The 45,937-nt window shown below is 50.4% G+C and carries 41 protein-coding genes (1 of these 41 running past the window's edge); 16 read left to right on the forward strand and 25 right to left on the reverse strand.

The window, feature by feature from the left end; genetic code table 11:
• Nucleotides 1–1,264, forward strand: the 3' portion of a protein-coding gene (locus LC084_RS10355) for a sensor domain-containing diguanylate cyclase (protein ID WP_226571051.1). Its footprint begins 449 nt before the window's first position; 1,264 of the gene's 1,713 nt are visible here — the last part of the coding sequence; the start codon falls outside the window, past its left edge; the stop codon is at nucleotides 1,262–1,264.
• A 375-nt stretch (nucleotides 1,265–1,639) separates the two neighbouring features.
• Here LC084_RS10355 and LC084_RS10360 read toward each other — a convergent pair whose 3' ends face one another.
• From LC084_RS10360 to apbC, 5 genes are all read right to left on the reverse strand, one after another.
• The gene (locus LC084_RS10360) at nucleotides 1,640–3,517 is read right to left on the reverse strand and encodes a methyl-accepting chemotaxis protein (protein ID WP_226571210.1); all 1,878 of its coding nucleotides are present in this window, start codon (nucleotides 3,515–3,517) and stop codon (nucleotides 1,640–1,642) included.
• Between the two features lie 931 nt (nucleotides 3,518–4,448).
• Nucleotides 4,449–6,254, reverse strand: coding sequence for a carbon starvation CstA family protein (locus LC084_RS10365; protein WP_226571052.1), 1,806 nt, complete (start codon nucleotides 6,252–6,254; stop codon nucleotides 4,449–4,451).
• A gap of 168 nt (nucleotides 6,255–6,422) precedes the next feature.
• Nucleotides 6,423–7,148, reverse strand: coding sequence for a two-component system response regulator BtsR (gene btsR, locus LC084_RS10370; protein WP_226571053.1), 726 nt, complete (start codon nucleotides 7,146–7,148; stop codon nucleotides 6,423–6,425).
• Nucleotides 7,145–8,830, reverse strand: coding sequence for a sensor histidine kinase (locus tag LC084_RS10375; RefSeq protein WP_226571054.1), 1,686 nt, complete (start codon nucleotides 8,828–8,830; stop codon nucleotides 7,145–7,147). Before LC084_RS10375 ends, btsR begins: the two co-directional genes overlap by 4 nt.
• Nucleotides 8,831–9,067: 237 nt before the next feature.
• Nucleotides 9,068–10,177: an iron-sulfur cluster carrier protein ApbC gene (gene apbC, locus LC084_RS10380; protein WP_226571055.1), complete on the reverse strand. Its 1,110-nt coding sequence runs from the start codon at nucleotides 10,175–10,177 to the stop codon at nucleotides 9,068–9,070.
• Nucleotides 10,178–10,453: 276 nt separating this feature from the next.
• Here apbC and metG point away from each other — a divergent pair, with 276 nt between their 5' ends.
• Together metG and LC084_RS10390 are read left to right on the forward strand one after the other, a co-directional pair.
• Nucleotides 10,454–12,481, forward strand: a complete 2,028-nt coding sequence (gene metG / locus LC084_RS10385; protein WP_226571056.1) for a methionine--tRNA ligase — start codon at nucleotides 10,454–10,456, stop codon at nucleotides 12,479–12,481.
• A gap of 356 nt (nucleotides 12,482–12,837) precedes the next feature.
• Complete coding sequence (locus LC084_RS10390) at nucleotides 12,838–12,945, forward strand: protein YohO (RefSeq protein WP_036114808.1); 108 nt, start codon at nucleotides 12,838–12,840, stop codon at nucleotides 12,943–12,945.
• Here the strand turns inward: LC084_RS10390 and LC084_RS10395 are convergent.
• The 5 genes from LC084_RS10395 to bglX form a co-directional block, all read right to left on the reverse strand.
• On the reverse strand, nucleotides 12,926–13,660 hold the full coding sequence (locus LC084_RS10395) for an ABC transporter permease (protein ID WP_226571057.1): 735 nt from the start codon (nucleotides 13,658–13,660) through the stop codon (nucleotides 12,926–12,928). The genes LC084_RS10390 and LC084_RS10395 overlap by 20 nt on opposite strands.
• A complete protein-coding gene (locus LC084_RS10400; RefSeq protein WP_226571058.1) occupies nucleotides 13,657–14,598 on the reverse strand; it encodes an ABC transporter ATP-binding protein in 942 nt (313 codons plus the stop codon). Before LC084_RS10400 ends, LC084_RS10395 begins: the two co-directional genes overlap by 4 nt.
• A complete protein-coding gene (locus LC084_RS10405) occupies nucleotides 14,591–15,769 on the reverse strand; it encodes an ABC transporter permease (protein ID WP_226571059.1) in 1,179 nt (392 codons plus the stop codon). Before LC084_RS10405 ends, LC084_RS10400 begins: the two co-directional genes overlap by 8 nt.
• Entirely contained in the window at nucleotides 15,759–16,679 is a 921-nt protein-coding gene (gene osmF / locus LC084_RS10410) for a glycine betaine ABC transporter substrate-binding protein OsmF (protein WP_226571060.1), read from the reverse strand. Before osmF ends, LC084_RS10405 begins: the two co-directional genes overlap by 11 nt.
• 211 nt (nucleotides 16,680–16,890) lie before the next feature.
• Nucleotides 16,891–19,188, reverse strand: coding sequence for a beta-glucosidase BglX (gene bglX / locus LC084_RS10415; protein ID WP_226571061.1), 2,298 nt, complete (start codon nucleotides 19,186–19,188; stop codon nucleotides 16,891–16,893).
• 196 nt (nucleotides 19,189–19,384) lie between these two features.
• On the opposite strand from bglX, the gene dld reads away from it, so the two are divergent.
• Entirely contained in the window at nucleotides 19,385–21,115 is a 1,731-nt protein-coding gene (gene dld / locus LC084_RS10420; RefSeq protein WP_226571062.1) for a D-lactate dehydrogenase, read from the forward strand.
• Between the two features lie 47 nt (nucleotides 21,116–21,162).
• Here dld and pbpG read toward each other — a convergent pair whose 3' ends face one another.
• Nucleotides 21,163–22,275, reverse strand: a complete 1,113-nt coding sequence (gene pbpG, locus LC084_RS10425) for a D-alanyl-D-alanine endopeptidase (RefSeq protein ID WP_226571063.1) — start codon at nucleotides 22,273–22,275, stop codon at nucleotides 21,163–21,165.
• A 297-nt stretch (nucleotides 22,276–22,572) separates the two neighbouring features.
• Nucleotides 22,573–23,163: a Yip1 family protein gene (locus LC084_RS10430; protein ID WP_226571064.1), complete on the reverse strand. Its 591-nt coding sequence runs from the start codon at nucleotides 23,161–23,163 to the stop codon at nucleotides 22,573–22,575.
• 202 nt (nucleotides 23,164–23,365) lie between these two features.
• Between LC084_RS10430 and LC084_RS10435 the strand changes: the two genes are divergently transcribed.
• Nucleotides 23,366–23,944 (forward strand): DedA family protein, encoded by a 579-nt coding sequence (locus LC084_RS10435; protein ID WP_226571065.1) that lies wholly within the window; start codon nucleotides 23,366–23,368, stop codon nucleotides 23,942–23,944.
• A gap of 82 nt (nucleotides 23,945–24,026) precedes the next feature.
• Nucleotides 24,027–24,965 (forward strand): LysR family transcriptional regulator, encoded by a 939-nt coding sequence (locus LC084_RS10440; protein WP_226571066.1) that lies wholly within the window; start codon nucleotides 24,027–24,029, stop codon nucleotides 24,963–24,965.
• A gap of 13 nt (nucleotides 24,966–24,978) precedes the next feature.
• Here LC084_RS10440 and dusC read toward each other — a convergent pair whose 3' ends face one another.
• Nucleotides 24,979–25,911 carry a tRNA dihydrouridine(16) synthase DusC gene (gene dusC / locus LC084_RS10445; RefSeq protein ID WP_226571067.1) on the reverse strand — a complete coding sequence of 311 codons (933 nt, stop codon included), beginning with the start codon at nucleotides 25,909–25,911 and terminating at the stop codon, nucleotides 24,979–24,981.
• Nucleotides 25,912–26,003: 92 nt separating this feature from the next.
• Nucleotides 26,004–26,357: a cation transporter gene (locus LC084_RS10450; RefSeq protein WP_226571068.1), complete on the reverse strand. Its 354-nt coding sequence runs from the start codon at nucleotides 26,355–26,357 to the stop codon at nucleotides 26,004–26,006.
• A 179-nt stretch (nucleotides 26,358–26,536) separates the two neighbouring features.
• Between LC084_RS10450 and LC084_RS10455 the strand changes: the two genes are divergently transcribed.
• Together LC084_RS10455 and LC084_RS10460 are read left to right on the forward strand one after the other, a co-directional pair.
• Nucleotides 26,537–26,887: a carboxylesterase family protein gene (locus LC084_RS10455; protein WP_226571069.1), complete on the forward strand. Its 351-nt coding sequence runs from the start codon at nucleotides 26,537–26,539 to the stop codon at nucleotides 26,885–26,887.
• Nucleotides 26,888–27,113: 226 nt separating this feature from the next.
• Nucleotides 27,114–27,299 carry a hypothetical protein gene (locus LC084_RS10460; protein ID WP_226571070.1) on the forward strand — a complete coding sequence of 62 codons (186 nt, stop codon included), beginning with the start codon at nucleotides 27,114–27,116 and terminating at the stop codon, nucleotides 27,297–27,299.
• Nucleotides 27,300–27,424: 125 nt separating this feature from the next.
• Here LC084_RS10460 and LC084_RS10465 read toward each other — a convergent pair whose 3' ends face one another.
• Complete coding sequence (locus LC084_RS10465) at nucleotides 27,425–28,366, reverse strand: LysR family transcriptional regulator (protein WP_226571071.1); 942 nt, start codon at nucleotides 28,364–28,366, stop codon at nucleotides 27,425–27,427.
• 120 nt (nucleotides 28,367–28,486) lie between these two features.
• Here LC084_RS10465 and LC084_RS10470 point away from each other — a divergent pair, with 120 nt between their 5' ends.
• The 7 genes from LC084_RS10470 to sanA all read left to right on the forward strand — a co-directional run bounded on the left by LC084_RS10470 (nucleotide 28,487) and on the right by sanA (nucleotide 34,659).
• Entirely contained in the window at nucleotides 28,487–29,926 is a 1,440-nt protein-coding gene (locus LC084_RS10470) for an NAD-dependent succinate-semialdehyde dehydrogenase (RefSeq protein ID WP_226571072.1), read from the forward strand.
• Between the two features lie 41 nt (nucleotides 29,927–29,967).
• Nucleotides 29,968–30,306, forward strand: coding sequence for a carboxymuconolactone decarboxylase family protein (locus tag LC084_RS10475; protein WP_226571073.1), 339 nt, complete (start codon nucleotides 29,968–29,970; stop codon nucleotides 30,304–30,306).
• A 73-nt stretch (nucleotides 30,307–30,379) separates the two neighbouring features.
• Nucleotides 30,380–31,360: an NAD(P)H-quinone oxidoreductase gene (locus LC084_RS10480; protein WP_226571074.1), complete on the forward strand. Its 981-nt coding sequence runs from the start codon at nucleotides 30,380–30,382 to the stop codon at nucleotides 31,358–31,360.
• A 330-nt stretch (nucleotides 31,361–31,690) separates the two neighbouring features.
• Nucleotides 31,691–32,092, forward strand: a complete 402-nt coding sequence (locus LC084_RS10485; RefSeq protein WP_226571075.1) for a CidA/LrgA family protein — start codon at nucleotides 31,691–31,693, stop codon at nucleotides 32,090–32,092.
• Complete coding sequence (locus tag LC084_RS10490; protein ID WP_226571076.1) at nucleotides 32,089–32,781, forward strand: CidB/LrgB family autolysis modulator; 693 nt, start codon at nucleotides 32,089–32,091, stop codon at nucleotides 32,779–32,781. The genes LC084_RS10485 and LC084_RS10490 overlap by 4 nt, the downstream gene beginning before the upstream one ends.
• A 131-nt stretch (nucleotides 32,782–32,912) precedes the next feature.
• Nucleotides 32,913–33,797 carry a cytidine deaminase gene (gene cdd / locus LC084_RS10495; protein ID WP_226571077.1) on the forward strand — a complete coding sequence of 295 codons (885 nt, stop codon included), beginning with the start codon at nucleotides 32,913–32,915 and terminating at the stop codon, nucleotides 33,795–33,797.
• A 115-nt stretch (nucleotides 33,798–33,912) separates the two neighbouring features.
• The gene (gene sanA / locus LC084_RS10500) at nucleotides 33,913–34,659 is read left to right on the forward strand and encodes an outer membrane permeability protein SanA (protein WP_226571078.1); all 747 of its coding nucleotides are present in this window, start codon (nucleotides 33,913–33,915) and stop codon (nucleotides 34,657–34,659) included.
• 89 nt (nucleotides 34,660–34,748) lie between these two features.
• Here the strand turns inward: sanA and mglC are convergent, their stop codons facing one another.
• The 10 genes from mglC to LC084_RS10550 all read right to left on the reverse strand — a co-directional run bounded on the left by mglC (nucleotide 34,749) and on the right by LC084_RS10550 (nucleotide 45,147).
• Nucleotides 34,749–35,759 (reverse strand): galactose/methyl galactoside ABC transporter permease MglC, encoded by a 1,011-nt coding sequence (mglC, locus tag LC084_RS10505; protein ID WP_226571079.1) that lies wholly within the window; start codon nucleotides 35,757–35,759, stop codon nucleotides 34,749–34,751.
• Nucleotides 35,760–35,774: 15 nt separating this feature from the next.
• Nucleotides 35,775–37,295, reverse strand: coding sequence for a galactose/methyl galactoside ABC transporter ATP-binding protein MglA (mglA, locus tag LC084_RS10510; RefSeq protein WP_226571080.1), 1,521 nt, complete (start codon nucleotides 37,293–37,295; stop codon nucleotides 35,775–35,777).
• A gap of 205 nt (nucleotides 37,296–37,500) precedes the next feature.
• The gene (gene mglB / locus LC084_RS10515; protein WP_226571081.1) at nucleotides 37,501–38,496 is read right to left on the reverse strand and encodes a galactose/glucose ABC transporter substrate-binding protein MglB; all 996 of its coding nucleotides are present in this window, start codon (nucleotides 38,494–38,496) and stop codon (nucleotides 37,501–37,503) included.
• A 308-nt stretch (nucleotides 38,497–38,804) separates the two neighbouring features.
• Nucleotides 38,805–39,806, reverse strand: a complete 1,002-nt coding sequence (gene galS / locus LC084_RS10520; protein ID WP_226571082.1) for an HTH-type transcriptional regulator GalS — start codon at nucleotides 39,804–39,806, stop codon at nucleotides 38,805–38,807.
• A gap of 155 nt (nucleotides 39,807–39,961) precedes the next feature.
• Entirely contained in the window at nucleotides 39,962–41,119 is a 1,158-nt protein-coding gene (gene yeiB, locus LC084_RS10525) for a DUF418 domain-containing protein YeiB (protein WP_226571083.1), read from the reverse strand.
• Between the two features lie 23 nt (nucleotides 41,120–41,142).
• The gene (gene folE / locus LC084_RS10530) at nucleotides 41,143–41,811 is read right to left on the reverse strand and encodes a GTP cyclohydrolase I FolE (RefSeq protein WP_226571084.1); all 669 of its coding nucleotides are present in this window, start codon (nucleotides 41,809–41,811) and stop codon (nucleotides 41,143–41,145) included.
• 441 nt (nucleotides 41,812–42,252) lie between these two features.
• Entirely contained in the window at nucleotides 42,253–42,603 is a 351-nt protein-coding gene (locus LC084_RS10535) for a hypothetical protein (RefSeq protein WP_226571085.1), read from the reverse strand.
• A 38-nt stretch (nucleotides 42,604–42,641) separates the two neighbouring features.
• Nucleotides 42,642–43,043, reverse strand: a complete 402-nt coding sequence (locus tag LC084_RS10540) for an RcnB family protein (protein WP_226571086.1) — start codon at nucleotides 43,041–43,043, stop codon at nucleotides 42,642–42,644.
• A 230-nt stretch (nucleotides 43,044–43,273) separates the two neighbouring features.
• Entirely contained in the window at nucleotides 43,274–44,062 is a 789-nt protein-coding gene (locus LC084_RS10545) for an ABC transporter ATP-binding protein (RefSeq protein ID WP_226571087.1), read from the reverse strand.
• Nucleotides 44,059–45,147: a FecCD family ABC transporter permease gene (locus LC084_RS10550; protein WP_226571088.1), complete on the reverse strand. Its 1,089-nt coding sequence runs from the start codon at nucleotides 45,145–45,147 to the stop codon at nucleotides 44,059–44,061. Before LC084_RS10550 ends, LC084_RS10545 begins: the two co-directional genes overlap by 4 nt.
• Before the next feature lie 549 nt (nucleotides 45,148–45,696).
• On the opposite strand from LC084_RS10550, the gene LC084_RS10555 reads away from it, so the two are divergent.
• The coding region (locus tag LC084_RS10555; protein ID WP_226571089.1) for a hypothetical protein at nucleotides 45,697–45,937 on the forward strand (241 nt) is incomplete at its 3' end.

Below are 45,937 nucleotides of genomic sequence, written 5' to 3' on the forward strand. Positions count from 1 at the left end.
ATTCGGGGGGGTTGTTTCACCTACACATTCAATAGGTTTGTTGTGTGGTAACGACGCACTACAAAGCGGGTTCGTATTAGTACTGGTACAAAGCCAGCATTTGCATTGCCGCACATTCAGCTACACTGGCTGGCTGCCAATGAGCATTAACCGGCGCATTACCGATGCTCAGGGCTCGTGGATAAAATCTATTGATAACTTGCCCGCATTTGAGGTTTACCACAATTACACAACTATCGAGAACGATAGCCAGTTTGCTCATGATGCACTGGCTTTCCCGGTATTGCTCCCACGTAGGTCGTTATTGCTGTCGCGGGTTCCTATTGAAGTGAATAACGCAGGCCACATTCGCGTTGCCGGGGATGTGCTTACCGGGGAAGATATTTCATTCGGCTATGGCGATGCGCACCGCAGCCTGGCCAAAATAGATAACTGGTGTACAACACTTACCGACTTCGCACCAGAAGTGTTGTTCGGTTACTCATGCACTATCCGCAATATGTTGTTTGCCGATTACGCCTGGCAAGAAACCATGTTAGCGGGCAGCCTTGCGCCGTTGAGTGGTTTTGTCACCTGGGGGGAGTACAGCTCAGTAAAAGGCAAAGTGACTCTGAATAACACCTCACTGTTGATGGTGGCCCTGCGTGAAGGCGAGGCAAGCCCAATGCCAACCAGAACGCCCTTTGTTCGCATGGCACAAACACGCCCTTCAATGATGTCGCGCCTGGTTAATTTTATGCATGTTGCCAGTGAAGAATTCCGCGAACGCAACCAGCAACTTAACTCTCAGGCTCAGACCGATAAACTTACCGGGCTATATAACCGCTACCGGCTGGACAGTGAGTTATTGTCTCTTATCAATCAGGCCAGCAATACCAGAAATTTTTCTCTGGTATTAATGGATATAGACCACTTTAAGCAAGTTAACGATATGTACGGCCACCAGACAGGCGATATTATTCTGAGAAAAATCAGTGAGCTGGTATGCGAACATTTACGCTGGCAAGATATTGCCGGGCGTTGGGGTGGGGAAGAGTTTATGTTACTGATAACCGAGAGTAATAAAACCCAGCTCATTGCTGTTCTTAAACGCCTGCAACAGGCTATCGCTCATGCCAGTATGCCTTTTGGGCTGACTATAACCTGTAGTTTTGGCGCAACACACTGGCAACCCGGTGACGATGAACAAAACATAGTCCAACGGGCTGACATCGCCCTTTACGATGCGAAAAACCAGGGCCGAAATCGGTTTGTGATTGGCTGATACCAGGCCAGCCCGAACTGTGCTGCGCCGCTCATTATCTGTGTTGTCACTCCATCTGTCTGGCAGTCAGTGAGGGTGATGATATGCAGGCAAAAGAACATATGTCTTGTTTTCCCGCCTTTATGTTCCATTGCAGGTGATAACGTTTTCCAGAAATTGTCACGTTTGCAAAAGTGGTTGTCCGGTTCTGGTGAGTTTTCTGGCAGGTTTACTATGACACTGGAGCGTTTATTGTTGACTAATCCTGTGTAATCAGTTTGTTGTTAATTCCCCGGCATACACAGCCAACCAATACTGGCTGGCAAAGGTGAACACACAGAATCTGTATGTTCACCTGCTAATAACGTGTTGGGTCAACTGACAGGCGGGGTGACACTAACGTGTCAGTTGCTGGAGCGTGGTTAACTGAGCAACAGCTTCCTGCATGGCATCCATCCCTTTCGCCACGACTTTCAGGCGCTCCAGGCTTTGGGTTACGTTATCTTTTTCATGGCTGTTTTGCTCACTCATTTTGGCAATCTGGTCTGCCGCATGAATGCTCTGGTCCGCCATTACTTGGGTTGCAGAGACCGTTTCCTGGGTAACCAGGCGTATCCGGCCAATGGTTTCCACAGACTCGCCAATACTTTGTGCGGTTGCCGTCGCCTGCTCTTTTGCTTTGTGAGCCAGGCGGCGTACTTCTTCTGCCACCACAGCAAACCCACGCCCGGCCTCACCTGCGCGTGCGGCTTCTACCGCGGCATTCAGTGCCAATAAGTTGGTCTGGTCTGCAATACTGCGAATTCCGCCAGTTATCTTGGTTATCTCCTCAGATATTGATTCCAGAGACTGCAACCCTTCTTCCAGCCGTTTTTGGGCATGTTGGGTTTCCCCGGCAGAGGTACTCATGGCACGAATACTATTCTGGGCGACATCCAGGGCGTCGCTTTGCCGGTGCGTGGCTTCTTCCAACAAGGGTAGCGCCGAAAGCAACGGGCTAAGTTCCTGCTGGTAGTTAATCACCTGGTCAATAACCCGTGATTGCAGGCGATGTAGTGCTTCCCAGCGGCGTAAGGTTCGTTGCGCATAATGCGCAGCATATGCAGCGTACTCCACCGGGAAATGGCGCATCGCATGGTTGTCTTTATCAAAAAACACCAGTGCCGAGAGTGTCTGGTTAATTGGCACCCCAAGTATTTCACCAAAACTTGAAAACCCGGCTGCTGGCAGGTTGCCAAAAAACCGTGCGGCGGGTAGTTGAGCCTTGTTTCCCACGCGGCGTAACACGCAGTCATTAAGGATCATGCCTGAAGGTGAGCCATGTTCAGCCACAAATTTTTGCCAGTCTCGTTGTGTATGGCTAATGAAGTCTGTCGCTTTCAGTAAATAGAGCCGGTCACCGAATTCCAGGTCGCAGAAAAAGTGAATACTCTCGTGGGTGATTTGCGCTACTGAGCGAATAAAAAAGTCATCGCCCACTTTCACGCCAAAGGTGTAACCTTCCAGCCCGCTGGCGAGAGCATCCGGGGAACAACCAAGTTGGCTGGCGAGATAAGGCACAATCGGGTGTTCGTGCCCGGTGTCATCAAATACGGATGTGACAGTGCGGGCAACAGGGTCGGCATGAGCAATCAGCCAGCTATTGCGTGTTGGTTCAAAATTCTGGCTTTTAAAAGGAGCAAAAGATTTTCCGTCAGCAATGCGGCAAAACACCACCACCGCCTGGCCTTGCAAAACCTGGCCTTTGCTACCAATCCAGGTACCACTGAAATCCAACTTGCCACCTGCAGAGCCGCCAATGGCCAGGCAGGGGAAACGCCCAGCTTTATACCAGGCCTGCATCAGGAAGCCTTCTGATGCCGACAGACCATCGCAATAAACCAGTGCAAAGGTATTCTCTGCTGACAGTGGAACATTGACTTGCAATGCACTGAGTTCACGTGAAATAGCATCAACGCGGGTGGCAACCGTATGGGTATCGCTGGCATGCAGGTTTACATGGTGTACTTCATGTTCTTTGACCAGGGTTTGTGGCAAAAATAGCCAACTGCCTTCCTGCCCTTCTTCATCGGCATATAAGCACTGTTTTTGTTGGCACAATGTTCCTGTGGACGAGAGCACCAGCACACTGCGAGCCGGTGTTCCAAAACGTTGCCATGCTTCACTCACCTGACGGAAATTTGCCTGGGGTGGAACAAACACCATTAATATGCCGCCTTTATCTGGCACACCCGCCTGGCGCAGTGAAGCAGGTAATTTTTGGCAATTGAACACCCCACTTACCGGGTGAGCACCTGTTAATGCACGAGCGGGTGCTGAAACAAAAGAAGATAATATTCCCATAGCGGCCTCATCGTTTTTTTCTGGAACCAGGTAATCCGCGTGGTCAGGAGGAAAAGTACAGTCTGTCACCGGTATTATCGACAAGGCGTAGCCATTATTAAGCCAAATGTTGCGTGAATGTTGTCAGTTGTGGCAATGATCGCAGTTTCATGCAACAGCCTGGAGAAAATTTGACGCAAGGAAAATAAACAGTGCGCAGGTTCGCGTTTATGGCCCTGACGCTATTTCCTCTTCAGTTCAGCAATGGGGAGTACCCCGCTATACCCCTGAAGTATAAGCTGTTTTACGGTGGGATCTGCATCACGATCTTTTCTTTCAGGTACGCTATAAATAAAGTCATTCAGGTATGACATGATTACCTGCGCATCAGGGGTTTTACGTGGTCAATTATTTTTAAATGCTGTCTGTCAACTTATTCGTTAGTCCAGTAGTTGTAGTGGTCGTCGCTGTTACTACTGTGTTCCATGTGCTGTTGGTTGTAGATGTAATAGATGTAGCTAAGGTCGTCGATGTTGTTCTAACTGTCATTGTTCGTTTAGTTGTTAAGCTGTTGCAGTAAAAAGTAATAACCGCAGTTATGAAACAGAAGTTATGAAACAGAAGTTCTGAGTTACGGTATGTCATTTCGTTAAAGCTGTAATGTTATAGATATAGTGTTATCGATGTTGTGTTTAGCCGTTTCGTTGAAGTTGAATTATCTGTGAAGTTGAAGTTGTAATATCTGTGAAGTTGAAGTTGTAATATCTGTGCAATTGGGTTTACCCACCTGTAACCAAAAAGGCGCCTGCTCTTGCAGACGCCTTTTTTACATTAAACATAATGCCGGTAGCCAGAATAACCGGTTACACAGTAAAGAGTTGGTTTAAGACGCTGCCGTGGCAGACTCTGCCTGCTGTGCTCCGCGCAAACGCCACAACACCACCCAACGCTGTAATGCCGCAACCAGAATTACCGCCCCCAGCACCACCATAATGATAGAAATAACCCCGTTAAACAGGTTGTAGCCCTTTGCAGCAGGGTTGAAGTACACATATTTCACCATCCAGTATGCGGCGTAGTTTACTGTGACATACAAATACGCCAGCGGAACCAGGCAGGTGAGGATGTAAATACGCTTTTCCGACAGGCGCAGAATAATTGTCGCGCCAATAATCAGGCCAATTGAAGCCATTAACTGATTGGAAACCCCGAACAATGCCCAAACAGAGTTGATATCCCCGGAGTTCAGCAAATACCCCCACAATGCACAAGCGACAATACTGCAACCTACCGCACCAGGTACCCAGGTGGTGCGTTTTAACGGCGGCCAGATATCACCCAAGAAATCCTGGAGCAGATAACGGGCCACGCGGGTGCCGGAATCGACGGCAGTCAAAATAAACACCGCTTCAAACATCACCACAAACTGGAAGAAGTAGGATGCCAGGTGGCTGAACCAGGGAACACGGGTAAAGATATCTGCCATCCCTACCGCCAGTGTCACAGCCCCGCCAGTACGCCCATACAGATCAAGGCCAATTTCCTGGCTCAGTTTCGGCAGGTTAACTACATCCATACCCAGGCCTGCAAAGGTGGCGGGGGCAGAGTTAATGGCGAAATAATCGGCTGGGTGTAACGCTGTTGCGGCAATCAGCGCCATCACACCAACAACGCATTCCGCACACATAGCGCCAAAAGCGACAGGCAAAATATCATTCCATTTATCAATCTGTTTTGGTGTGGTGCCAGAACCAATAAAGGCGTGGAAGCCAGAAATTGCCCCACAGGCAATGGTGATAGAGATAAACGGCCATACCGGCCCTGCCAGCACCGGACCATTACCGCTGATAAACGAGGTGACTGCCGGGAACTGAATTTCCGGGTTAATAAACACCACGCCGATAACCAGTGCGCCAAATACCCCAATTTTCATAAAACTGGAGAGATAACCTCGCGGTGTGAGTAACATCCATACGGGCAATGCGGTGGCAAAAAACGCATAGCATGGCAACACCAGGCTTACTGTGGTTGCTTTCAGGCTCAGCCATTCGCCAAATGCGGATTCCTGAATATAAGGCCCGGCCACCACACAGGCAAAAATAACCGCAATCCCTACCCAGGTTGCCGCGCGCATGTTGCCGGTATAGCGTTCCCATAAACCAACGCCAATGGCGACAGGGATAGTCATAAAGACAGCGAAAGTCCCCCAGGGGTTACGCTCCAGTGCATGCACCACCACCATTGACAAACCCGCCATGGTAATGGTGATGATGAACAACATCGCCAGCCCGGTACACCAGCCAGCCACCGGCCCCAGTTCAGATTTCGCCACCTCGGATAACGACTTACCCTGGTGTTTCATTGAGGCGAATAACACAACCGTATCGTGAACCGCGCCGCCGACAACACAACCGACCAGCAGCCATAAAAAACCCGGGAAATACCCATATTGAGCTGCCAGAACCGGGCCAACCAGAGGGCCAGCAGCAGCGATTGCCGCAAAATGGCTACCAAAGTTCACCCATTTTTTTGTTGGTACGTAATCTTTTCCGTCTTCCAGTAAATGCGACGGTGTGACTTCACTGTTATCTGTATTCAGCACTTTACGGACGAAGAACACGCCGTACAGCCGGTAACAGATAGCGAGAATGCACAGCGTGGCAATAACAAACGTCAATGCATGTGACATAGCCCAACTCCAGAGGTAAAGAAGTTCACAGCTATCTTTTCACAAGGAAAGTCTGCAACAGAGCGGTTTACCAGTAAGCGGTTATAAGCGGATTTAAGTGGCGCTATAGCGCGGTGAGCGGTGCGTGAACCCATCACACAGGAAAGCATGGTAACGGGTTCACGGTTATCAGGCCTTCAGGCCGAGCGCTACTTTCAGGTTTTTCAGGTAACGGCGACTGACAGGTACCGACTGACCATCCCGCAGTAATAATTCGGCCTGGCCACCTTCATCAAAACGAATTTCTTTCAAATGCGCCATATTGACCAGGTACTGCCGGTGGCAACGCAACAACGGTGTGCGGGTTTCCAGGGTGCGTAGCGTCAGTTCAGTAAAGCCTTCATCACCGTGCGCGCTGGTCACAAACACCCCACTCAGGCGGCTATTCACATAGCTGACATCTTCAACTGGTAGCAGATAAATACGGCTGTGCCCGGTACAAGGGATATAACGCAGATTTTCGTTGCCCTGGGGGAGTAACGCCGTGTCTTGCTCAGTGCGTTCATGGCGCAAACGGTGCAAGGTTTTTGCCAGGCGGCGAGCTTCAACCGGCTTGAGTAAATAATCAAAAGCGTGCTCTTCAAACGCCTGCACCGCATATTCGTCCCAGGCGGTGAGAAACACAATCCACGGGCGTTTTACCGGGTCCAGCATTCCTACCATTTCCAGGCCACTAATGCGCGGCATTTGAATATCAAGAAACACCACATCCGGATGTTCCCGGTGCACTGTGCCAATCCCTTCCACCGCATTGCTGCACTCACCAATTACCTGAATATCACTTTCTTGCTCCAGCATCGCTCGCAGGTTTTCCCGAGCCAGAGGTTCATCATCCACAATCAGTACGGTAATCATGGTTTTTCCTCCAAAGGCAAACGCAATGTAACCCGGGTAAAGTGTTCAGGCTGGCATTCCACCTGAATGCCACAGGCATCGCCATATCGCGCCCGCAGGCGTTTATCAACCAGCGTCATCCCTAACCCCTGCGCATCTGGCCGGGGTTGATACAACCCGGCGTTATCTTCAATACTCAGCACCAGCCAGTTGCCCTGAGAACTGGCGTTAATCGCTATTTCCCCGGTGCCCAGTAGTTGTGAAGTACCATGTTTAATAGCGTTTTCGACAATAGGTTGCAGTGTGAATGCGGGCAGGTGTTGCAGGCTCAGGCTCTCTTGTAAGTTCAGTTGCACATGCAGGCGAGACTGAAAACGCGCCTGTTCTATTTGCAGGTAAGCATTCACATGGTCCAGTTCATCAGCGAGAGTGACAATTTCCGCCGGGCGCTTAAGGTTTTTACGAAAGAACGTGGACAGGTACTGCACCAGTTCACAAGCCTGGTCTTTATCGCGCCGAATCACCGCTACCAGGGTATTGAGCGCGTTAAACAAAAAATGGGGGTTAACTTGCGCGTGTAGCAGCTTAATTTCTGACTGTGTAAGTAACTGTTTTTGGCGCTCATACTGCCCGGCGAGAATTTGTGCGGAAAACAGCCGGGCAATACCTTCACCCAGGGTACGGTTGATGGAGCTGAATAAACGGTTTTTGACTTCATAGAGTTTAATCGTGCCCACGACTATGCCATTTTCACCACGCAACGGGATCACCAGGGTGGAGCCCAGTTTGCAGTGGGGGTCCAGTGAACAACGGTAAGGAACCGCATTGCCATCGGCATAGACTACTTCGCCGGTTTCAATGGCCCGCAATGTCAGACTTGAGGAAATAGGCCTGCCCGGCAGGTGATGGTCATCGCCAGTGCCGGTGAATGCCAGCAGTTTCTCGCAATCTGTAATGGCAACCGCACTGATATCCAGCTCCTGGTAAAGCACATGGGCTACCCGCATGCTGTTTTCCTGGTTAAACCCCTTGCGCAAAATACCCTCGGTCAGGGCCGCAACTTTGAGTGCGGTGGCGGAAAACGCAGAGGTATATTTTTCCAGCATGGCGCGTTTATCCAACAGAATACGCATAAACATGGCTGAGCCCACCGTATTGGTAACAACCATAGGTGCGGCAATGCTTTCTACCAGATGCAGGGCTTCGTTATATGGGCGGGCAATCAGCAGAATAATGCCCATTTGAACCACTTCGGCAACAAAGGTGGTGGCTCCTGCTGTTATTGGGTTAAACAGCAGGTCAGCACGGCCACGATTAACTAAAATGCGGTGCATCAGGCCGCCCAGCAACCCTTCAACGATGGTGGACACCATACAACTGAATGCTGTCATACCGCCCATGGCATAACGGTGTAAACCGCCCGTTAACCCCACCAGCCCCCCAACTAATGGCCCGCCCAATAACCCCCCCATCACAGCCCCTATCGCCCGTGTATTGGCAATAGAATCTTCGATGTGCAGCCCAAAATAGGTGCCCATAATGCAGAAAAAAGAAAAGGTGACGTAGCAAAGTAACTTGTGCGGTAAACGTACCGTTACCTGAGTTAACGGAATAAATAGCCGGGTTTTACTCATTAGCCAGGCAATAACCAGGTAAACGCACATTTGCTGGAGTAACAGCAGAACAAGGTTGAACTCGTACATATACGCCCGCAGGAATCATCATGAGGATGGCTACCTTAGCGCGCAGCAGGTTCGCTTTCTTTGAAGGCTTTCAACTATTTTTGATTTTGTTGAACAGAATACAGTAAGCCATAACTTAATCGAATACGGGCCGCAAAATTACGGCCCGTAATAGGGAACTGGATGGGCGCATCGTTGCATACAGCCAGTACCCATGTTCAGCCCAGGTGCCACACCGGGTAAGTTCAGCTGTGGCTGTCACACTGCACGGAAAGCAATATCCTCAGGAATGACTTCGCCCTGCCAGTACATCTGAGCAGCAACACGGCCAGCCAGTTGCCGGTAGATAGTGGTGAACTCACTTTCCGGGCGGCTAACTACCGTTGGTGTGCCGCGGTCCAGGTCTTCACGCAGGTTAATATGCAGCGGCAACTGCCCTAATAATGTGGTGTGGTATTGCTGGGCCAGTTTTTCAGCACCACCGGTCCCGAAAATAGGTTCATGGTGGCCACACTGGCTGCAAATATGCATGCTCATGTTTTCAACCACACCCAGCACCGGCACTTCCACTTTTTCAAACATCACAATGCCTTTACGGGCATCAATCAGGGCGATGTCCTGCGGCGTGGTGACAACCACAGCGCCGGTAACCGGGATATTTTGCGCCAGCGTCAACTGAATATCGCCGGTTCCTGGCGGCATATCCAGCACCAGATAATCGAGGTCCGGCCACAAAGTTTCCTGCAGCAGTTGCATCAGTGCCTTACTGGCCATTGGGCCACGCCACACCATGGCGTTGTCATCGGTAACCAGGTAGCCGATTGAGTTGGTTGCCAGGCCGTGAGCCATGACGGGTGCCATATGGGTGCCATCTGGCGAACTGGGGCGTTCAGCTTCAGCACCCAGCATGGTGGGAACTGAAGGCCCATAGATATCGGCATCCAGAATCCCGACTTTTGCCCCTTCTGCCGCCAGCGCCAGCGCCAGGTTCACGGCAGTGGATGATTTACCCACCCCACCTTTGCCTGAACTGACCGCAATAATGTTTTTAACGCCATTAATACCGGGATGATTTTTCACCCGCTTCATGGTGGCGATATGGTGGGTTAACTTCCAGTCCACCGCTTTCGCGCCGGTAATACGCAACAGGTCTGCGCTACATTGCTCTTTCAGTTCTTCAAATGCACTGGCCCAGGCAAATGGCATCTGCAATTCAATATGCAGCGTGTCATCAAGCCAGGTGACATGGCGCAATGCTTTCAGCGCTGTCAGATTATGTTTAAGCGTTGGGTGCTGAAAATTAGCCAGTGTCCCGGCTACCATTGCTCGCATGGCTTCAGGGGACTTAACCTGGGATTGAGAATTCATCCCGACTCCTTTGCTTTATTCTTGTGATGTGAACCGGCAGGCTGCAAAAGCACTGCACAATAACTTAAGCATACCAGAACTCCCGCCTGCTCCGGGTAGTGGTGTAAAAATTTCTCATACATTTGCATGCTGCTGCGCATTTGTTTGTTCAATCTGTGTTCTGTTGGGATTTTATCCCCGAGCGGTGACGGAAAGTCGCCGTTTCGCCCTTACCAAACGCCTCCCTTTCGGGTAACATCGAAGCCCCTTTTTACAACTGAAGATGTAATTGTCACTATGGCTCAAGTCGCTAAAAAAATTCTGGTAACGTGTGCGCTGCCGTACGCCAACGGCTCCATTCACCTGGGTCACATGCTGGAGCATATCCAGGCTGATATCTGGGTTCGTTACCAGCGAATGCGCGGCCACCAGGTCAATTTCATCTGCGCGGACGATGCGCACGGCACGCCTATCATGCTCAAAGCGCAACAGCTGGGTATCAGCCCAGAGCAGATGATTGCCGAGATGAGCCAGGAACATCAGACCGATTTCGCGGGTTTTAATATCAGTTATGACAACTACCACTCTACTCACAGTGATGAAAACCGTGAGCTGTCTCAGCTGATTTACACCCGTCTGAAAGAAAACGGCTTTATTAAAAACCGGACCATTTCTCAGCTGTATGATCCGGAAAAAGGGATGTTCCTGCCAGACCGCTTTGTGAAAGGCACTTGCCCGAAATGTAAATCACCGGATCAGTATGGCGATAACTGCGAAGTGTGCGGCGCCACTTACAGCCCGACCGAGCTTATCGACCCGAAATCGGCGGTTTCTGGTGCTACGCCAGTTATGCGCGAATCTGAACACTTCTTCTTTGACCTGCCTTCTTTCAGCGAAATGCTGAGTGCCTGGACGCGTTCTGGCGCATTGCAGGAACAAGTGGCGAACAAAATGCAGGAGTGGTTCGATGCCGGGCTGCAGCAGTGGGATATCTCACGTGATGCCCCTTACTTCGGTTTCGAAATTCCGGATGCGCCAGGCAAATATTTTTACGTGTGGCTGGATGCGCCTATTGGTTATATGGGTTCTTTCAAAAACCTGTGTGACAAACGTAGCGACCTCAACTTTGACGACTGGTGGAAAAAAGACGCCGATTCCGAGCTGTATCACTTTATCGGTAAAGATATTGTCTACTTCCACAGTCTGTTCTGGCCTGCCATGTTGGAAGGTAGCGGTTACCGCAAACCCACTAACTTATTTGTGCACGGTTATGTCACGGTGAATGGCGCGAAAATGTCCAAATCGCGCGGTACCTTTATTAAAGCAAGCACCTGGCTTAACCATTTCGACGCCGACAGCCTGCGCTATTACTACGCAGCGAAGCTCTCTTCCCGCATTGATGACATCGACCTGAACCTGGAAGATTTCGTGCAGCGTGTTAACGCCGATATCGTCAACAAAGTGGTTAACCTGGCATCCCGTAACGCGGGCTTTATTGCTAAACGTTTCGGCGGCAAACTGGCAGATAACCTTGCTGATCCGGCTCTGTTCAAAACCTTTACGGACGCAGCACAAACCATTGGCGATGCATGGGAAAGCCGTGAATATGGCCGTGCCATTCGTGAGATTATGGCGCTGGCCGACCAGGCTAACCGTTATGTCGATGAGCAAGCGCCCTGGGTGGTGGCAAAACAGGAAGGCCGCGATACCGACTTGCAGGCAATTTGCTCCATGGGTATTAACCTGTTCCGGGTGCTGATGACCTACCTGAAGCCGGTGTTGCCAGTATTAGCAGAGCGTGCTGAAGCCTTCCTGAACACCACACTGAGCTGGGATGAAGTGGCAACACCATTGCTGGCACACCAGGTGAACAACTTCAAGGCGCTGTATAACCGCATTGATATGAAACAAGTGGAAGCACTGGTGGAAGATTCCAAACAGGAAACCGCGCCAGCTAAAGTGGTTACCGGCCCGCTGGCAGATGACCCGATTCAGGACACCATCACTTTCGATGACTTCGCAAAAGTGGATATGCGTATTGCGCTTATCCAAAACGCTGAGTTTGTTGACGGTTCCGATAAACTGCTGCGCCTGACACTGGACCTCGGCGGTGAAACCCGCAACGTGTTCTCCGGTATCCGTTCAGCCTACCCGGACCCACAGGCACTGATTGGCCGCCTGACAGTGATGGTCGCCAACCTGGCACCACGCAAAATGCGCTTCGGGGTATCTGAAGGTATGGTGATGGCAGCAGGCCCTGGCGGGAAAGATATTTTCCTGTTAAGCCCGGACAGCGGTGCTCAGCCTGGCCAACAGGTAAAATAAGCAACACAGTGAATCAGTGCCGGAACAGGTGTAATTGCGCATCCGGCACACTGAAACTGAGTACCAAACCGGAAAGGGAGAATACGTTCTCCCTTCAAATTGATGAAAAAGAAGGGAAAAACGTGGTTTTCCCTTCTTTTTAGTTAGCAGCCGAAAATCAATGAATTGATTTTCCTGGTTTTTTATGGGGTGACATCCCCTCGTCCTGTGTGGACATGAGGTTTGTCATCAGACTCAAGGGAGAATACGTTCTCCCTTTTTTATCGCCTGCCTGTTTGCCCATCTCGCACACAAAGCCTTATGTAACGCGCCTGTTTCACTTTATAATCGCTTTGTTAACATTAAGGAGCCCAATAATGAAAGTAACGCGATTTTTTCTGATTGCCGGTATGGTTTTGATGGCACTGGGCGGTATCGGCGGTGTAATGCTCGCTGGCTATACCTTTATTTTACATAGCCAGTAATTCTGCTTTGCAGGCACTCGAATACCTGGTCAACAATCACAGCGGCCAGCGCCACCAGCACAGCACCCTGAATAACATAAGCGGTATTAAAACCGCTCAACCCCACAATAACCGGGGTTCCCAGCGTTTTTGCCCCCACGGTTGAGGCGATGGCGGCAGTACCAATATTGATGATGACAGACGTGCGGATACCCGCAATAATCACCGGTGCAGCCAGGGGTAACTCCACTTTCAGTAGCACCTGACTGGGGTTCATCCCCATCCCTTGGGCCACTTCTTTGACTTCTGCCGGTACCGCATTCAACCCGGCAAGTGTGCCCTGTAATATGGGCAATAAACCATACAGAAACAGAGCCAGCATAGCCGGTTCGCTACCAAACCCCATAACCGGCACCGCCACAGCCAGAACGGCCACTGGCGGAAAAGTTTGCCCTGCCGCTGCCAGGGTCTGTACCAGATGGCGGAAAGGCTCACCCGCCGGGCGGGAGACCAAAATCCCCACGCCCCCCGCCACCACAACGGCACAGGCACTCGAAATTGCCACCAGCACTAAATGCGCCCATGCCAGTGAAACAAAACTGGATTGTTGCCACACTGGGCGCTCCAGCCCTGGGAACCAGTAGTGAAACAGCGGGCCACTGTAAGGCATGCCGAACAACAGGCCCAGAAACAAGGCAGAGAGCCAGAAAAGAGGTAAACGTAATAGCGCCTTCATGGTGTCACACCTTGATGAATCACATCCTGCAGGTGCAAATTCCCCACCACTTCCCCAGCGTCATTAACCACAGGCAGTACGGACCGTGCCTGCTGAATAAACGCAGATAACGCTTCACGCAAAGATAACGCCACTGACACAGGCACCCCACCACTGGGTGTTTCGCCCAGGCGTACCAGATTTTTCACGCAATACAGCCCCAACAGGCGAATTCCCCGGTCGCTGTCTCCAAAAAAGCCACGCACAAAATCGTTGGCAGGCTGGCGCAGCAAGGTATCCGGCGCCCCCTGTTGCACTACTTTGCCGTTGTCCATCAAAACCAGGTGGTCGGCCAGTGCCAGGGCTTCGTCTATATCATGGGTGACCAGAATGATGGTGCGCCCCTGAGCTCGCTGTACACGCAGGATCTCTTGTTGCAGGCTGCTACGGGTAACAGGATCCAACGCACCAAAAGGCTCATCCATCAATAGCACTTCCGGATCAGCCGCCAGCGCACGAGCCACCCCAACCCGCTGCTGTTGCCCACCGGAAAGCTGGTGAGGGTAACGCTGGTAAAACACCTCCGGGTCAAGATTGAGTAATTCCAGTAATTCCATTACCCGGCTGCGTATTTTTTTATCTGGCCAGTTCAGCAGACGCGGTACGGTGGCAATATTCTCAGCTACCGTCCAGTGGGGAAATAAACCAATAGACTGAATGGCATAGCCCATACGCCGACGCAACGCGGTAACCGGGTGGCGGGTTACCGGCTCGCCTGCAAAGCGAATCATGCCGCTGTCAAAATCCACCATACGGTTAATCATCTTCAGCGTGGTCGATTTTCCTGAGCCGGATGTACCGACCAGCACACTGAATGCGCCCTGGGCAAAATTCAGCGAAACGTCACTGACGGCTGCCTTGCCATGAAAGGCTTTGGTGACATGTTCAAATTCAATCATGGTTGTTATGCTCCAGCCGGTGAATCAGCAAATGGAAAATACGGTCGGCCAGTACCGCCAGTGCCACAACAGGAATTACCCCCAACAACACCAGCGACTGGGCGCTGGCTGATAACCCCTGAAAGATCAATGCACCAAACCCGCCTGCGCCAATCAGTGCCGCAACCACCGCCATTCCCGTAGTTTGCACCGTTACCACACGTAAATTACGTAATAACACCGGTAATGCCAGCGGCACTTCCACCTGCACAAAACATTGCCATGGTGTCATGCCATTTCCCCGCGCGCTTTCTTTAACCGCCTGAGGAACCTGATCCAACCCGGCAACCACGCCGCGCACCAACGGCAACAGTGCATATAACACCAAAGCAATGATTGCGGGAGCTACACCAATTCCACTAATGCCCAAAGAGCCTAACCACGGCAGTGCACTGTTCAGAGCGGAAAGTGGTGCTATCAGTAACCCAAACATGGCGACGGAAGGCACTGTCTGAATCACATTCAGCACACTGAACACGGAAGATTGTGCCTGTGGGGCACGGTGCAGGTATAAACCCAATGGAATGCCGATAACCAGTGCAGGCAGCAAGGTGCCGAAAGTCAGTGCCAGGTGGCGCAGTAACGCATCATCAAATACGCTTTTGCGGTTGGCGTACTCTTTCAGTAAAGACAAACCATCAAAATGACCGGCATATAACAGGGCCAGCGGGATTAGCCATAGTTGCAGGTACAAGATGGCGCGGATGGTTGGTTTTACCGAAAGCGAGCGTACTGCTTCGCTAAACCCAATCAGGCTGATTGCCAGCACAAGCCAGGTGCCGCTGGCCAGTGAGACTCTGGCATAGGGGTGAGCTTCACCCGCCAGGTTATTCGCCCATAAACCACAAGCGAGTAGCCAGCCAATAAACAGCACTTCGAATAGCAACACGACTACCGAGCGGTAACGTGGAGAAGCGAATGCCAGTAGCACAATCGCTACCAGCACCAGCCCTGAAGTTGAATATGGTACCAACCCGGCCAGCATCACAGGCTGGCCACTCAACAGGCGGTTAGGTGCCATGGTGAGTACAGGCAAAAAAAGCACGGTAACCACTAACAATGCCACCAGAACCCAAAGCACCGGGTTCTGGCGAAAACGGCTACATACGTTTTGCCACAACCTAGTTAACAAAATGGTTTGCCTTTAACCAGGTTTGCGCCACCGTGCCCGCATCCACCCCTTCCACTGCAATACGGGCATTGAGTTGCTGTAAGGTTTTTTCATCCAGTGCGCTGAACACCGGTTTTAACCAGGTGGCAATATCCGGGTGCTCTTTGAGTACCGCTTCACGAATAACCGGAGCGGGTGCGTAGACGGGTTGTGTGCCTTTCGGGTCGGTCAATGTGCGCAAACCCAGTGCAGCTACCGGGCCATCGGTGCCATACGCCATCGCGGCATTCACACCTGAGGTATTTTGGGCTGCCGCTTTGATAGTCACAGCAGTATCCCCACCAGCCAGAGACAATAACTGGTCCTGTGACAGGGTAAATCCATACGCTTTTTCGAAAGCTGGCAATGCATCTGGGCGTTCAATAAATTCGGCAGAAGCGGCCAGTTTGAATGTACCGCCCGCTTTCAGGTAACGGCTCAGGTCATCAAGGGAGGTGAGATGGTTTTTCTCTGCCACATCGCCGCGCACCGCAATGGTCCAGGTGTTGTTCGCCGGGGCCGGAGTCAGCCAGACAAGGTGATTTTTTGCCGCATCCAGTTGTTTGATTTTTTCATAACCTTGCAGCGGATTTTTCCAGACCGGGGAGCTGGCCTCATTAAAAAAAAATGCACCGTTCCCGGTATATTCAGGGTAGATGTCCAGCGCACCGGAAGTAATTGCACCGCGCACGACCGGCGTTGTGCCGAGCTGGATTTTATTTTCTGTTTTCACACCATGAGCATTCAGTACCTGCAGAATAATATTGCCCAGTAATGCGCCTTCTGTATCAATTTTCGAACCGACTTTCACCGGGCCTGCTGCCTGAGCGGGTAATGCAAGGGCCAGAGCCACGCCCAGTAAACATGATGACCACAGGGTATTTTTTTTCATTTTCTCTCCGTCTGTCTGTTCGTCAACCGCATGAAAAATAAGGATAGCTGAATATTTCCGGCAAATGGATGCCGGGTAGAAAAATCTTATATCCCCTAAATAATTTGGGTTCCAGGAAGACCTGCAACCTGAATTATGACGGGTATAACTGAAACAAAACGGGCCATCACCTGGCAGGGTGACAGCCCGTTATCAACAGTAACGCCTGGGCTTACAGCAAGTCAAACGACCCCTGTTTCACCCGCGCAGAATCCAGGCCGATAAATACGTTAAATTTACCTGGCTCAGCAACATCTTGCATGCGGGCATTCCAGAATTTCAGTGCATTGATATCAACCGGGAAGCTGACAGTCTGGGTTTCGTGGGGCTTAAGTGTCACTTTCTTAAACCCACGTAACATTTTCACCGGGCGGCTCATGCTGGCAGTGACATCCTGCAAATAGAGCTGCACTACTGTTGCCCCTTCCCGGTCGCCGGTATTGGTAACAGTAACGCTTGCGGTTACCGTGCCATCCCGTTTCATCACCGGTGAGGACATTTTCACATCAGACACCTGGAACGTGGTATAGCTCAGGCCGAAACCAAAGGGGAACAGCGGGCCGTTAGCCTCGTCGAAATAGTGTGACGTGTATTTATCCGGCTTTTCTGGGTTATATGGGCGGCCTGTATTCAGGTGGCTGTAGTAAACCGGAATTTGCCCAACTGAACGTGGGAAAGACATAGGTAATTTGCCTGAAGGGTTGTAATCGCCAAACAGCACATCAGCGATAGCATTGCCCCCTTCCGTTCCTGCAAACCAGGTTTCCAGCATGGCATCAGCCTGCTGTTGCTCTTTCACCAGCGCCAGTGGGCGGCCATTCATCAGCACCAGCACTAATGGTTTACCCGTCGCTTTCAGGGCGGTAATCAAGTCGCGTTGGCTTTGCGGAATGGTGATATTGGTGCGGCTGGATGCCTCATGAGCCATTCCCTGTGCTTCCCCCACAACTGCTACTACAACATCGGCGCTTTTCGCCGTGTTAACGGCTTCGTCTATCATGGCCTGTGGTGAGCGAGGGTCCTGCTGAACGGCTTTTTCATAGGAGTTCAGGAAATCAATAATGCCCTGATGGTTAGAGATATTGGCACCACGTGCGTAAACAATGTGTGCGCTGTTGCCTGCGGCGTTTTTGATTCCCTGCAACACACTCACCGACTGGCTGGCAACACCGGCAGCCGACCAACTTCCCATCATGTCACGCTGGCTGTCGGCCAGAGGCCCAATAACCGCAATGGTACCCTGCTTTTTAAGCGGCAGAGTCTGCAGGCGGTTTTTCAGCAGCACCAGGCTTTCACGCGCCACTTCACGGGCTTCTTTACGATGCAGACGGCTTTCTGCGTTGGTATCCACCGGGTCACTACTTTTTGGGCCCAGGTGACCGTATGGGTCATTAAATAACCCCATATCATATTTCACGTTAAGCACATGGCGTGTTGCGTCATCAAGCTCAGCCATGGTAACGGCACCGCTTTTAATCAGCCCCGGCAAGTATTTGCTGTAATATTCATCGCTCATACTCATATCTATACCGGCTTTAAGCGCGATACGCACCGCATCCTGCGGGTCACTGGCTACACCGTGGTTAATTAATTCTTTGATAGCACCATGGTCAGAAATAGTAATGCCTTTAAAGCCCCATTCTTTGCGCAGCACATCTTTGAGTAACCAGGAGTCCGAAGTGGCCGGGGTGCCATTCAGTGAATTCAGGGCAATCATTACCCCACCACTTCCCGCGTCCAGCCCGGCTTTATAAGGCGGCAGATAGTCGTTAAATAACCGCTGTGGGCTCATATCCACCGTGTTGTATTCTTTCCCACCTTCCACCGCGCCGTATGCAGCAAAGTGTTTCACACTGGTCATAACTGAGTAACGGTCCGCCGGGCTTTTCCCCTGCATAGATTCAACCATGGTGCGGCCCATTATGGATGTGAGATAAGTATCTTCACCGAACCCTTCGGACACCCGCCCCCAACGCGGGTCACGGCTCACGTCTACCATGGGTGCCCAGGTCATATTCAGGCCATCATCGGCGGCTTCCCAGGCGGAAATACGCCCCACAGTACGCACTGCATCAAGGTCAAATGTGGAAGCCAGCCCCAGGCTTATTGGGAATACAGTGCGCTGACCATGCACGACATCATAAGCAAAGAATAAGGGGATTTTCAGGCGGCTGAGTTGCATCACCTGATCCTGCATCTTACGAATATCCGGGCGGGTTACCGTATTAAAAATAGCGCCAACGTGCCCTTCTTTGATCATTTCACGAATTTTTTCTTTTGGGTTATCAGGCCCGACGCTAATTAACCTGAGCTGGCCGATTTTTTCATCGACAGTCATTTTTTTCAGCAGGCTGGTGACAAAAGCATCACGCGCCTCGGTGGTCATAGGATGGGGACCAAACAAATCATCGGCCAGTGCAGGTTGCAGCGCAAGACTCACGGCAAGCCCAACAGAACAAAGCCATTTCATAAGTTGACTCTCAGGTTAAGGCGGTGCCTGGCTGACGCCGCACAGAAAAATAAAAAAGGAAGTTTGCCACAAGCAGGAATGAGTAAAAAGTAAGATAATCCGGATATATGCACCTGTTTTGCAAAATGACTCTCCACAAATTGATTTTTTCGGCGCTATGCTTAATGCCGAAATTTGCTCATCACAGGAGTGAGACATGTCTTACGTCGTGAAATCGAAACACCTGGCCTTTATAAATGAACTCAAACATCTGGTAGGCCATCATCATGTTCTTACCGATCCAGCCCGCACCGCTCGCTACCGTAAAGGTTTCCGGTCTGGTGAAGGAGACGCGCTCGCCGTGGTGTTTCCGGGTTCGCTACTGTCTTTGTGGCAGGTACTGAAAGCTTGTGTCGCTACCGACAAAATTATTCTGATGCAGGCAGCCAACACAGGTTTAACCGAAGGGTCCACTCCGAGCGGCAACGATTATGACCGTGATATTGTCATTATCAGTACCTTGCGGCTGGATAGACTGCACATACTGGATAACGGTGAGCAAGTGCTGGCCTGGCCGGGAACCACGTTGTACCAACTGGAGAAAGCATTGAAGCCCCTGGGGCGTGAACCCCATTCTGTCATTGGTTCTTCCTGTATTGGCGCATCGGTTATGGGTGGCGTGTGCAATAACTCAGGCGGCTCTTTAGTGCAACGCGGCCCGGCTTACACCGAAATGGCGTTGTATGCGCAAATTGACAGCCAGGGGCAGTTACACCTGGTTAACCATCTGGGGATTGACCTGGGGGAAACACCAGAACAAATTCTGTCGCAACTCGATGATGATAAAATCGCGCCTGAACGGGTACAACATGATGAACGGCGGGCGTCCGATAACGATTACCAGCACCGGGTGCGTCAGGTTGATGCCAATACGCCTTCGCGCTATAACGCAGACCCTGACCGGTTATTTGAAGCCTCTGGCTGTGCCGGAAAACTGGCGGTGTTCGCCGTGCGCCTGGATACCTTTGCCGCCGAGAAACAGCAGCAGGTGTTTTATATTGGAACCAATCAGACACAAGTGCTGACCGAGTTACGCCGCCATATGCTGGCTGAATTCACGCACCTGCCGGTTGCCGGGGAATATATGCACCGGGATATCTACGATATTGCCCAAACCTACGGCAAAGATACCTTCCTGATGATAGACAAACTGGGCACTGACAAAATGCCAGCCTTGTTCAGTCTGAAAGGCCGTACCGATGCAATGCTGGAAAAACATTCTCTGTTTAAGCCGCATTTCACGGACCGTTTTATGCAGAAAATCAGTGGTTATTTTCCTAACCATTTGCCAGCACGAATGCAGGAGTGGCGGAAAAAATATGAGCATCATTTGTTGCTGAAAATGTCCGGTGACGGGATCGCCGAAGCGCAAAGCTTCCTGGAACGTTATTTTCATGATGCTGAAGGTGACTTTTTTGTTTGTAGTGCCGAAGAAGGTGCGAAAGCCTTTTTACACCGTTTTGCGGCAGCGGGTGCGGCCATTCGTTACCATGCAGTTCATGCAGATGAAGTTGAGGATATTTTGGCTCTGGATATTGCCCTGCGCCGCAATGATACGGACTGGTTTGAACACCTGCCACCAGAGCTGGATGGCCAGATATTGCACAAGCTCTATTACGGGCACTTTATGTGCCATGTGTTTCACCAGGACTATATTGTGAAGAAAGGCGTGGATGTTCATGAGCTTAAAGAGCAGATGCTGGTTCTGCTACGCGAGCGTGGTGCGCAATACCCGGCGGAGCACAATGTTGGGCATTTATACGAAGCGCCACCTGCGCTGCAAACCTTCTATAAAGAAAATGACCCCACCAACAGTATGAACCCAGGGATTGGTAAAACCAGCAAACTGAAAAACTGGCAGGCTCCTCAAGAAACACCAACAGAGTAACCTTCAGTTCTGACACCTGGCGGATGGCCCGCCAGGTGTCCTGCCAATTATTCTTCTACCTGCACTGGCTGATTATTCACCATATCGGTGGCTTTATCTTGTTTATACGCCAGCGCTGCCGCTGGTACTGGTGTGGCTTTTCCCGTCTCAAGCCAGGTGCGAATCCGGCTGGCATCAGCAAAGTGAGTATATTTGCCAAAAGCATCCAGAACCACCAGGGCCACTGGGCGCTTATTGATTACCGTACGCATCACCAGGCAGTGGCCGGCTTTATCGGTATAACCGGTTTTGGTGAGCTGAATATCCCAGTTATCCCGGAAGATAAGGTGGTTAGTATTACGAAATGGCAGGCTGTAGTTCGGGTGGCTGAACTGTGCTTCGTCTTCCCGCGTGGTACTGAGTTCGCCAATCAACGGGTACTGGCGGCTTGCCATCACCAGTTTGGTCAGATCACGAGCGGTAGACACATTGCTCGGTGACAACCCTGTAGGCTCGACATAATGCGTATGGGTCATACCCAATGCTCGGGCTTTGGCATTCATGGCGCGAATAAAAGCATCGTACCCACCAGGATAGTGCGCCGCAAGGCTTGCCGCAGCACGGTTTTCCGAAGACATCAACGCCAATAACAACATATTGCGACGGCTAATTTCACTGTTGAGCTTAACCCGGGAAAACACCCCGCGCATTTCCGGCGTATGGCTGATATCCACGGACAGCATATCATTCAGTGGCTGGCGGGCATCAAGCACAACCATCGCCGTCATCAATTTGGTGAGCGAAGCTATGGGCCTCACACGGTCCGGGTGGCTGGAATAAAGCACTTTGCCATCGGCCAGATCAACCACCATGGCACTGCCAGAGGCGATTTGAGGCTGGTCTGCTACCACCGCGTGAGCGACCGGTTTCGCTCTCGCAGTGGCATGATGAGCAGTAGCATGATGCGCGGTGGCATGCGCCGTTTTATGTGAGGTGTGGTGTACCGTTTTCTTTGCCTCTGCCTTTTTGCTGGCAGTGGCATGTTTGGTCTGGGCTGTGTGATGAACTGTTTTATGTGTTTTTGTATGGGTGACCGTGGTTGTTGCCTGTTCGGCAGACACAAAAGGCACCGCACTAAAGAGAGCGACACTAAGCAAAGTAAGGCGAATATTTTTATGCATGGCAACAAATTCAACAAGGTTATCTCTGCGCGATACAACGCACACCGCGCTCTGGAATGGCGCTGGCGCCAGAATAATACTCCGCAGTCAATTGTAACCGCCAGCGAAGTTTCGTTATCAAATAATGCAGTTTATTCTATAGAAAACAATTTAGGGAAAAGCAGTATGACCCGCGGCAACCAAAGCCTGGGGCGATATTGTACAAGAGTAGTATTGGCAGGATAAAACAGCGCAGTACAATTGACTAAAAACGTTCTACCGGGGCAGGCAGCCCCGGGATTGATAAGCACTCAGGCACTAGCTAAATAACCGGTACCCGTAGCCCCACAGCAGCACCGTAATTGCCAGCAACACTTCGAGAACCAGCACACCGATTGCCAGGGTTGAACTGGAGAAGTTAACCCCTTCCGATTTGCTGATATTCAAAAATGCCGGAATGCCCACATAGAGCAAATAGCCGGAGTAAAACAGCGCGATTGTGCCAATTAATGCACATAGCCATACCACAGGCCACAACCCAACGATGCCACTTAACATCAAGGGCGTCGCCACATAACCGGCAAAAACCATACAGCGCTTAAGTGCTGGCCTGTCCGGATAATAACGAGCCATCCACCAGATAACCCGCCCCATGAATGCGACCCCAGCCAGGATAATGGCATAAAAAACAACAGCCAGCACCAGAGCCGTTGAGGGCATGAGTTGTACAGTAGTATCATTTCCGAAACGCCAGCCGAACTGCGTTGTACCAATAAATGCGCACAAAACAGGTACCGCGGCCATTAATAAGACATGGTGTGTATAATGGTGGGAGACAGTTTCATTTTCCTGCTTAATTGACTGCATTTCACGTTCGGGATGGGACATCAGCCCCCATACATGGTTCATAAATCCCCCTGATGTACTGGAACGATAAACGCGCTACCCTTATCAGGTAAAACAGCCTCAGGGCACAACGCTCTGCGTAGACCCGCTTGCTGCATGTACCATTAGTATAATGCATGTTGAAAATTTGTTTATTTTTTGAACATATCTGGTTAATAGAAAGAAGCAATGGGCCCGGTATGGAAGAACGAGAACCCTTAACACGATGGATATACATAGTCTTATCAGCCAGTACGGTTACGCGGCACTTTTGATTGGCAGCATGGCAGAGGGTGAAACTATTACCTTGCTAGGTGGTGTGGCAGCCCACCAGGGGTTGTTAAAATTTCCTTTCGTTGTGTTGTGCGTTGCCTTAGGCGGTATGCTGGGTGACCAGGTACTTTACCTGGTGGGCCGCCATTATGGCACGCGTGTGCTCTACCGTTTTCGTAAACACCGCAAACATATTTCTCGAGCCCGTAAGATAATAATCAGTCACCCGTACCTGTTCGTTATTGGCTCGCGCTTTATGTATGGTTTTCGGGTTATTGGCCCGGTGTTGATTGGCATTAGCCGTTTACCTCCACGCATATTTTTCCCGCTTAACATTCTTGGGGCTGCAATTTGGGCAACGCTGTTCACTACGCTTGGTTATCTGGGGGGTGAAATGGTGATGCCGTGGTTACACCAACTTAATAGCCATATAAAACACCTGATTTGGCCTGGTTTGTTATTGGTGGTCGTTGCACTCATTATTTGGCGATTCTGGTGGAAAAAAAAGCGACATAAACACGCCAAAAAATAGCTTTCAGGGATTTTTCAGGCCAGCAAAGCGTTGCATCCTGGCGGGTCACGCGCTAGCATCGCCACCACTGATGGGAGGTATTATGACTATCAAAGAAAATGATTTTAGAAAAATTGATTTGAACCTGTTAGTGGCCTTTGCGGTGCTTTACCGTGAACAAAGTGTTTCTCTGGCAGCAGATAAACTCCACCTCGGCCAGCCTGCTGTAAGTGGTTCGCTGGCAAGACTTCGGGATATGTTCGATGACCCGCTATTTATTCGCAGCGGCCACCGGATGCAACCAACTGCCAGGGCAGACGCACTACACTGTGAATTAATGCCCCTGCTGGAGCAGTTGCAATCAACGTTATTCCACCCTTCAGATTTTAACCCGGCGACAGCCAGGGCGACGATTACGCTGGGTATGGCTGACTGGGTTGAAACCTGGCTGATGCCGGTATTATTGCCCCTGGTTCGCCAGCAGGCACCGGGAATCCAGCTAAGCGTAGTTGCCAGCAACCCGTTTACCGATCTGGCTCACCTGGAAGGTGGCGAGATGGATATGGTCGTGAATATGTCTGAAGGTGGGCCTCGTTGGCTGGAAAGTACGCCAATAGTGGCAATGCCATTTGTTGCACTCTGGCATCCACAGCATGTACCACTATCCGGCCCGTTAACGCTGGAAGATTACCTGGCCTGGCCGCATTTTGCTGTAAGTAACCGGGAAACCAGTAACAGCCAGATTGACACTCTGCTCGCTAAACAGGGTTATACCCGCCAGATTAGCTATTCCACACCTCACTTTGCCGCACTGCCGGGGCTACTCTGCAGCCAGCCAGGCATTGCGACTGTGCCGGCTGCGCTGGGGCCTCTCTGGCAACCTCACTGGGGCCTCAGTGGGAGCCCACTTCCTGTGGCAATTCCACCAGCACAACTGGCGTTAAGCTGGCACCAGCGGCATAACAGTGACCCGGCGCTGATGTGGTTTCGGGACCTGGTGAGTAACCATTTGGCGGAATATTCATTGAAGCAGGCAGCCTGAGCGCCTGCTGAGGTTATAACTGTTCAATCGCCTGGCGAATGGCTGCGGAAGTGTTCAGTGTGCGCACGGTAGTGAATAATTCGCTGGCCTGGGGGTAATTTTTCCGCAAATACCCAAGCCACTGTTTAATCCGCGCCACATGGTACATCCCGGTATCGCCCTGCTTTTCCAGGCGGCAATATTTTTTCAGTAGCTGAATCACATCGGGCCAGGGCATAGCCGGCTCGCCGTATTTAATCATCCGGCTCAGGTTTGGAATATTCAGCGCCCAACGCCCAACCATAACAGCATCGCACCCGGTTTGTGCCATACACGCTATGGCACTGGCCTGGTCACGTATTTCACCATTGGCAATAACTGGAATATCCAGGCGTTCGCGAATCTTACCAATGGCCGCCCAGTCTATGCGTTCTGCCCGGTAGCCATCCTCTTTTGTTCGACCATGCACCACCAGTTCTGTCGCGCCAGCCTGTTGCACGGCATCGGCAATTTCCAGGCTGCGATGTGGCGAATCCCACCCGAGGCGAACTTTGACGGTTACTGGCAGGTGCACAGGCACTGCTTCCCGCATGGCTTTCGCCCCCTGGTAAATCAGCTCAGGGTCTTTTAGCAAAGTTGCCCCACCGCCACTACCATTGACGACTTTAGAAGGGCAACCACAATTCAGATCAACGCCCCATGAGCCCAGTTCAACGGCACGTGCCGCATTTTCGGCCAACCATTGAGGATACTGCCCGAGCAACTGAATACGCACCAGGGTGCCAGAAGGTGTGCGGCTTTGGTTAGCCAGCTCCGGGCAAATGCGCTGGAATGATTTCACCGGCAGGCAACTATCCACCACGCGTAAAAATTCGGTGATGCATAAATCGTAATCGTTCACCTCTGTCAGCAGTTCCCGCACAAGTGCATCGAGAACGCCTTCCATCGGCGCCAGTAAAACGCGCATAGAGTGACTCATTCAGTAAAAAAGACGCGCTATGTTAGCCTGACGCCAGGCGGGTGACAAACCTGAAATACGCTTTGTTTAAAGGCCAGAGCCTACTTACGAGGAACTTTATTGCAGCAATGAGGCTGGTGTGCCGCATTGTCTTTTATATTCTGATCGATAAAGCGAAAGTAACCTATTTTTACCCGGTTCCATATACTGCTGGCAAACTGCGCGCCATAACCGTTAAGCACCTTTTCTACCGCATCCACACCACATTGCGCCGCATCATAGACACAGGTTAAGGTTACTGAAGCAGGCAAGTATTCCACCGTATCCATCCCAGGTAATTGCCTGGTTTCAATAACCAGAGCCTCTATTTTCCCTTCATCTACGCCAGAAAGTTTCAGCTTACGGGTAACCTGGTTTACACCAGTAACACCGGTTTTATGATTAACGTGACTCATTTATGCCTCTGATTCATTCATAAGCTTCTCGTCTAACATTAAATATTGCTCAGGGCAAGTTTCAATATATTTTAGGCATTAGAGAAAAATCCAGAGTATGACAAATTGCTTGCACAATATGGCTTTACACGGCTGACTCAGCAGGATATTGATACGTTGATGCCAAAAATCTGATATTAGTGGTAATTCCGCCTGAAAAAAGAGCTGTCTATGACACAATCACTTTACTTCGCGCTCAGGCCGGTTGTGTAACACAATATGAATACCAATTTCCCTTCCGTGCGGTAATTGATGGCAAATTATTCCATGACACGCCACTCAACCCATTGCGTCAGGCAGACTGTTCTTCCCTTAACGTTATGGTGGGATTTAATCAGCATGATGGCTGGTTTCAGGTGTCTCGTACGTCGTCGCCATCAACATTCACCAGCGGAAAACTGACACACAGCACTGCTGCCCAGAGCCAGATTATCTGTGCTGCTATGCAGCGCCGTTACCCGGAAAAAACAGTGCTGGATATAAGTCTCTGAGCGTGGATATATTTTACCAGGCTTATCGCTGATTAAGGTATTAACTGAACAAGGTGCTACGGGGTGGCTTTATCGCTTCGTTCTAAAGCAAATAACAGGGGAATATTCAGGATATTGTGTTCACGCAAGCGATCTGCCATATATCTGGCATAATTTCTCCGACCCTTACATGCAAGAATTTAGCCCTGCTGGGGCATCAACACTGAGTGCAGGAAAAGCATTAAGAATGACATGGGTAAATTTTATTACCCATGGAACAGCACAATATGGCAAGCAGGCACTGGCATTATTTAAACCAAATGAACCTCATGCCTGGCAGTTCGCACAAGACCAGCAGGAAGATATTAAACAGATTATTTCCCCACTTTTATTGTTAGCAGAAGAGTCCTTGCCAGATAACCGTATATATTAGCGAAGTATTTTTAAATATATATATTGCCGCCTCTGGCAGATGCCCTCCTGTCTATTTCAGGAGAGCGGAGCAACTCGCCTAACGTTGCAAATCATGTAGCCTGTGCAAAACTCGTTCACCTTTGTTCAATACTTTGCAGTTGGCTGTTGCTCTACAAGCCAAACCCAGGGGTGGCCAATAAATTCGCGCAGTGCATCCAGAAAAACAGTAACCCTGGCTGGCGGATGGCGAAGCGCACGCAGAGCGTATATCCCGGTGGATGCCTGAGGTTGTGAAGACCATTGCGGGAACAGTTGTTCCAGAGCACCGGAGTTAATATCTTGCCCGACTACCCAGTCTGGCAGGTAAGCGATGCCCAACCCTTCGATAGCGGCCAGGCGCATGGCATCAAAATCATCACACCCAAACAGCGGTTGTGTGCTGATGCCACGAACCGGTTGCCCAATAACATGGCTCCAGCCCAGTAAATCCGCACCATGGATTTTATCGATTAGGCGGTGTGAGGTGATATCAGCCGGGGTTACCGGCCTGCCTGCTTTATTCAGGTAATCTGGGCTGGCGCACAACACCCTGGTTTGTACCGCAATACGGCTGCCAATCAGGGTGCTGTCGGCCAGGTCGCCAATGCGAATAACCAGATCCAGGCGCTCAGCAACGGGATCCGCCAGACGCTCAGTCAGATCTAAATCCAGGCTGAGATCGGGATACTGTTTAGCCAGCTTCCCCATCACAGGCAGGACATATCGCTTGCCAAAAGTTGGGTAACAGGCAACCCGAAGTACCCCGGTCACCTCGCCTTTCATCGATGACAACTCCTGTTGCACATCGACCAGCGAATCGAGGATCTGCCGCGCTCGCACCAGCAACGCTTCTCCAGCATCAGTCAGTGTCAGGTGGCGCGTGGAACGTAAGAAAAGTGGGGTGTCGAGGTGTGCTTCGAGGGCATCAATCTGCCGGCCTACAGACGACGGTGTCTTGCCGCGCCGCCGCGCAGCACCCGAAAAACTGCTCTCGTGTGCAACATCAACAAAGACACCAAGAAACTCCGCAAATTTTTCTGATTGCATCTGTGCATTTCTTGCATAGCTGTTGTGGGGAGTTCCTATCTTATCAGTCATGCGTTCTTTTCATACTCTTCTTCTCAACGAAACGGCAAACAAACCAACATCAATCTGAGGATGAAGACCATGCAAACCACACCATACGATTCACTCTACCTGTTTATCAACGGCACCTGGTTGGAAGCGGAAGAACGCGACACTGTTGCTGTCATTAATCCATCAACCGAAAAAACGCTGGGCCGCTTACCCCTGGCAACCAAAGCTGACCTGGAACTGGCACTGAATACCGCACGCGACAGCTTCAAAACCTGGAGCCGCACCGTTCCGGCTGAACGGGCTCGTGTACTGAAACAGGCTGCCGCACTGATGCGTGAACGGTCTGAACACATCGCCACCCAAATGACGTTGGAAGAAGGCAAGCCACTGGTAGAAAGCCGGGATGAAGTTCTGCGTGCGGCAGACTATTTTGAGTGGTTTGCAGAAGAAGGCCGCCGCATTGATGGCCGGGTAGTACCGGCAAACCGGCCTGGCATTCAGCAGTTGGTAAAAAGACAAGCAATTGGCCCTGTTGCTGCCTTTACCCCGTGGAATTTCCCGGCCATTACCCCGGCACGCAAACTGTCAGCGGCACTCGCCGCAGGCTGTAGCATCATTCTGAAACCTGGCGAAGAGAGCCCGGCAACAGCACTGGCACTGGCTCGCTGCCTGGATGATGCCGGGCTGCCGAAAGGTGTGCTGCAAATCGTCTTTGGGGTCCCAGACCAGGTTTCCGCGCAACTGATTGCCTCGCCGATTATCCGCAAAGTGGCCTTTACCGGCTCTGTACCGGTAGGCCGGTTACTCTCTGAACGTGCCGCCGCAGGTGTCAAACCCATCACACTGGAATTGGGTGGGCATGGTCCAGTCCTGGTATTTGAAGATGCAGATATTGAAACCGCAGCCAGTGCCGGGGCCGCCAACCGATTTCGTGGCACAGGGCAGGTGTGTATTTCCTCTACACGTTTTCTGATTCAGCAAGGAGCCTATGAGCACTTTGTGGAACGCTTTGTGGCTGCCACCCAACAACTGGTGATAGGCGATGGCTTATCTGGCGAAACACAAATTGGGCCGCTGGCTAACCCACGCCAACTGGCAAAAATGACAGAACTGATTGCCGATGCAGTGGAACAGGGAGCCAAAGTGCTGACTGGTGGTAAACGCCTTGACCGGCCGGGCTATTTCTTTGAACCCACAGTGCTCACCGATGTACCAATGAGCGCCCGCATTATGCACGAAGAACCCTTTGGCCCGATTGCTGTACTGCGCCCGTTTAACACACTGGAAGATGGGCTGGAAGAGGCCAACCGCCTGCCTTATGCCCTGTCGGCTTATGCATTCACCCGTGATGCCCGTACAGCACTTGATGTTGGCGATGGTTTGGAAGCCGGCATGATTGGCATCAACCAGTACCGTATTGTGGCAACGGAGCTTCCCTTTGGTGGGATGAAAGAGAGTGGCCATGGTTCAGAAGGCGGTACCGAAGGCATTCATCACTACCTGACCAATAAATTTATCAGCCAGGCCTGATTCTCAGAAACACAACGCACAACAATATAAAGGACAAGACCATGAAAAATATCGACTTTACCAGCCCACGTGCAGCGGCCCGCCCTTTTACACCCAAACTGGCGGATTTCGTAGAGCAACCGCTCTATTCCGATGTCTGGGCGGACACAGACCTGGCCCCCCGCGACCGCAGCCTGATAACCATCGCCTGCCTGGTAGCGTTAAACCACGCTAATGAGTTACCTGCCCACTTGCGGCGCGGTGTAGAAAACGGGCTGACTCAGACTGAGCTAAGCGCCGTGATCACTCATCTGGCTTTTTATGCCGGTTTCCCGGCGGCCATTACTGCATCGGCTTACGCTAACGCGACGTTCAGTAATGACGAAAACAACGCGCAATAACACCTGGCTGCCAGCCACACTCAGCACGCTGGCAGCATACAACATCTTCTGACTTGTTATATGAGGCAATAAAATGAAAGCGATAAACTTTGACGAATTCGGGCCTGCCAGCGTACTCAAACTGAGTGAAGCCCCAGACCCCATCCTTCGCCCGAATGATTTACTGGTTCGTACCCGTGCCGCAGGGGTTAACCGTGCTGATTTAACTCACCGCCGCGGTGGTTATGGCCGCCCTGATTTCGGTGATTCCACCATTATGGGGCTGGAAATTGCTGGCGATGTCATTGCTGTAGGGGAAAATGTCCGGGGTTACACGGTTGGTGACCGGGTGATGGGGATTGTTGGTGGCGGCGCTTATGCTGAAATTGCCCGTATAGACTACCGCATGGCAATGCCCATCCCGGAAAAAATGGATTACATCCACGCAGCGGCGATTACCGAGGTGTTCGTCACGGCTAACGAAGCACTGATTAACCTTGGGCAGCTACAGGCTGGCGAAACAGTGCTGGTGCATGCAGGCGCTGGCGGGGTTGGTGGTGCAGCAGTGCAACTGGCTCATGCCGTGGGTGCGACAGTGCTGACAACAGCCAAAAAAGAAGCGCATGGCCTGGTCCACCAACTGGGCGCAGACTACGCCATTGATTATGAGAACGAAGACTTCACCGATGTTGTTGCCCGTGTCACTGAAGGTAAAGGGGTGGATTTGATACTGGATTTTATTGGTGCGCCTTACCTTTCCCGGAACGTTAATGCCCTGAACTTTGGTGGCCGCCTGGTGCAAATTGGTATTATGGGCGGGATTGAGAATGCACAATTGCCGCTGGACCGTGTGCTATACCGCCACTTGCGTATTATGGGAACCGTCATGAAGTCCCGTTCACAGGACGTTAAACAGGCCATGTCGCAACGCTTTCGCGAACGCTGGTTAACCCACTTTTCTGAAGCGAGTTTAAACCCGATTATCGACAGCGTGTTCCCACTTGCTGAAGCCAGTGCCGCGCACCAGCGCATGGAAGACGGGCTAAATGTGGGCAAAATTGTCTTAACCATGTAAACCAGGCTCATGTAAACCTCACCGGACAGCACCCCAGATACAGGGGGAGGAAGCCTTTCGTTTCCTCTCCCCCTCTGCACAATGCCGCGCTAAATACCCGCTGGCGAAACGTTGCCGGATAACGGCTCTGTTTTCTCTGCCATCGGCTATTTACAAGCCCTGGCCCTTCACGAACAGCAACCCACTGGATTGCAGCAATCACCTATGGTATCAACCGGTATCAGCCATACTAAAAAGGCATTGTTGCTATAACCGGAATTCATGATGTGATCCATAGCACAAAACCTTTTTTAATTGTATGATGAATGCATTCATTCAGGGGTTACTTAAATGCGCCATACATTGCTTATTATCTGGCAATATTGCCGGGCCTTCTTCTTTATCTATGCCTGTCTGTATGCCGGGCAGTTTATTGCCACACTGCTTCCTATTACGATCCCAGGCTCTATCATTGGCATGCTGATGCTGTTCCTGTTGCTCTCATTACAAATTCTGCCAGCCCAGTGGGTAAAACCTGGCTGCCATTTATTTATTCGTTATATGGCATTGCTGTTTGTTCCTATTGGAGTGGGTGTTATGCAGTATTTCGATTTGCTGCGTACCCAGTTCGGGCCCATTGTAGTGTCGTGCACTATCAGCACCATAGTTATTCTGGTTGTTGTTAGTTGGAGTTCTCAGCTGGTTCACGGGGAACGTAAAGTTGTCGGCCAGAAAGAGGCTAAAGAGAAATGAGTGATATTTGGTGGTCTTTGCCGCTGACACTGGTGGTTTTCTTTGCGGCACGTAAGCTTGGCTCTGTGGTAAAAACCCCGCTGCTGAACCCGTTGCTGGTTTCCATGGTAGTGATTATTCCTTTTCTGCTGCTTACAGGTATCAAATACCAGCACTATTTTCAGGGCAGCAAAATGCTGAACGACTGGCTGCAACCCGCTGTGGTGGCGCTGGCATTTCCATTATATGAACAACTTCACCAAATCCGCGCCCGCTGGAAATCCATTATTTCCATCTGTTTTATTGGCAGCATGGTGGCAATGATAACGGGCACCAGCATTGCGCTATTAATGGGGGCGACACCACAAATCGCGGCCTCAATACTGCCTAAATCGGTTACTACGCCTATTGCGATGGCAGTTGGTGGCAGCATTGGTGGTTTACCGGCAATCAGTGCAGTGTGTGTTATCTATGTGGGTATTTTAGGGGCGGTGTTTGGCCATACTCTGTTAAATGCCATGCACATCACCACCAAGGCATCACGCGGCTTGTCTATGGGTACAGCTTCCCATGCATTAGGCACTGCGCGTTGTGCGGAACTGGATTTCCAGGAAGGGGCATTCAGCTCACTGGCGCTGGTTATCTGCGGGATTATCACTTCACTGGTCGCCCCGTTTCTGTTTCCCGTTATTCTGGCAGTTGTAGGGTAAAAGTTGCGCACAATCTCGAAAATACGCAACATATTTCACATGTTGCACTAATAATTAGATTCATGTCACATATCAAGGTTAGTGAGAACCGTACACTACGGTTCCATTAACCTGATACAAGGCATCATGTTATGCATCCCCGTTTTGTTTCAGCCTTCGAAACTCTGCCAGCCACTCTTCGTCCTTCCCTGCAACCTTTACTGGAAGATAGCGCGTTTCCGGCCATGCTCACTTCTGAGCAAACACAGCATCTGCGACAACAAACCGGCATGGATAACAACGCACTGGCTTTTGCCTTGCTTCCTTTAGCTGCAGCCTGCGCCTGGACGGGCATTTCGCATTTTAATGTGGGAGCCATTGTTCATGGTACGAGTGGCGCGCTGTGGTTCGGGGCCAATATGGAGTTTCCAGGCAGCAGCATGCAACAAACTATCCATGCCGAGCAAAGTGCTATCAGCCATGCATGGATGGGCGGAGAACAGGCCTTAAGCGGCATAACCGTTAACTATACGCCGTGCGGGCACTGCCGCCAGTTTATGAATGAACTCAACAGTGGGTTGTCGCTGGAGATTCATTTGCCAGAACGCGAACCTGCCACACTCGGCAATTACTTACCTGATGCCTTCGGCCCGAAAGACCTCGCCATCACAACATTATTGTTGGATAACGAAGACCACAGTTTCCCGGTTACAGGTTCAGCGCTGGAACAGTCTGCCATTACCGCAGCCAACCGCAGCCACTGCCCATACAGCCAGTCACCAGGCGGAGTAGCATTACAAACCCACGATGGCAGCTTGTTCGCCGGGAGCTATGCCGAAAATGCGGCGTTTAACCCTTCATTACCCCCATTACAAGTGGCTCTGAACCTGCTACGCCTGCGTGGTTACCGCGCTGAAGATATCGCTTGCGCAGCAATAGCGGAACGTGAAAATGGGCAGATAAGCCACCACGACAGCACGGTTTCCCTGCTTCATACTCTGGGTTGCCAGAATATAACGTTAGTTACGCTCGTGTGAAAAGGTGAACAACGCGTGCTTAAATTAGCACCAACCAGGAGGGGATAGCTTGCTCTTCATGGGGTGGTCAAGTAGCCTTGGAAGCACTTTAATCGCAAGCCGAGCGTTACTATCTATGTTTAAGCGTCTGTTATACAGTCTGTTAGTCCTGACTGGGTTAATGCTGATAACAGCGCTTGCCCTGGATCGCTGGATAAGCTGGCAAACAGCCCCTTATGTGTATGATGAAATCCAGGACCTGCCTTACCGCCAGGTTGGGGTTGTTTTGGGAACCGCCAAATATTACCGCACCGGTGTCATCAACCAGTATTACCGCTACCGCATTCAGGGTGCACTTAACGCTTATAACAGCGGTAAAGTGAACTACCTGCTGTTAAGTGGCGATAACGCATTAACCAGCTATAACGAACCGATGACCATGCGCAAAGACTTAATCGCTGCCGGGGTGGATCCGGCTGATATTGTGCTGGATTATGCCGGGTTCCGAACACTGGATTCGATTGTACGTACCCGCAAGGTATTTGATACCAACGATTTTATTATCATCACCCAACGCTTTCACTGTGAGCGTGCGTTATTTATTGCGTTGCATATGGGGATTCAGGCCCAGTGTTATGCAGTCCCTTCCCCAAAAAACATGTGGTCTGTGCGTTTCAGGGAGTTCGGTGCCCGGTTGGGTGCACTGGCTGATTTATTTATTTTTAAACGTGAACCGCGCTTTTTGGGACCACTGGTACCTATTCCGGCGGCACATGTTGTTTCTGATGATAATCAGGGCTACCCCGCCGTCACGCCCGAACAATTGCTTGAGCTACAGAAGAAAGCCAGCGCAGCAGAAAAAAAAGCGACAGATACCCCATAAACCGTGGCGGGTTACCAGGCATTCCCGGTAAAAAATAAATAAAAAAACCGCGCCTGGCATAACCGGCGCGGTTTTTTGTGCAAAACAGATTATTTCTTACGGGCGTATTTCAGTGAATCCAGCGCCACAGCAAAGATAATAATGCCGCCTTTAATAATGTACTGCCAGTATGGGTTGATACCAATATAGGTCAGGCCATAGTTAATTACAGTAAAAATGATTACCCCGGTAACCACACCAATCACTGTACCCACACCGCCACTGAACGAGACACCACCCACCACGCAGGCCGCAATGGCGTCCAGTTCGTACATAAAGCCCAGGTTGTTGGTTGCAGAACCAATACGTCCGGCTTCCAGCATCCCACCGAAGGCGTAAAACACACCAGATAAGGCATAGATCATCAGCAGGTTCAGGCCAACATTCACCCCGGATACTTTTGCCGCTTCTGGGTTGCCGCCGATAGCAAAAATGTTTTTACCAAAGCGGGTTTTGTTCCACAGGATCCAGACAAAAATACTGGCTATCACTGCGTAGAAGGTAATGTACGACAACCGGAACGTACCCAGTTGCACAAAACCCTGGGTAAAGGTGGAGAATTGCTGTGCAAAGCCGGAAATAGGCGAAGCGCCGACAAAATCGTAATACAGGGAGTTAACCCCGTAGACGATAATCATAGTACCCAGGGTAGTGATAAACGGGGTCACATTCAGATAAGCGATAATAATCCCATTAATCAGGCCAATTACCGCGCCAATCACACACACAATCAAGATAACCACGGGAATAGACATGGTTTCCAGGTGCGGGAACACTTTGTTGACGTTATCCATCGCCTGCAGCATGGTAGCCGCAATCACCGCTGCCAGGCCAACCTGACGCCCGGCAGACAGGTCTGTCCCCTGGGTTACAATCAACCCTGCCACACCCAGTGCAATAATAATACGCACCGATGACTGAGTCAGAATGTTGCTCAGGTTAAGCAGGCTTAAAAAGGTTGGATCCTGGAAAATAATAATAGCCAGTAAGACAAACAGTACGACGTAAATACCGCCGTCTTTCAGGTAGGTAAGTAAGCTTTTCTTATTTAACGCACTCATGAGAAGCCCCTGAGATTAAAGGTGCAAAGACGCAAGACGCAATATTTCGTTTTGCGTGGCGGTTTTGGTGTCAACGATGCCGGAAACGAGCCCATTGCTCATAACCAGAATCCTGTCAGTTATCCCTAATAACTCTGGCATTTCGGAGGAAATAATAATTATCCCCTTCCCTTTTTTCGCCAGTTCAGCCATTAGTTGGTAAATTTCAAATTTAGCCCCAACATCGATCCCGCGAGTCGGTTCATCAAGCATCAGTATTTCAGGTTGGGTTAATAACCAACGGCCAATAATGACCTTTTGCTGGTTACCACCAGACAAAGAACCGATCTGGGTTTTATGGCCAGGTGTTTTAACTCGCATGGCATCAATTACCCATTGGGTATCACTTTTCATGCGAGTATTATCCAGCAAACCGACTTTGTTTTTATACCGCTTAATATTAGAAATAAGCGAGTTAAAACCAATATCCAGGTAAGCATAAATACCCGTTGAACGGCGCTCTTCGGTTACCAGCGCAAAACCATTATTAATGGCTTCATTCGCTGTATGGTTATTAATAGGCTTACCATGTAACTTAATAGTGCCCGCTGACTTCTCGCGAATACCAAATAACGTTTCGACAATATCAGTACGTTTAGCACCCACCAACCCTGCTATACCCAGGATCTCCCCCTGGTGAAGGTCGAAGGAAATATCGCGAATAGAAGGCTGGCGTAAGGAAGTCAGATTACGGACTTCCATTATTACCTCACCCGGTGTGTTTTCACGCTCAGGGAAACGCTGGCTCAGAGAACGCCCCACCATCATGGCGATAATTTTATCCATATCCAGCCCGTCAAGGGGCTGAGTGGCAATCCACTGGCCATCACGCAGTACGGTGATTTCATCACATAGCTGGAAAATTTCTTCCATCTTATGAGATATATAGACAATGCCGCACCCACGCTCTTTTAGCTTACGAATAATGGTAAACAGGTGGTTAACTTCTTTTTCTGTCAATGACGAAGTGGGCTCATCCATGATGACAATTTTGGCATCATAGGAAAAGGCCTTGGCGATTTCGATCATTTGCATTTGCGAAACGGATAACGTACCCACGCGTGCTTTAGGGTCGATATCAATATCCAGTTCTTCGAAAATCGCTTTGGTATCCTGGTACATTTTGTCCTGGTCGACAAACATACCTTTCGTGGGATAACGCCCCAGCCACATGTTATCCATAACCGAACGCTGTAACACCAGGTTCAACTCCTGGTGAACCATGGAAATACCATTTTCCAGTGCTTCTTTTGCAGAATGGAATTCGATTTCTTTTCCCTGAAAAAGAATACTCCCGCTATCTTTCTTATAAATACCAAACAGGCATTTTAATAATGTTGATTTCCCTGCACCATTTTCCCCCATCAATGCATGAATTGAGTGCGGGCGAACTTTCAGGTTCACATTATCCAGCGCTTTTACGCCAGGAAATGATTTATTAATGTTAGACATCTCTAACAAAAACTCACCTGACGGCTGTATATTATTGCTGACCATAGTCATCACCTGGCTACATCCCATGAATAATCCGCTCATCAGGCATATTATGCCTGGCTTACCGAAAATTATTATGGGTAAAGTATTTATTGCTCATTATGTTGTAATAACAGGCACAGTATTTTCCCGCACCTGTTATTTCCTTTACTATTCAGGCCACATTTCTGTAACCTGAATAGCCAGGGCAAACAATGCTGAAATAGAATTACTTACCTTCGAATTGAGATAAGTTATCTTTATCTACGCCAACATAAGGTACGCGAACAATTTTATCGACAATTTTCCAGCTGGTGCCATCTGCTGGCGCTTTGCCATCGGCCAGGTTACGAGCCAGGTCAAACGTGGCTTTTGCCTGGTTGTTGGCATCGTTCAGTACCGTACCGGCCATTGCACCAGATTTAACCAGCGCCAGGGCTTCAGGCAGCGCATCCACACCGAATACCGGAATTGACGATTTGTTGTGTGCTTTCAGCGCTTCTACCGCACCCATTGCCATGGCATCGTTGTTTGCAATAACCACTTCAATCTTGTTGGCATTTGGGCCAGACAGCCAGGCATCCATTTTATCTTTTGCCTGAGCGGTATCCCACATCGCGGTATCCAGGGCCAGTTGCTGTGTTTTCAGGCCCTTGTCATTCAGCGTTTTCACCACATAAGTCGTGCGCGCTTCTGCATCCGGGTGCCCAGGCTCGCCTTTGAGCAGAACATATTGCACTACGCCATCTTTGTTCAGATCCCAGGAGGGGTTGGCGGCCCAGTGTTTCGCAATCAGCTCACCCTGAATGATGCCAGACTCTTTAGAATCCGTGCCCACATAATAGGCTTTATCGTAGCTATCCAGCGCTTTACGGGAAGGTTCTTTGTTGAAGAAAACAATCGGCACGTTCTGTGAACGGGCTTTCATAATCACGGTGCCTGCGGCAGCCGGGTCAACCAGGTTAATTGCCAGCGCTTTTACCCCTTTCGCCAACAAGACATCAATCTGGTCATTCTGTTTTGACTGGTCATTCTGCGAGTCATTCATCAGCAACTGAACATCTGGCGCACTTTCACCATCTTTTTCAATTGCCTTACGCACCACAGACATAAAGTTATCATCATATTTATAGATGGTGACGCCAATACGGGTTGCTGCGTTTGCAGCTGCGCCAAACAACATGCTTGCCATCACAGCTGACAGAGTAAGCACCTTCTTATTCATGGTATCTCCGGTTTTGCAGGGTAACGATGAAAATCAGTCAGGCGGGATGTTTGTAATCAAAATGTTACATCACGCCGACTTTTCGGGAAAAAAGTTAACGCATCCATGTGATATAACATTCCGTTACTGCTTGTTATGAGCGTCCAGAGGGGCTTTATGTGATAACTACTCACGCGCAGTTACATTATGTTTCACCCTCTAAAACACCGCCATAATAGTAACCGTAATGTTAACTTACTGTGAATTTACTCACAGATTGAAACCGGTTACATCAAACTCTTTATAAAAGAAGTGATCTGGTACACACTTTATTGGTTGGATGAAACAGAGTGTCTACGAACCAGGGTTGGCATAAAACAGTGAGTTTCTGACTCGTCAAGTGTGCCTGCAGCACCACGTAATGCCAGTTCAGTTGCAGTACGGGCCATGGAGGCAATCGGGTAACGTATGGTTGTCAGTTGAGGGTCGGTATACCTTGCAACGGGAATGTCATCAAAACCAATCACAGACACCTGTTGTGGGATATGGAATCCATTATCTTTCAGGGCAGTCATCGCCCCGGCGGCCATGCTGTCGTTATAGGCGAAAATCGCGCTTAATTGTTGGTTGCTACCAAGCAATTCCACCATTGCCGCTTCGCCTCCCTGCAAATCGGGGGTGCCACGCGCAATCCAACTTTCCCGAGGAGTAATCCCTTGCTCTTCCAGCGCCATGGCCCACCCCTGGCGGCGTTGAGTATCATCATCAATACCATGGCTGGAGCTGAGATAACCTATACGCTTATGCCCTTGAGCCACCAGCATTCTGGTTGCCATTAATGCACCGGAAACATTGTCTAACCCAACGCAGCGGTGTTCATAACCGGGTAAAATTCGGTTAATCAGTACCATCCCCGGAACCTGTTCCATAAACAGCGCCATTTCCTGGTCAGATAATGCTTTAGCATGAACAATCAACGCATTACAGCGCTGGCGAATAAGCACTTCAATAGCATGCCGTTCTTTTTCAGCTTCATGGTAACTGTTACCCACCAGCACATATTTGTTATGCGTCTGGGCAACACCGTCCACCGCTTTGACTAATGCGCCAAAAAAAGGGTCGGAAACATCCATTACCACAACGCCAATAGTGTCACTGACCTGGGTTGCCAGTGCCTGTGCGTTGGCATTAGGGCGATAGCCTAGTTGCGTCACAGCTTTCATGACTGCATCACGGGTATCAGGACTCACCAACGCACTATTGTTGAGGACGCGTGAAACTGTGGCAACGGAAACACCCGCGTAACGGGCTACATCGCGAATCGTGACCATGCAAATCATCCAGGCAGAGGTATTTAAAATTTTTGTCGCCGCGTTACCTGCGGTGTGGCGGTTATTTTGTCAGCGAGTGTGTTAACACAGCGTGAGGAAAATCACAGGGATGAAAGCGGTTACAGTAGATATGTTAACGATTGTGATCTGGATCGTTATCTGGTTGTAGATGAAACCTGAGTACCGGTCGCCAGCGCTGTCAGTTTGCGCCACACCCACTCCAGTGGCCCCTGGCGGAAAAAGTGCAACCAACAGACAGATAACACAAGGTTAACCAGCCACACCGCTGGCACAAATGCGAGGAGTTGTAACCGGCTAAAATGCATAAACAAGCCAGCCCGTTCAAAAATAGTGGTGCAAATAACCGTTTGTAACAAGTAATTCGTTAGTGCCATCCGGCCAACACAGGCAATAGCAATGGTGATACGCCAGGAAGCTATGGAGCGCCAGTAGCCAAAGATAAGTGATGCATAACCAATAGACTGCAGCGGAGCACTCAACTCCCGCGGGGACTGTAACAAGAAAGCACACCACCGGTACTGCCAGCCTAAATGCCATTGTGCAAACACCGCTGGCGCGTTAATTAATAACCCCAACCCCACCAAAAGCGCGCCTGTGCGCCGGTAATGAGACTGGCTGAAACGCCCACGTAACCAACCGCTACGCATCAGCGCTGCCCCCAGCAGCATCATACCTGCCAGTTGCCAGCCGTATTGTGCACCAATCGCTAATAAGTTAGAGGACAGCAAGCTCAGGCGGTTATCTACCGCTTCCATTCCACCTTTTAACTTCCAGTAGGCTTCATATTGCAGCGGTGCGGCTTCTGGAACCCAGGAACGGCTGGTGTGATCACCAGAAATCAGCCCAAGGACCAGTAACACACCCAGGCCAATTAAATAGAGCACAATACCTGTGTTGAACAGCGCTTTCACACCGCTGGCATCACGAATCATTCGCCAGCACACCAGTCCAACCAGCCCGTAAGCCAACAGGATATCGCCGTCCCATAAAAATACCGCATGGCAAAAACCCAACATAACCAGCAGTGTGAGGCGAGTTTGAATCCAGCGTTTACCGCGAGGCAGCAACATCTGCAATCCCGCGCCAAATAACAAGGCAAATAGCGTAAGGAATTTAACTTGAGCGAAGAGATCCAGCATGGCCCATGTCCAGGCATCGCTGAGTGTCGCACTGCCTGACCAGGCTGGGTTAAGATAAGCCGCCTTGGGTAAACCAAAGGCGACTATATTGAGAAGCAGGATGCCCAGAATGGCAACGCCGCGAATGAAATCGAGCGTAAGGTTTCTTTCCATTGCATCCTGCCTGGCAGTTAACTTTAGTTATGGTGGCGCACTGCGCGTAAAAATTCCTGCCGGGTATTCTGGCTGGATTTAAATAACCCGCCCAACGATGTTGTGGTGGTTGCACTGGTTGCATCGCGAATACCACGCGCTTTTACACAATAATGTACGGCATCGATTGATACGGCAACATTATTGGTTCCCAGCAGAGTTTGAAGTGCCACTAATATTTGCTGAGTCAGACGTTCCTGAACCTGTGGTCGCTGAGCAAAGAACTGCACAATACGGTTAATTTTTGACAAACCGATCACCGCTTCTTTTGGAATATAAGCCACGGTAGCTTTGCCATCAATAGTAACGAAATGGTGTTCACAGGTACTGGTGAGAGTAATATCACGCACCGTAACCATTTCATCCACTTTCATTTTATTTTCAATGACAGTGATTTTAGGGAAATTCGCATAATCCAGGCCAGAAAAGATTTCATCGACATACATTTTTGCAATGCGATGCGGCGTTTCCATCAGGCTGTCATCACTCAAATCCAGATTCATGAGTTGCATGATACCTGTCATGTGTTCTGCAATGCGTGCTTTGCGGGTTTCGTTATCCAGTTGCTCGGCAGGTTGGCGTAACGGTGTTTCCAGCCCCCGGGCAACCAAAGCGTCATGGACCTGGGCGGCTTCTTTACTGAGTGATGGCATCAAATTTCTCCTGCAGGTGTCTCGTGCCTTACCCTACGTGGGGCAAAGTTTATGCTCATTTTGCGGCACCGCGCACGTTTAATCCAGTACCATGAAGGATTATTATTGAAATAGGTGCAGCCATGCACCAGAAGAAAATACTATGACGTTATTGGCTGGCGGAACAGAAGAAAAAAGAATATTGCTCTGACTATTTCTGGATTTAAATACCAGAACCCGCGCGATAGAAAAGCCAGCGCAAGCGCTGGCCTGATGCTGATGACAAACCTCATATCTGCACAGAGCCAGAGGTTGTCACCCAATAAAAACCTGGAAAATCAATTTATTGATTTTCGGCTGCTAACTAAAAAGAAGGGAAAACCACGCTTTTCCCTTCTTTTTCATCAATATAAAGCCAGCGCAAGCGCTGGCTTCAGGTGATAATCAATGAGCTACTACCTGTTAACCTGCAGGTTGTTCTGCTGGTTTCTCTTTAGCAGCCGGTGCGGGTACTGGGGGCAGCGGCGGTAACTCACGCACCTCAACACGCACATCATAACGTTTGCCTTTTTCAAGCGCTGGTACATCGCCTGTCAGCTTTTTCAGTGCTTCTGCCGGGTCTGACGTTTGCATTGAAGACTGATAGACCGGAGGCATCATCATGGGTGGCATAAACTGCCCATGACCACGCGGCGCCATCATTTTCTGGCCTTCATGATGAGCGGATTTTGCTGTTTCCTGCTGTGCTGCAAAAGCAGTCGCCCCTGCAGCCATCAGGCACACAGCAACTAAAGCCTTGTATGTTTTCTTCATACCCAAAACTCCTTACAGGCGCATGGTGCGCCAATGCATTAGTGGTGCAATGCACTATTCAGAATGATGGAAGTAATCACACCGGTTGCGGCAGCAATCAAGACATAGTTACCGTCGATGTAGGCCCAATGCTGCCCTGATGGCGGCGTTGGTAACCCACGGTCACGCCAATCATTCACACGATAGTCATCGCCTCTGAAACGGTCCGGAGCCGGATGCCCGCGCCGGAAATCATGCCCATTCCATGCAAAGTGATCACCCTGATGCATTTTTTTAGAATCATAGTGCTCTTTACCATGATTCTGTGGCTGCCCCTGATGCTCGTGGCCTTGTTGTTCTTGCCAGGGCTGCCCTTGGTTATCAGGCCCATGGTCGTCTGCCCAGGCTACCGAAGTCATAGAACATGCAGTAATCAGTGCTAATGCAATCAGCTTTTTCATAAGTCACCTCTTCTCCTTATGGATGACTTAGTTTTACAAGACAACAGTGGAGAAAATGTGGAAAAGCGGTAATGTCGGAGAATTCCTGGAAGAATAGTTTATTGTTCAGCAGATTATTCTGATACGGAAAGAAATCGGTATAACACCCTGTGTTCCATGCATAATGGCCGCGGCTGATAACCGGGCGTATCTGTTCAGGCAGGCCACCCTGCCTGAACAGGCCGGAAGGGTTACATTTCCAGTGAGGTAGTCAGCCCATCAATAACCACTTGCGGTGTACCACGCGAGCAACGCTCAATACGCCCTTTCACCCCGTAAACTTCCGCCAGGCTTTCCGCCGTGATAACCGCTGCTGGCTCACCACTGGCTACCAGGTTGCCATTTTTCAGCATCAACACATGCTCACCATGACGCAGTGCGATATTAATATCATGCACCACTACCACCGTTATCATATTGCGTTTGCGGGTTTCGCGGGCTACCAGGTCCATGACATGAAACTGGTAATTGAGGTCAAGCGCACTGAGCGGTTCATCGAGCAATAATAATTCCGGGCGGCGAATTAGCGACTGAGCCAGGCCAACCAACTGCTTTTGCCCACCTGAAAGTTGGTCCAGATAGCTCATTGCCAGGTGCGAAATCCCTAGCTGGTCGAGCAGATTCATTACTTCCTGCTCATGAGATGCATTGGCATGGCCGCCAGATGCACGTTGTGCAACGATTATCGATTCCAGCACATGCAAGTGGACACCCGCCGGTAAACTCTGCGGCAAATAAACCACTTTCTCTGCCCGTTTCACAAAAGGCAGCGCCATCAGGTCTTCCCCATCAAGCACTAACTGGCCTTGTGCTTTATTCAGCCCGGCCAGCGAACGCATCAGCGTGGATTTGCCACAGCCATTAGGGCCAAGTAAAACGGTGATTTTCCCGCGGGGTAGCGGGCCAACATTCAGATCACTGATAATCTGGCGTTTAGGGTAACCGGCATTGAACTCGCGAATAATTAAACCACTCATCATACGCTCCCCCGGTGACGCAAAATAATACTCAGGAAGAAAGGCACCCCTACCAACGATGTCACTATCCCTACCGGAATAATGACGCCTGGGATGATATTCTTCGAAGCAACAGATGCCATCGACAACACCAATGCGCCAATCAGCACACTACCCGGCAAGTAAAAACGGTGGTCTTCACCAAACACCAGGCGGGCAATATGTGGTGCAACAAGGCCGATAAAGCCAATCGGGCCGACAAATGCTACAGATAACGCAGACAGGATACTGATACGCAGTAAGGTTGCCAGGCGCAGGCGGCGCACGTCAATCCCGAAGCTGACAGCGCGGTCTTCCCCCAGGCGCAATGCAGTGAGCTTCCACGAACTCATCATCGAAAGCGGTAAAATAACTGCAAATGCCAGAGCAAGAACACCCAGTTTGTCCCAGGAGGCTCTTGCCAGGCTGCCCATGGTCCAGAAAACCAGCCCCTGCAACGTATCTTCGCTGGCAACAAACTGCAACATAGAAACCAGCGCATTAAAGGTAAACACCAGCGCAATACCGAACAACACCACGCCCGATGTCGCGACTTGTGTCCAGCGGGTAATAGCATCAAGCAGTAAGGCCGCGATTAACGCAAAAACGAAGGCATTGGCCGAAATAAACCACTGGTCAGGCACACCAGGTATGCCAATTCCCAGCACAATAGCCAGTGCGGCACCAAATGCCGCCGCAGAAGAGACACCCAGAGTAAATGGGCTGGCAAGTGGGTTATTGAGTATGGTCTGCATCTCTGCCCCGGCAAGGCCAAGCGCCATACCCACCATTACAGCCATGAGTGCATAAGGCAGGCGAATATCCCAGACAATCACCCGGGTTCCTGGATTGGCGCTGGATGGGTCAATCAGCGTATGCCATAGCGTACCCAACGATAAACCTGAAGGGCCAAGAGTAAAATCCAGCAACAGCGATGCCAGAATGGCAAGAACAATCACGCCAAGTAACCAGTAACGGTGATACAACACCTTCTGGTAACGGCCCATCACGTTATTGGAAGATGATGATTGAGACGTTGATTGTGACATTGATTCGGTGGTTACACTCATTACATCTAAACCTTTACGGCGTCATGCTCATCATTAAACGCCTGCCAGCTCACGCCGTCAGGCTCTCGGGTTAAACACCCGTACAGGCAACAACCATGTGCACTCAGGCTACGAAAAAACAGGATGTTGGGACCAATACAGGTACTATCCAGGGTACGTCCGTAAGTGTTTGTATGCCGCCTTGCTGTAAATAGATCTGCACAGCGTGATTACCCGGCAAAATAAATACGACCGCAGGCATATATGCCCGCCAACGATAAGACAAATGATAATTCTTATCAATTCTATAGTTATAAAAACCTCATTTTTTACACGCGCAACGGTTATAAATCAACGTATACACGTAAAAACTACACATATTGTGTAAGTTTTCCCTGACCGGGAACAAAATTGCAGCAATTGCCCTGTCCCTTGCCTGTTAACCAGCAGTAAGACCGGATTAAGTCCGCAGCTTAAAATGAACGGAATTTGCACCGAACCGGCATCCGGCTCAGTGAACGTATGCAGCCACAGTAAAATGTTCTGCCAGCACAGCGCTGGTTGCGCGCCGTGTCAGCCACACAGGTTTCTCTCACCGCCCGCGCACGCAGGGGGCCCGGCCCCCCTGCACCCCCGTTGGTGGCTGGCAAAATCGCCGCTTCGCGGACATTCGGCTTACCCCGGCAGGCTTCTCGGGTACCGCTCCGAGTCGGCTTCCTGCCTCCCGTCGCTCTGCCTGCATCCATGCAGGCAGCCCCGGCCCGCCAGGCACGCCTCAACGATTTCGAGGCCACTAACACCACCGCCTGTA

This window comes from Mangrovibacter yixingensis (assembly GCF_020523985.1).
In the GTDB taxonomy this organism is placed as follows: Bacteria; Pseudomonadota; Gammaproteobacteria; order Enterobacterales; family Enterobacteriaceae; genus Mangrovibacter; species Mangrovibacter yixingensis.

Excerpts from the sequence above, each read along its gene's own strand:
- LC084_RS10440 (WP_226571066.1), top strand. The coding sequence starts at position 24,027 with ATGACTATCAAAGAAAATGATTTTAGAAAAATTGATTTGAACCTGTTA.
- mglA (WP_226571080.1), bottom strand. The coding sequence starts at position 37,295 with ATGGTCAGCAATAATATACAGCCGTCAGGTGAGTTTTTGTTAGAGATG.
- sanA (WP_226571078.1), top strand. The coding sequence starts at position 33,913 with ATGTTTAAGCGTCTGTTATACAGTCTGTTAGTCCTGACTGGGTTAATG.
- mglB (WP_226571081.1), bottom strand. The coding sequence starts at position 38,496 with ATGAATAAGAAGGTGCTTACTCTGTCAGCTGTGATGGCAAGCATGTTG.
- btsR (WP_226571053.1), bottom strand. The coding sequence starts at position 7,148 with ATGATTACCGTACTGATTGTGGATGATGAACCTCTGGCTCGGGAAAAC.
- LC084_RS10365 (WP_226571052.1), bottom strand. The coding sequence starts at position 6,254 with ATGTCACATGCATTGACGTTTGTTATTGCCACGCTGTGCATTCTCGCT.
- metG (WP_226571056.1), top strand. The coding sequence starts at position 10,454 with ATGGCTCAAGTCGCTAAAAAAATTCTGGTAACGTGTGCGCTGCCGTAC.
- LC084_RS10485 (WP_226571075.1), top strand. The coding sequence starts at position 31,691 with ATGCGCCATACATTGCTTATTATCTGGCAATATTGCCGGGCCTTCTTC.
- LC084_RS10435 (WP_226571065.1), top strand. The coding sequence starts at position 23,366 with ATGGATATACATAGTCTTATCAGCCAGTACGGTTACGCGGCACTTTTG.
- dusC (WP_226571067.1), bottom strand. The coding sequence starts at position 25,911 with ATGCGCGTTTTACTGGCGCCGATGGAAGGCGTTCTCGATGCACTTGTG.
- apbC (WP_226571055.1), bottom strand. The coding sequence starts at position 10,177 with ATGAATTCTCAATCCCAGGTTAAGTCCCCTGAAGCCATGCGAGCAATG.
- LC084_RS10460 (WP_226571070.1), top strand. The coding sequence starts at position 27,114 with ATGACATGGGTAAATTTTATTACCCATGGAACAGCACAATATGGCAAG.
- LC084_RS10540 (WP_226571086.1), bottom strand. The coding sequence starts at position 43,043 with ATGAAAAAGCTGATTGCATTAGCACTGATTACTGCATGTTCTATGACT.
- folE (WP_226571084.1), bottom strand. The coding sequence starts at position 41,811 with ATGCCATCACTCAGTAAAGAAGCCGCCCAGGTCCATGACGCTTTGGTT.
- LC084_RS10480 (WP_226571074.1), top strand. The coding sequence starts at position 30,380 with ATGAAAGCGATAAACTTTGACGAATTCGGGCCTGCCAGCGTACTCAAA.
- LC084_RS10490 (WP_226571076.1), top strand. The coding sequence starts at position 32,089 with ATGAGTGATATTTGGTGGTCTTTGCCGCTGACACTGGTGGTTTTCTTT.
- LC084_RS10390 (WP_036114808.1), top strand. The coding sequence starts at position 12,838 with ATGAAAGTAACGCGATTTTTTCTGATTGCCGGTATGGTTTTGATGGCA.
- LC084_RS10400 (WP_226571058.1), bottom strand. The coding sequence starts at position 14,598 with ATGATTGAATTTGAACATGTCACCAAAGCCTTTCATGGCAAGGCAGCC.
- LC084_RS10430 (WP_226571064.1), bottom strand. The coding sequence starts at position 23,163 with ATGAACCATGTATGGGGGCTGATGTCCCATCCCGAACGTGAAATGCAG.
- LC084_RS10395 (WP_226571057.1), bottom strand. The coding sequence starts at position 13,660 with ATGAAGGCGCTATTACGTTTACCTCTTTTCTGGCTCTCTGCCTTGTTT.
- LC084_RS10375 (WP_226571054.1), bottom strand. The coding sequence starts at position 8,830 with ATGTACGAGTTCAACCTTGTTCTGCTGTTACTCCAGCAAATGTGCGTT.
- LC084_RS10450 (WP_226571068.1), bottom strand. The coding sequence starts at position 26,357 with ATGAGTCACGTTAATCATAAAACCGGTGTTACTGGTGTAAACCAGGTT.
- LC084_RS10475 (WP_226571073.1), top strand. The coding sequence starts at position 29,968 with ATGAAAAATATCGACTTTACCAGCCCACGTGCAGCGGCCCGCCCTTTT.
- yeiB (WP_226571083.1), bottom strand. The coding sequence starts at position 41,119 with ATGGAAAGAAACCTTACGCTCGATTTCATTCGCGGCGTTGCCATTCTG.
- LC084_RS10545 (WP_226571087.1), bottom strand. The coding sequence starts at position 44,062 with ATGATGAGTGGTTTAATTATTCGCGAGTTCAATGCCGGTTACCCTAAA.
- osmF (WP_226571060.1), bottom strand. The coding sequence starts at position 16,679 with ATGAAAAAAAATACCCTGTGGTCATCATGTTTACTGGGCGTGGCTCTG.
- LC084_RS10470 (WP_226571072.1), top strand. The coding sequence starts at position 28,487 with ATGCAAACCACACCATACGATTCACTCTACCTGTTTATCAACGGCACC.
- LC084_RS10550 (WP_226571088.1), bottom strand. The coding sequence starts at position 45,147 with ATGAGTGTAACCACCGAATCAATGTCACAATCAACGTCTCAATCATCA.
- LC084_RS10535 (WP_226571085.1), bottom strand. The coding sequence starts at position 42,603 with ATGAAGAAAACATACAAGGCTTTAGTTGCTGTGTGCCTGATGGCTGCA.
- galS (WP_226571082.1), bottom strand. The coding sequence starts at position 39,806 with ATGGTCACGATTCGCGATGTAGCCCGTTACGCGGGTGTTTCCGTTGCC.
- LC084_RS10465 (WP_226571071.1), bottom strand. The coding sequence starts at position 28,366 with ATGCAATCAGAAAAATTTGCGGAGTTTCTTGGTGTCTTTGTTGATGTT.
- pbpG (WP_226571063.1), bottom strand. The coding sequence starts at position 22,275 with ATGCATAAAAATATTCGCCTTACTTTGCTTAGTGTCGCTCTCTTTAGT.
- bglX (WP_226571061.1), bottom strand. The coding sequence starts at position 19,188 with ATGAAATGGCTTTGTTCTGTTGGGCTTGCCGTGAGTCTTGCGCTGCAA.
- dld (WP_226571062.1), top strand. The coding sequence starts at position 19,385 with ATGTCTTACGTCGTGAAATCGAAACACCTGGCCTTTATAAATGAACTC.
- cdd (WP_226571077.1), top strand. The coding sequence starts at position 32,913 with ATGCATCCCCGTTTTGTTTCAGCCTTCGAAACTCTGCCAGCCACTCTT.
- mglC (WP_226571079.1), bottom strand. The coding sequence starts at position 35,759 with ATGAGTGCGTTAAATAAGAAAAGCTTACTTACCTACCTGAAAGACGGC.